This is a genomic window from Serratia marcescens (assembly GCF_001902635.1).
Lineage (GTDB): Bacteria > Pseudomonadota > Gammaproteobacteria > Enterobacterales > Enterobacteriaceae > Serratia > Serratia marcescens_F.
The window spans coordinates 1-55752 of sequence record NZ_MJAO01000020.1; the positions used below are offsets into that span (position 1 = coordinate 1).

Sequence of the window (55752 nt, forward strand, 5' to 3'; positions counted from 1 at the left end):
TCTTTAAGGCCCCTGAAGGAACGTTTAAGACTAAGACGTTGATAGGCTGGGTGTGTAAGTGCAGCGATGCATTGAGCTAACCAGTACTAATGATCCGTGAGGCTTAACCTTACAACACCGAAGGTGTTTTGGTGAGACCAAGACAATATTCAGCTTGTTTACAGATTGGTTCTAATGGCGACACGAGAGTGAAGCGGTTGGAATGAAACAGAATTTGCCTGGCGGCAATAGCGCGGTGGTCCCACCTGACCCCATGCCGAACTCAGAAGTGAAACGCCGTAGCGCCGATGGTAGTGTGGGGTCTCCCCATGCGAGAGTAGGACACTGCCAGGCATCAAATAAAGCCGAAAGCCCTGAACTGACGTTCAGGGCTTTTTGCTATGCGTAAAACGCAAAAAAGCGCAGCTACGCTGCGCCTTTCAGCCACTCGACGATAAACTCGGCGATGCTTTCAGGTTGATTGATATCCAGCTGTTTAACCGTGATGGATAACGGCCGGTCGCTGGCTACCGCTACGACAAACGTATCCAACATCTCTTCCAGCGGCCTGCCGATCTCAGCCCGATAAAGCAGGATCTTGCTGACCGGCTCATGTTTGAATCCTTCCACCAGAATCAGATCAACCTTATCGGCGTCAAAGCGCCCCGCCAGGTAGCGCAGATCCAAAGGTTGTTGCTCCGGCGTTTCAGTCATCAGTGCCCAGCGGCGATCGCTGGCGACCAGCGTTTGGTCGGCGCCCGCTTTGCGCAGCTCATAGCTGTCTTTACCCGGCGTATCCACATCCATATTGTGATGCGTATGCTTTATCAGCCCGACCCTCACCTGGCGCTGTTTCAGCATCGGGATCAGCTGTTTGAGCAGGGTGGTTTTCCCCGTTCCGCTGTAGGCACCGATGGCCAGCAAGGGGGGCAATGAATGATTCATTTTTTTAGCTCTCGCGCTTGCTGCCAGTTCAGGCAGTCTTCCGGCGTATTCAGGTTATGAAATGCCGCTTGTTGCCCGCTGAACACTACACGTTGTGCGCCGATCTGATGCAAGAACAGCATCAGCTTGCGATCGCCGCGCGCCAGATAGTCGGCCAGCTGCGGCGCCAGCCGGGTATGCAATAATGCCAGCGTAGGGTGATCTCGTTCCCCATCGCTGGCAAAGGCGGCCGGCGCTGCGCCTTTTTGCCGCCATAGCTGTGTGACTAAGTCGGCGGGAAAGTCGGGAACATCGCAAGGGACGAAGGCCACCCACTCGCTGGGAGCTTGTTTGAGCCCGGCCAGCATGCCGGCCAATGGTCCGGCGAAATCGGGTGTCAGATCGCCAATTACCGGCAGATCGCTGGCTTGGTAACGCGCCTGATTGCGATTGGCGCTGATGGCGACGGAAGCCACCTGCGGCCGTAACCGGGCCAGTACGTGCTGATAGAGCGCGATACCGCCAATCGACACCAGGCCTTTATCCTCACCGCCCATGCGCGTGGCTCGTCCGCCGGCCAAAATCACACCGCTGATTTTATTATGCATCTCGTTTATCCCGCCTTGTCGATGCGCTGATTGTAGCGCTAAAGCCGGCGTGACATCAGGATTTACCTTTATTGACAAGCAGGTTCTTTCACTGTGTGGGTAAGCCTGCTACTTTGTGAGTTTATTCATGCTATTGGACGATATTGAGATGAAAACGCATCGCGTAAACGAGTTGATCGAGCTGTTGCACCCGGCCTGGCAGGAAGATCCCGATCTCAATTTAATACAGTTTTTGCAAAAGCTGGCGAAGGAAGCGGGCTTTCAGGGCGAGTTGTCCGAACTGAGCGATGACATTCTTATTTACCATCTGAAAATGCGCGGTAGCGCCGGCACGGATCAGATCCCTGGCCTGAAGAAAGACTACGAAGACGATTTTAAAACGGCGCTGTTGCGTGCTCGCGGCGTTATCAAGGACTGACCATCGTGCGGTGCGGGAAAGCATAGCTCGTGAAATGCGTCATTAATGCTACTATTTCTCATTCCCGGCACCGTACTGTCAGCGATCAAATGAACGTTATGAATAACTCAGCTTTTAATTTCCAAACCCTGTCGCCCGATCTGATTATGGACGCACTCGAAGGGATTGGCCTGCGCGTCGATTCCGGCCTGACGGCGCTGAACAGCTACGAGAACCGCGTCTATCAGTTTATGGACGAAGATCGCCGGCGTTACGTGGTGAAGTTTTACCGCCCAGAGCGCTGGAGCGCCGCGCAAATCGGTGAGGAGCATCAGTTTGCTCTGGATCTGGCGAATGCGGAGATTCCGGCGGTGGCGCCGTTGGCGCTGCAAGGCACGACGCTGCATACGCATGGCGGCTTCTTCTTTGCCGTGTTCCCCAGCGTGGGTGGCCGGCAATACGAGATAGACAATTTGGATCAACTGGAATGGGTGGGCCGCTTCCTGGGGCGCATCCATCAGGTCGGCGGCGAGCGTTTGTTTACCGAGCGGCCGACAATGGGGATTGAAGAGTATCTCAGCGCCCCGCATCAGGTGCTGGCCGCCTGTGAGTTACTGCCTGCGGCGCAGCGCGATACCTTCCTACAGGCGACAGATAATCTAATCGCGGCGATCAAGCCACACTGGCATCAGAATTGGCAGCCGCGCCGTTTGCACGGCGATTGCCATCCGGGCAATATTCTGTGGCGCGACGGCCCGCTGTTCGTCGATCTTGACGACGCACGTAATGGCCCGGCGGTGCAGGACTTGTGGATGCTGTTGCACGGCGAGCGTCGCGATCAACTGATGCAGCTGGATGTCTTGCTGGAGGCGTACGGCGAATTTGCTGAGTTCGATCAGCGCGAGCTGGCGTTAATTGAGCCGCTGCGGGCGATGCGCATGGTGTATTACCTGGCCTGGGTCGCCCGCCGTTGGCAGGATCCGGCCTTCCCTAAGAGTTTTCCGTGGATGACGGAGTCTGGTTTTTGGTTGTCTCAGACTGCGGCCTTCACCGAACAGGTTAAGCTGTTACAGGAGCCCCCTCTGCAGCTGACGCCAATGTATTGAAGCTTTAACACAATGGAGAGTTTAGTCTTATGAAAAAAATATGGTTGGCGCTCGTTGGCATGGTGATGGCATTCAGTGCCTCGGCTGCACAGTTTAGCGATGGTGCTCAGTACGTGACCCTGGACAAGCCAGTGACCGGCGAGCCACAGGTACTGGAGTTCTTCTCCTTCTATTGCCCGCATTGCTACCAGTTCGAGCAGGTTTATCACGTGTCTGAAAACGTGAAGAAGGCGCTGCCTGCCGGCACCAAAATGACCAAGTACCACGTAGAGTTCCTGGGGCCGTTGGGCAAACAGCTGACTCAGGCGTGGGCGGTGGCGATGGCGCTGGGTGTGGAAGACAAGGTGAGCCCGCTGATGTTTGAAGCGGTGCAGAAAACCCAGACCGTGCAAACGCCGGATGATATCCGCAACGTCTTCGTGAAAGCGGGCGTGACCGCCGCTGATTATGACGCGGCCTGGAACAGCTTCGTGGTGAAATCTCTGGTGGTTCAACAGGAGAAAGCCGCGGAAGATCTGCAGTTGCGCGGCGTGCCGGCGGTATTCGTGAACGGCAAATACATGGTGAAAAACGATGGCCTGGATACCAGCTCAATGGACGCTTACGTGAAGCAGTTCGCTGACGTGGTCAAATTCCTTAGCCAGCAGAAATAAGCCAGACATAAAATGAACAACGCCGGCATTGCCGGCGTTTTTTTTACCCATATTGCCGCTTCAATTTATCCAGCAACCGATCTTTTTCCTGCCACAGCGTATTCAGCCACAGCTGGAAGCGCCGCTTGAACTGTTTGTCGTTGAAATAGTCCCCGTGAAGGGTTTCATCGATCGGCAGCGTCTCTATTCTCACCACGATATGCGTCAGCCGCCCACACAGCATATCCATAAAGGGCCGTTGGTTATTTTTCGGATAGAGCAGGGTAACGTTCAACACTTTGTCGAACTGATTGCCCAACGCGCTGAGCGTAAACGCAATGCCGGCGGCTTTGGGCGCCAGCAAATTGCGATACGGCGAATTGCTTTTAATTTTCTTGGCTTCGGTGAAGCGCGACCCTTCGACGAAATTGACGATGGTGGTTGGGCGCTGGCGGAATTTTTCGCAGGAACGGCGCGTCGTTTCGATATCCTTGCCGCGTTTCTCCGGATGCTTGAGCAAATAGGCGCGGGAGTAACGTTTCATGAATGGCATGTCCAGCGCCCAGCAGGCCAGACCGACAAAAGGCACCCAAGCTAACTGTTGCTTGAGGAAGTACTTGTTCATTGGAATATGATTTCTGAACAGCACGCACAATACGACAATGTCCGACCAGCTTTCGTGGTTGCTGATCAGCAGATACCAGTTTTTACGATCCAACCCCTCCAGCCCTTCAATATCCCAACGTAATTGCCCGTTAATGCGCAATAACAGCGCCAGCCCCTGACACCAGCACCACATCATGAAATCGGCGAAAGCCGAGATATATCGCCAAACGGCGGGAATGGGCACCAGGAGTTTCACGATGCCGGCCAGCGTGATGGGGATGGAACACAAGACCGTCACCAGAATGGTGAGTATGACGGAAATGATAAAGATAACAGGCGTTAACAATCTTGGCATGGTTATGGGCTGACGGTTGTTGAGAACATCGTTGCATGCCGAAGCGCATGAACAAAAACATATTTTAACAGAAATCGCCGGGGTAAAGCGCCGCTAAAAATCACTGTTTTTCGTCTCATCGGATAACCATTTGCTGAGTTTTCGTGCAACTTTCCCAGCTTGTGCTAGGGTAATTGAGGCGCCGAATTTGATTAATAGTGCGATTAAAATCCGGCGAAAGTTATATCCACAAATTCAATAAAAGCCAGTAATAAAGCGTCGCCGGAATTCGTTCTTTTAACGCGGTGATTTAAATAGGAATTTTATTCACCGTTATAACGACAATCGCAGCGTTATAATTCGGTCTCTTTTCTATGCACAAAGTTATCCACAGGTAAGATCTTGCGGATCCTCGCACACCATCACATCATTTTCATCCGCAATGCACGCTAAGGTTCGTCTCCGGCGGCCAGCTATGGCATGCTTACCCCTATGTCCGATCACGATAAAGAAACGCTATGGCCCAGATTGCAGAAAACCCACTAATCCTGGTTGACGGTTCCTCCTACCTCTACCGCGCTTATCACGCCTTCCCGCCGCTGACCAACTCGGCGGGCGAGCCGACCGGCGCGATGTACGGCGTGCTGAATATGCTGCGCAGCCTGCTGCTGCAGTATCAACCGAGCCACGTTGCCGTGGTGTTTGATGCCAAAGGGAAGACCTTCCGCGATGAGCTGTTCGCCGAATACAAGTCGCACCGGCCGCCGATGCCGGACGATCTGCGTGCGCAGATCGAGCCACTGCACAGCATGGTCAAGGCGATGGGCCTGCCGCTGCTGGTGACGCCCGGCGTCGAGGCGGACGACGTAATCGGTACGCTGGCGCTGGAGGCCGAAAAGGCCGGCCATGCGGTGCTGATCAGCACCGGCGACAAAGACATGGCGCAGCTGGTGACGCCGAACGTCACCCTGATCAACACCATGAACAACACGATCCTTGGCCCGCAGGAAGTGTGCGACAAGTACGGCATTCCACCGGCGCTGATCATCGACTTCCTGGCGCTGATGGGCGATTCATCGGACAACATTCCCGGCGTGCCGGGCGTGGGCGAGAAAACCGCCCAGGCGTTGCTGCAGGGGATTGGCGGGCTGGATGCGCTGTACGGCAATCTGGATAGCATCGCCACGCTGAGCTTCCGCGGCGCTAAAACGATGGCGGCCAAGCTGGAGCAGAACAAAGAGGTCGCCTACCTCTCCTATAAGCTGGCGACGATCAAAACCGACGTCGAGCTGGATCTGACCTGCGCTGAGCTGACGGTGTCCGCACCGGATGTCGATACGCTGCAACAGCTGTTCAAACAGTATGAATTCAAACGCTGGCTGGCGGATGTGGAAGCCGGCGTATGGCTGGAAAGCAAGAAAGGCGCAGGCGTGAAAGCCACCGCTGCAGCCAAACCGGCCGCCGTTGCGGAAGCGCCAAAAGCGCCGGCGGAAGCCAAGCTGTCGCAGGACGGTTATATCACCATTCTGGACGAAGCGACCTTTACCGACTGGCTGGCACGCCTGAAGAAGGCCGAAGTGTTCGCCTTCGATACCGAAACCGACGGCCTGGATACCCTGACTGCCAATCTGATCGGCCTGTCCTTCGCGATCGCGCCGGGTGAAGCCGCGTATCTGCCGGTGGCGCACGATTATCTGGATGCCCCGGCGCAGCTGGATCGCGCCTACGTGCTGGAAGCGCTGAAGCCGCTGCTGGAAGACGAGAAGGCGCTGAAGGTCGGGCAAAACCTGAAGTTCGACATGAGCCTGCTGGCACGCTACGGCATCGAGATGCGCGGCATCGCCTACGACACCATGCTGGAGTCCTATGTGCTGGACAGCGTCGGCGGCCGTCATGATATGGACAGCCTGGCCGATCGTTACCTGGGCCACAAAACCATCACCTTCGAAGAGATCGCCGGCAAGGGTAAAAACCAGCTGACGTTCAACCAGATCGCGCTGGAGCAGGCGGCGCCTTACGCCGCCGAAGACGCCGATGTGACGCTGCAGCTGCACCTGGCGATGTGGCCGCAGCTGAAACAGAGCGCGGAGCTGCTGACGGTGTTCAACGAGATTGAAATGCCGCTGCTGCCGGTGCTGTCGCATATCGAACGCACTGGGGTGCTGATCGATCCGGCCATTCTGTCGGCCCATTCCCAGGAGCTGGCCAAGCGTCTGGCGGAACTGGAGGCGCAGGCGCACGAGCTGGCGGAAGAGCCGTTCAACCTGGCGTCGACCAAGCAGCTGCAGGCGATCCTGTACGAAAAACAAAAGCTGCCGGTGCTGAAGAAAACCCCGGGCGGGGCTCCTTCTACCAATGAAGAGGTGCTGGCCGAGCTGGCGCTGGACTACCCGCTGCCGAAGGTGATTCTGGAATACCGCGGCCTGGCGAAGCTGAAGACCACCTATACCGACAAGCTGCCGCTGATGATCAATCCGGTCAGCGGCCGGGTGCATACTTCGTACCATCAGGCGGTGACTGCCACCGGCCGTCTCTCCTCGAGCGATCCGAACCTGCAGAACATCCCGGTGCGCAACGACGAGGGGCGGCGCATTCGCCAGGCCTTCATCGCACCGGAAGGCTACCGCATCGTCGCGGCCGACTACTCGCAGATCGAGCTGCGCATCATGGCGCATTTGTCACAGGATGAAGGGCTGCTGAAGGCCTTCGCCGAAGGGAAAGACATTCACCGCGCCACGGCGTCGGAAGTGTTCGGCGTGCCGTTGGATAAAGTGACCGGTGAGCAGCGCCGCAGCGCCAAGGCGATTAACTTCGGTCTGATTTACGGCATGAGCGCCTTCGGCCTGGCGCGTCAGTTGGGGATCCCGCGTGGGGAAGCCCAGCGCTATATGGACCTGTACTTCGAGCGTTACCCGGGCGTGCTGGATTACATGGAGCGCACCCGCCAGCAGGCTTCCGAGCAGGGCTATGTCAGCACGCTGGACGGGCGCCGCCTGTACCTGCCGGATGTCCGCTCCAGCAACGCCATGCGCCGCAAGGCGGCCGAGCGCGCCGCCATCAACGCCCCGATGCAGGGCACGGCGGCTGATATCATCAAGCGCGCGATGATCGAGGTCGACGCCTGGCTGCAAGGGCAGGAGCAGCCGCTGGTGCGCGCGATCATGCAGGTGCACGATGAATTGGTGTTTGAGGTGCACGAGTCGGTGATCGAAGAAGCCAGCCAACGTATCCGCCAATTGATGGAAGGCAGCATGACGTTGGCGGTGCCGCTGAAGGTCGATGTGGGCGTCGGCATGAACTGGGATGAAGCGCATTGATCGCAGGTTTATCGCCGGATGCGCTAACTGGCGAGAACCTAAGCATTTTTCGTAATTAAGCTACAAGATGCGGCGATAGTTTCCCCAACTTCGCCGTTATTGCGCCGCAAATTGTGTAAGTAAACTACAAAAAATTCTTTTGCCCTGCGAAAAAATGATGTAGAGTTACAGGCGTAGGGTACAGAGGTAAGATGTTCTATCTTTCAGACCTTTTACTTCACGTAATCGGATTTGGCTGAATATTTAGCCGCCCCAGTCAGTATTGACTGGGGCGTTTTTTATTGTAAAAACAGCAGCAAACCATACGTTTTTCCTATCGTACCGCTCCGCTTTTCGTTTCCGCTTCCGCTCCCTCAGCGCCGTAATCCGGCGAGATAAGCCCGCCCTGGCGATAAGTTTTTATGATGGCTTTATTTCAGAACTGTAATTAGATAACAGAAAATCCCGCTTGCGACCGATCGTCGGGCATAAAAAAGCCGATGCGGTAAGGCATCGGCTCAGGCGTTCGGCTGGGCGTTATTCGCCGGCTTGGTCTTCCGGCAGCACTTCCGGCGGGATCTCGTTAAACCAGGTGTCCAGTTTCTGGCGCAGCTTGTCGACGCCGATCTTTTTCAGCGACGAGAAGGCTTCAACCTGAATGTCGCCCATAAACGGCAGCACCGCTTCACGCACCATATTGAGCTGCGCCTTGCGCGCGCCGGAGGCCAGTTTGTCGGCTTTGGTCAGCAGCACCAGCACCGGCGTACCGACGTCGACCGCCCACTGGATCATCTGCTGGTCGAGATCTTTCAGTGGATGGCGGATATCCATCAGCACCACCAGGCCTTTCAGGCTGTTGCGCATTTGCAGGTATTCGCCCAGCGCGCGTTGCCATTTGCGTTTCATTTCTTCCGGCACTTCGGCGTAGCCGTAGCCCGGCAGGTCGACCAGGCGAATGCCGTCTTCCACTTCGAACAGGTTGATCAGCTGGGTGCGCCCCGGCGTCTTACTGGTGCGCGCCAGGCTTTTCTGGTTGGTCAGGGTATTCAGCGCGCTGGATTTACCGGCGTTGGAACGGCCGGCAAAGGCGACTTCAATACCTGCATCCCCCGGCAGATGGCGAATATCGGGTGCGCTGGTGACGAAATGGGTCACGTGATAGTTGTAGTTCTTGCTGGTCAAAATTTTTCGTCTCCGTGAGGATGGCTAACTGGTTGGCGATTATAACTGCATCAGCGGTAAAAATGGCGTGTTTCTCCGTTTTTAAGCGGCGGGCCGCGATAAAACGGCAGTTATGCTGCGCGTACGTTGTGAGACATTTGCCATTCGAATCGCGGGTAATGTCGCTTTATTCGAAAGTGAAAATTCTGTTTTTATTTTAAAAACAACATGTTGTTTTTTCGTTGTGTGGAAATGTCGCCAAAATCGGCGGCAGGTGCCTTGAGCCGGCGTAACAATAACGTAAAGTAGTCGTCAACGCGGGGGCGCGGGATTATGGAACATCCGGGAAGGATGACGAATCTCAGGGAATGCACAGGGCGTGCAATGAGTACCAGGATGAACGCAAAAGGAATTGACCCTTTCGCACCGGAATGTGCGGCAGGCACATTGGATGTTGAAGTGTTGGCAGTTTGGATGCCCGCTGGAAGCGCGCTCGGGAAGAGCGGAGGCGAACGGATTGCGCCAGGGATGATTTTCCTTTCAGGATGAAGGACGTAGTGGCAGGGAACGCGGTTACAGCAGAGGGAAAAACCGGGATGTTGCATGTGCGCAAGGAGCGCGTAACAGGAATACCCTTCGTGAGAAGGTGCGAAATAGGCGGCAGGTTTAACCTGCCGCCTTTTTTCTTTGTCCGCTTTCTGCTAGATTCCGCCGCAATTCTATACTGAATCTACATACCTAAGAGCACACGCTATGAACCAGCCATCAAAAGCACCTCGCGGCAGCGCGGCGAAGTCAAAAACGAAAAAGAAAAGCCGTATGGAGCTCGATCAGGAAGCGCGCGAGCGTAAGCGCCTGAAAAAGCGCCGCGGTCACGCTTCCGGTTCGCGCACCCAGGTGGAGTCCGGCAGCCAGAAAAACAAAGCGGCGGCAGAAGCCAAAGATCCGCGTATCGGCAGTAAAGTGCCGGTTGCGCTGGTGGTCGACGAAACCAAAGTGAAGGCTAAACCGCAGCCGAAGCCAAAAGCCGAAGCGAAACCGCGCCTGTCGCCGGAAGAAGAACTGGCGAAGCTGGAAAATGACGAGCGCCTGAACGCGCTGCTGGATCGCATCGACGACGGCGAAACGCTGAACGCGGAAGAGCAGACGTATGTCGATAAGACGCTGGATCGCATCGATGTGCTGATGGACGTGCTGGGCATCGAACTGGGCGACGAAGACGACGAAGAAGAAGAAAAGCAGGAAGACATTCTGAAGCTGCTGAAAGGCGGCAACCCGAAAGACGCTTTTTAACGCGCTATGTGGCTAATCCCGACAATAGCCCTACTCTTGATGTGTTATCTGCTGTGGTTATTCGGTAAACTATGGCGGCTGTCTAAGCGCAAAGCGCGTTTTCGCAGCGCTTCCGTGGCCAGACAGCGCAGACAACCGCCCATCTCCCGGCCCGGTAGAAAAAGATATCGGAAGGAGTGAGCATGTCAGAGCAGACGATTGTCTGGGATTTGGCCCTGATCCAAAAGTATAACTATTCAGGGCCGCGTTACACCTCATACCCCACGGCGCTGGAGTTCAACCAGAGCTACGACGAAGCGGCGTTTCAACGCGCCGCTGCGCGCTACCCTGAGCGGCCGCTGTCGCTGTACGTGCATATCCCTTTCTGCCATAAGCTGTGCTACTTCTGCGGCTGCAATAAGCTGGTTACGCGTCAGACGCATAAAGCCGACGAATACCTGAACGTTTTGGCACAAGAGATCGCCGGCCGCGCGCCGCTGTTTGCCGGCCGCAAAATCGGTCAGATGCACTGGGGCGGCGGTACGCCTACCTACCTGGACAAAGCGCAAATCAGCCGGCTGGTGGCGCTGCTGCGCGAACATTTTGATTTTCTGCCCGATGCGGAGATGTCGATCGAAGTCGATCCGCGCGAGATAGAGTTGGACGTGCTCGATCATTTACGCAGCGAAGGCTTTAACCGTCTGAGCATGGGGGTGCAGGATTTCAACAAGCAGGTGCAGCAGCTGGTTAACCGTGAGCAGGACGAAGCGTTTATCTTCGCCCTGATCGAGCGGGCCAAAGCGTTGGGCTTCCGCTCGACCAATATCGATCTAATCTACGGCCTGCCGAAACAGACGCCGGAAAGCTTCGCGTTCACCCTGCAGCGGGTGGCGGAACTGAATCCCGATCGCCTCAGCGTGTTCAATTATGCGCACATGCCGAATCTGTTCGCCGCCCAGCGCAAAATCAAGGACGCCGATCTGCCCGACGCGCAGCAGAAGCTGGATATCCTGCAGCAGAGCATCGCTTTCCTGACCGACGCCGGCTATCAGTTCATCGGTATGGATCACTTTGCGCGCCCGGACGACGAGCTGGCGATCGCCCAACGCGAAGGCAAGCTGCACCGCAATTTCCAGGGCTATACCACCCAGGGCGACAGCGATGTGCTGGGGCTGGGCGTGTCGGCCATCAGCATGCTTGGCGACAGCTATGCGCAGAATCAGAAAGAGCTGAAGAGCTACTATGGCAGCGTACAGGCGCAGGGCAACGCGCTGTGGCGCGGGCTGGCGTTGACGGACGACGACTGCCTGCGGCGCGATCTGATCAAAACCTTGATCTGCAATTTCCGCTTGGCGTATCAGCCGCTCGAACGGCAATACGGCATCGATTTCACCGCTTGCTTTGCCGAAGACCTGCAGCTGCTGGCGCCGTTTGAACGCGATGGGCTGGTGGAGCGTGACGAGCAGGGCATTCGCGTCACGCCGCGCGGGCGCTTGCTGATCCGCAATATCTGCATGTGTTTCGACCGCTATCTGCGGCAACAGGCGCGCAGCCAGCAATTCTCACGGGTGATCTGAGGATGAAAAAACAGCCGCTGATGCGGCTGTTTTTTTAACTGAAGAAGTTAATCAGCGCGGCGCACAACACCGCGGCAACCGCCGCCTGCGGGGTGTGGCTGGCGGCGGAGCCCAGCTCCGCGCCCTGAGAAATGAATACGATGAATGAGTCCAGCATCGTCAACCTCCAGAGTGTGCGACACGATCATACTGCGCCCGCACCGGCTGTAAAGCCTGGTGCTGGCGTTTTTTTGTGCGCTGGACTGCGTTTTTCATCATCCACCCCGGCACCTATTCCATGCCCAGCTCTTTGAGCTTGCGGGTCAGGGTATTGCGCCCCCAGCCCAGCAGGCGTGCGGCTTCCTGTTTGTGCCCCTGGGTGTGGCGCAGGGCGGTGGTGAGCAGCGTGCGCTCCATTTCCGGCTGCGCTTCCGACAGCAGGTTTTGATGACCGGAACGCAGCGCGCGATCGGCCCATTGCGCCAGCAGCGTGGCCCAGCTGTCCGGCAGGCTGTGGTTGGGGTTTTCCGGCGCGGCGGTTTCGAACAGCTCGCCCGGCAGATCCTGAATCAGCACTTCCTGCCCGGCGGCCATCACCGTCAGCCAGCGGCAGGTGTTCTCCAACTGGCGCACGTTGCCCGGCCAGGGCAGGCGGGTCAGCGCGGTTTCGGTTTCCGGATGCAGGTTCTTGGCTTCTACGCCCAGTTCTTTGGCGGCGATCTGCAAGAAGTGGCGCGCCAGCCGCGGGATGTCTTCACGGCGCTCGCGCAGCGGCGGCAGGTGCACGCGGATCACGTTCAGGCGGTGGAACAGATCTTCGCGGAACTTGCCTTCCTGCACCCGCAGCTCCAGGTTCTGGTGCGTGGCGGCGATGATGCGCACGTCGACCTTCACCGGCGCATAGCCGCCGACCCGGTAGAACTGGCCGTCCGCCAGCACCCGCAGCAGGCGCGTTTGCACGTCGAGCGGCATATCGCCGATCTCGTCGAGGAACAGCGTGCCGCCGTCGGCCTGTTCAAAGCGCCCCTGACGGATCTGGTTGGCGCCGGTGAAGGCGCCTTTCTCGTGGCCGAACAGCTCGGACTCGATCAAATCCTTGGGAATGGCGGCCATGTTCAGGGCGATGAACGGCGACTTGGCGCGCGGGCTGTGGCGGTGCAGCGCATGCGCCACCAGCTCTTTGCCGGTGCCGGATTCGCCGTTGATCAGCACGCTGATCGATGAACGCGACAGCCGGCCGATGATGCGAAACACGTCCTGCATTGCCGGCGCTTCGCCGATGATGTCCGCCGCCGGATCGCTGGCCGGCTGGCTGCGCGCCGGTTGCTGCTGCTCCTGATAGTGGCTGATGGCGCGCTCGACCAGCGCTACCGCTTCGTCGATGTCGAACGGCTTTGGCAGGTAGTCGAAGGCCCCTTGCTGGTAGGCGCTGACGGCGGCGTCCAGATCCGAATGCGCGGTCATGATGATCACCGGCAGCATCGGGTGCCGCTGTTTGATTTGTTTGAGCAGCGCCAGGCCGTCGATACCCGGCATGCGGATGTCGGACAGCAACACGTCGGGGGTTTGCGTGGCCAAGGCTTCCAGCACGTCATTGCCGCCGTCGAAGGTGGTGCAGCTCATGCCCGCGCCGGTGAGCGCGCGCTCAAGCACCCAGCGGATGGAGCTATCGTCATCGACGACCCAGACTATCCCTCGTTGCATAGCAAACCTCACTGACGAATGGGCAGGTAGACCGAGAATTCGGTGTGGCCTGGCCAACTGTTGAACTCAATTTTTCCGCAATGCTGATCGATCAGATTGCGGGCGATGGATAATCCCAGGCCGGTACCGCCTTCACGGCCGCTGACCATCGGGTAGAACAGCGTGTCTTGCAAATGCGCCGGCACGCCGGGGCCGTCGTCTTCGACGTCGATGCGCGCCGCCAGGCGGTAGCGGGTGCCGTGCAACGTTATTTGAAACGCGGTGCGGGTGCGCAGCGTGATGGTGCCGCCCGCTGCGCCCAGCGCCTGCAGCGCATTGCGGGTGATGTTCAGTAGCACCTGTTCGATCTGGTCTGGGTCGTGGGCCATTTCCGGCAGGCTCGGGTCGTAGTCGCGCACCAGCGTGACGTTATCCGGCATCTCCAGCGACACCAACTGGCAGACGCGTTCCGCGACCTGGTGGATGCTCTGGGTAATGTGTTGGCCGGGCCGCTGTGGCCCGAGCAGGCGATCCACCAGATTGCGCAGCCGATCGGCCTGCTCGATGATCACTTTGGTGTATTCGGTCAGCGCCGGATCGGGCAGCGCTTTGGCCAACAGCTGTGCCGCGCCGCGCAGGCCGCCCAGAGGATTTTTAATCTCGTGCGCCAAACCGCGCACCAGATCGCGGGCCGCCACCTGTTGGGCGTGCTGCAGCTGTTCCTGGCTCAGGCGGCGCTGATTGTCCATCGGCGCCAGCTCGACCAGGATGTAGCCTTCCGGCAATGCCTGAGCGGTCAGGGAGAGAATATGCGCGCGGCCATCGACTACCAGGGTCACTTCGTTGTCGGTGAAGCCCTGACCGGCGCGCAGGCTTTCACGCATCAGGTCGACGTTAAGTGAAAAATAACCGAGCAAATCGGGCAGCGGTGTGCCGAACAGCTTGCGGGAGCTTTGCGCCAGCAGTTGCTGCGCCGCCGGGTTGGCGTAGTGAACCGCCAACGCGTCATCCAACAGCAGGATGCTGTTGATGAGTGAATTGAGGATCTGCCCAGCATCGGGCAGCTTGCCAGTTGCCATACAGCAGACTCCTGCACCTTTTTAGTGCATCTATCCTACTCCATCCGGGATCGGCGCGGTATGGAATAGTTTTGCAGAAAAGACGGTGGAGAAAAAAACCCATCCGAAGATGGGCTGAAAGTTTCCACGGCAACAAAAAAGCGATAACAAAAATATGGGCGCCGTCCGCGTCGGCAGACGGCGCGGCAGGGCTTAAACGCTGTAGTACAGTTCGAACTCAACCGGGTGTGGCGTCATGCGGACGCGGTCCATCTCTTCTTTGCGCAGTTCGATGTAGGCATCGATCGCATCGTCGGTGAACACGCCACCGCGGGTCAGGAACTCGCGATCTTCGTTCAGTGCAGCCATAGCTTCGTCCAGCGAGCCGGCCACTTTTGGGATCTCGGCTTCTTCTTCCGGCGGCAGGTCGTACAGGTTTTTGTCCATGGCGTCGCCAGGGTGGATTTTGTTGATGATGCCGTCCAGGCCGGCCATCAGCAGTGCGGCGAAGCACAGGTATGGGTTAGCCGCTGGGTCCGGGAAGCGGGCTTCGATGCGGCGCGCTTTCGGGCTGGAGACCACCGGGATACGGATGGACGCGGAGCGGTTGCGGGCGGAGTAAGCCAGCATCACCGGCGCTTCATAGCCTGGTACCAGACGCTTGTACGAGTTGGTGGTCGGGTTGGCCAGGGCGTTGATCGCTTTGGCGTGCTTGATGATGCCGCCGATGTAGAACAGCGCGGTTTCAGACAGGCCGCCGTATTTATCGCCGGCGAACAGGTTGGTGCCGTTCTTGGACAGAGACATGTGGCAGTGCATGCCGGAACCGTTATCGCCGAACATTGGCTTCGGCATGAAGGTGGCGGTTTTGCCGAAGGCGTGCGCCACGTTGTGCACCACGTATTTGTAGATCTGAATTTCGTCGGCTTTCTTGGTCATGGTGTTGAAGCGGGTTGCCACTTCGTTCTGGCCGGCGGTCGCCACTTCGTGGTGGTGCGCTTCAACCACCAGGCCCATCTCTTCCATGGTCAGACACATGGTGGAACGCAGATCCTGCGAAGAGTCGACCGGTGGAACCGGGAAGTAACCGCCTTTCACCGCAGGGCGGTGGCCTTTGTTGCCGCCATCGTATTTTGTGCCGGAGTTCCAGGCACCTTCGATGTCGTCGATGGCCACGTGGGAACCGCGAATGCTGCTGCCGAAGCGGATGTCGTCGAACAGGAAGAACTCAGGCTCTGGCCCGAACAGCACGGTGTCCGCAATGCCGGAGGAGCGCAGGAAGTCTTCGGCGCGTTTGGAGATGGAACGCGGGTCGCGATCGTAGCCTTGCATGGTGCCCGGCTCGAGAATGTCGCAGCGAATGATCAGCGTAGGTTCTTCGAAGAACGGATCCAGGACCGCCGTGCTGGCGTCCGGCATCAGTACCATGTCAGATTCGTTGATGCCCTTCCAACCACCGATAGAGGAGCCGTCAAACATTTTACCTTCTTCGAAGAAGTCGGCGTTTACCTGGTGAGCCGGGATAGTGACGTGTTGCTCCTTACCCTTGGTGTCAGTGAAACGCAGGTCTACGAATTTCACTTCATGCTCATTCAGCATCGTCAAAACGTGTTCAGCGGACATACTTAACTCTCCCGGTTTATCATTGTCGTCGTCGTGGAACGAATCTATGGAACTGGCTTTTTTTCGCCTTGAAAAGACTAAAGCGAAAAGCGTGCCAACTTTTAAAAAAGGCTTTTATCGCCTTTCTGCGCGGGTTTTACCCAGCCACAGTATGCACCATTCGCGGCTCAGTGCACCAACGTGGTGCAATAAGGGTGAGGGCGAGCACTGAAATGGTGCAAAAGTGCAACGATTGCGGCTTTTTGCACCGTGAAAGGGATCACAAACTGACCGGTGTGCGGTTGTTTATAAGAGATGGTTGTGATCTTGTTTAGTCCCTCGCTTAATACGTGTACAATAGCGCGCTATTTCTAATGCCTGAGGCAAAGCTGTGATCGAAAATTTGCGTAACATCGCCATTATTGCCCACGTTGACCATGGTAAAACCACCCTGGTTGATAAGCTGCTGCAACAATCCGGTACTTTCGGAGAGCGTGCGGAAGCCACCGAACGCGTAATGGACTCCAACGATTTGGAGAAAGAGCGTGGGATTACCATCCTCGCAAAAAACACCGCCATTAATTGGAAAGACTACCGCATCAACATCGTGGATACCCCGGGACACGCCGACTTCGGCGGCGAGGTAGAGCGCGTGATGTCAATGGTTGACTCGGTGCTGCTGGTTGTGGATGCAATGGATGGCCCTATGCCGCAAACCCGCTTCGTGACCAAGAAGGCCTTCGCCAATGGTCTGAAGCCGATCGTGGTCATCAACAAGGTTGACCGCCCTGGCGCGCGCCCTGACTGGGTTGTGGATCAGGTGTTCGACCTGTTCGTTAACCTCGACGCGACCGACGAGCAGCTCGACTTCCCAATCATCTACGCTTCTGCGCTGATGGGCATCGCGGGTACCGATCACACGGATATGGCGGAAGACATGACCCCGCTGTACCAGGCGATCGTCGACCACGTATCTGCGCCGCAGGTTGAGCTGGAAGCGCCATTCCAGATGCAGATCTCCCAGTTGGACTACAACAACTACCTGGGCGTTATTGGTATCGGCCGCATCAAGCGCGGTAAAGTGAAGCCGAACCAGCAGGTCACCATCATCGACAGCGAAGGCAAAACTCGCAACGGTAAAGTGGGCAAAGTGCTGGGCCATATGGGTCTGGAGCGTATTGACAGCAACCTGGCGGAAGCGGGCGACATCATCGCCATCACCGGCCTGGGCGAGCTGAACATCTCCGACACCATCTGCGATACCAACGCCGTAGAAGCGCTGCCGGCGCTGTCTGTCGACGAGCCGACCGTGACCATGTTCTTCAACGTCAACACCTCGCCGTTCTGCGGTAAAGAAGGTAAGTACGTGACCTCGCGTCAGATCCTTGAGCGTCTGAACAAGGAACTGGTGCACAACGTGGCGCTGCGCGTTGAAGAAACCGACGATGCGGACGCTTTCCGCGTATCCGGTCGTGGCGAACTGCACCTGTCGGTGCTGATCGAAAACATGCGTCGCGAAGGTTTCGAGCTGGCGGTTTCCCGTCCGAAAGTTATCTTCCGTGAAATCGATGGCCGCAAGCAGGAGCCATTCGAGAACGTGACGCTGGATATCGAAGAGCAGCATCAGGGTTCCGTGATGCAGGCGATGGGCGAGCGTAAAGCCGACCTGAAAAACATGGATCCGGACGGTAAGGGCCGCGTGCGTCTCGACTACGTGATCCCAAGCCGCGGTCTGATCGGCTTCCGTAACGAATTCATGACCATGACTTCGGGCACCGGTCTGCTGTACTCCACCTTCAGCCACTACGACGACGTGCGTCCGGGCGAAGTGGGCCAGCGTCAGAACGGCGTGCTGATCTCCAACGGCCAGGGCAAAGCGGTTGCGTTCGCGCTGTTCGGCCTGCAGGATCGCGGCAAGCTGTTCCTGGGCCACGGTGCGGAAGTGTATGAAGGCCAGATCATCGGTATTCACTCACGCTCCAACGACCTGACCGTCAACTGCCTGACCGGTAAGAAGCTGACCAACATGCGTGCTTCCGGTACCGACGAAGCGACTACCCTGGTTCCGGCCATCAAAATGACCCTGGAGCAAGCTCTGGAGTTCATCGATGACGACGAACTGGTAGAAGTGACGCCGACCTCGATCCGTATCCGTAAGCGTCACCTGACGGAAAACGATCGTAAGCGTGCCAGCCGCGGTCCTAAAGAAGCGTAATCGCTGATTTAGTGTCCCATGCTTAGGGCGCGGTTCTCGCGCCCTGAGTTTTTTCCTCTGTTGTTCCCCGTTTGTGCGGCGCGCCATGCGCTTTTCCGTTCGCTCCCTGTTCAGCTGTTCCTTTTCCCGCTACAGTGAAATCTCACCGGCCCATCAGGAGAGGACTATGCTGTATATCTTTGATTTAGGTAATGTGATCGTCGATATCGATTTCAAGCGTGTGCTGGGCGTGTGGAGCAATTTGAGCGGCACGCCGTTGGCGGTGCTGTCCGATCGTTTCACTATGGGTGAGGTGTTCCAGCGGCATGAACGCGGTGAAATCAGCGACGAAGACTTCGCCGGCAAACTGTGCGATGAAATGGGCATCGCGCTCAGCTTCGAGCAGTTCGCCACCGGCTGGCAGGCGGTATTCGTCGCGCTGCGCCCGGAGATGATCGACATCATGCAGCGTCTGCGCAACGAAGGCCACCGGGTGGTGGTGTTGTCGAACACCAACCGCTTGCACTGCAACTACTGGCCGCAGCACTATCCTGACGTGGCCGCCGCTGCCGATCATCTCTACCTGTCGCAAGATCTCGGTATGCGCAAGCCGGAAGCCGACATTTACCAGCACGTGCTGGCTGCGGAAAACGTTGCCGCCGCCGATGCGGTGTTTTTCGACGATCATCCGGCGAACGTCGCCGCCGCGCAGGCGCTGGGGATCAAGGCGGTGCACGTCACCGATCGCGACGTGGTGCCGGCCTACTTTGCCCAATGAGCGCGGGGCGCGTTAAGCTTAAGGCGTATCAACTGACATCAAGGAGTGACCATGTCGTTCTTCCGCCGCAAGCCGCTGCCCTCTGCGATTAAGCCCGGCGTCACCTTCGGGCGGTTGCTGTACCAGCGCATTGACCACGATGGCCTGACGATGTTGGCGGGCCATCTTGCCTATGTTTCCCTGCTGTCGCTGGTGCCGCTGGTCACCGTGGTGTTCGCCCTGTTCGCCGCTTTCCCGATGTTTTCCGACATCAGCGAGCAGCTGAAAAGCTTTATTTTTTCCAATTTCGTGCCGGCCGCCGGCAACGTCATACAGAACTACCTGGAGCAGTTCGTCGCCAATTCCAACAAGATGACCGCCGTCGGCACCTGCGGGCTGATCGTCACCGCGTTGCTGCTGATTTCCTCGGTGGACAGCGTGTTGAACACCATCTGGCGCAGCAAAAACAAGCGGCCGATCGTCTTCTCCTTCGCCGTGTACTGGATGGTGCTGACGCTGGGGCCGCTGCTGGTGGGTGCCAGCATGGCCATCAGCTCCTACCTGCTGTCGCTCAACTGGCTGGCGCAGACCGGCGTCAACGGCCTGGTGGATCAGGTGCTGCGCATCTTCCCGCTTATTCTGTCGTGGATCTCCTTCTGGCTGCTGTATTGCATCGTGCCGACGGTGCGGGTACCGCCCAAAGACGCGCTGATCGGCGCGCTGGTGGCTGGGTTGCTGTTCGAGCTGGGTAAGAAGGGGTTTGCGCTGTACGTCACCATGTTCCCCTCCTATCAGCTGATTTACGGCGTGCTGGCGGTGATCCCGATTTTATTCCTGTGGGTCTACTGGAGCTGGTGTATCGTGTTACTCGGCGCGGAAATCACCGTGACCATCGGCGAATACCGCGACTACCGCCGGCAGAAGGCGGAGCAACAGGAACAAAAATCAGAAGGGCAGCAGTAATGATTGCGTTGATTCAACGGGTGTTAAACGCCAGCGTAACGGTTGGTGGTGAGACGGTAGGCAAGATTGGCCCCGGTTTGTTAGTGTTATTGGGCGTGGAGCAGGGCGATGACGAGCAAAAAGCGCAGCGCCTGTGCGAACGCGTGCTGGGATACCGCATTTTCGGCGACGAGAACGACAAGATGAATCTCAACGTCCAGCAGGCCGGGGGCAGCGTGCTGGTCGTTTCGCAGTTCACCCTGGCGGCGGACACCCAAAAGGGCATGAGGCCCAGCTTCTCGCGCGGCGCAGCGCCGCAGGAAGCCGATCGGTTGTATCAGTATTTTGTTGGCCAGTGCCGCGAACGCGGCGTAGAGACCCAGACCGGCGAGTTCGCCGCCGACATGCAGGTGGCGCTGGTCAACGATGGTCCGGTGACATTCTGGCTACAGGTCTAAGCATTCGGAGAACAGGCGTCTATGTATCACCTACGAGTACCCGTAACAGAGCAAGAACTGCAGGAGTATTACCAGTTTCGCTGGGAAATGCTGCGCAAGCCGCTGCACCAGCCGGTGGGTTCGGAAAAGGATGCCTATGACGCCATGGCCCACCATCAAATGGTGGTGGACGAGAGCGGTAAAATCGTCGCCATCGGGCGACTGTACATCAATGCCGACAACGAGGCGGCAATCCGCTTTCTGGCGGTCGATCCGACGTTGCAGGATAAAGGGCTGGGGACGCTGGTGGCGATGACGCTGGAGTCCGTGGCGCGGCAGGAGGGCGTGAAGCGGGTGGTGTGCAGCGCCCGTGAAGACGCGGTGGATTTCTTCGCCAAGCTGGGGTTCGTCAATCAGGGCGAGATCACCGCGCCGCAGACTACCCCGATCCGCCACTTTCTGATGATCAAACCGGTGGCAACGCTGGACGATATCCTGCATCGTCCCGACTGGTGCGGCCAACTGCAGCAGGCTTGGTATGAACATATCCCGCTGAGCGAAAAGATGGGCGTGCGCATTAGTCAATACACCGGCCAGCGTTTCGTTACCACCATGCCGGAGATCGGCAACCAGAATCCACACCATACGCTGTTCGCCGGCAGCCTGTTCTCACTGGCGACGCTGACCGCCTGGGGGCTGATTTGGCTGCTGCTGCGCGAGCGCCATCTCGGCGGCACTATCATTCTGGCGGACGCGCATATTCGCTACAGCAAGCCGATCACCGGCAGGCCACGGGCGGTGGCGGATCTCGGCTCGCTGAGCGGCGATCTGGCGCGTCTGGCGCGTGGCCGCCGCGCGCGCGTGCACGCCGAAGTGCATCTGTTCGGCGACGAGGATAAGGGCGCGGTGTTCGAAGGCACCTATATGGTATTGCCTGCCGAGCCGGAGGTGCCGCTGGATCAGGGCGGTTCTGAAGCGCTGGAGGAGTAAAGCGGCGGCCCTGTCCCGACGGAGGGCCGCGCAGTGCATTACGGCAGTTGTTGGTTCACCGTTTGGCCGTCGCCGGCGGTGGCCTGCAGATTGCCTTTCAACGAGGCTTTGAACGACCCGTCGCTGTTCAGCAGCCCTTTCAACTGAAGCTCAAGGTTGCCGTCGCCCGTCAGCGGCACCGGCTGCCATCCCCATTGCTGCAAGGTGTCTACCGGTACCGTTCGGCCGTGCAGCGTCAGCTGGAACGGCTTGCCCGGCAGCTGATCGACGGTCGCTTTGGCCTCCAGCAACCCCTGCGGCATAAAGGCGCTGAGTTCGGTGACGTTGATCTGGTTGGCGTCGGCGTTCAGCGCAAGCGAAGGGCGCCGCACGTCGATCTTGTTGAAGGTCGCTTCGCTGCCGTTCAGATTCAGCGAGCCGGACCAGATACCCCACTGGTGGTCGCGCGCCAGCAGCAGGTTGCTGCCGTAGCCGTCCAGCGCGGTGATCTGGAACGGGAACGCCGGGTTGATATCGATGATCAGATTGCGATTGGTGGTCAGCTTGGTGACGTACACCTCCGCCAGCCAGTCCGGCAGCGGTTTCAGCCACAGCGCGCGCCAATCGGTCGGCAGAGTGTACTCCAGCGCCGCCATGGCCACTTCATCCAGCTGCAGGCGTTTGCCGGCGCGCAGCCAGTTGCCGGAGGTGCGCAATAGCCCGCCTTCCCAGCGGGTGGTGAATTGCTGAATGGCGATGCCGGCGGAGGAGAGCCGCAGGGTGGCGATCGGATCGATCAGGTGGAAACCGCCGTTGATCATGTCGCCGGCGTTGAAGTTGAGCGAGCCGTCCTCGCTGTGCCAGTCGCCCTTTTCGAGGCTGACGTTTTGCAGCGACAGATCGAGATCGTTAAACGCCCAGGCCTTGCCTTCCAGGCGCGCATCGATCAGGTCGAAACGCTTGAGGGTGACTGGCGGCAGGGTGGTGAAGCGCTGCATGAATTCCGCCAGCGTCAATGGGGTTTGCATGCGCACGCCGCTCAACCGCAGGCGTTCCACCTGCCAGGTGCCGTCGGCAGCGCGGCTGGCCACGCCGGTCAGGTCACCCTGCGCCAGGTCGGCGCCGAAGTTGTTCAACAGCAGCTGGCCCTGTTTCTGCTCCCCCTGCATCAACACCTTCGAGGCGGGAATGCCGTTCAGCGTCATCGAACCGGCGCTGAACTGGAACTGGTTGTTGTCCCCCAGCAGATGGCCGGCCAGCGGGCGCCACGGCGTGATGCCGGCATTGACCTGCTGCGCGTTGAGCTGCCATTCATCATCGTTGGACTGCAGCGCCATGTTGCTCAGCTGCAGTACGTCGGCCTGTACAGGCAGCGCCGCCGCCTGCGGCTGCACGTTCAGCGTGCCGTCGCGCAGCGTGACGCTGTGGAAATAGCGCGGTTCGGTGATTTGGCGCAGGCTGAGGCCGAGATCGACGCGTTTGGCGACCAGCGCCTGCGGCTGACCGTTGCGCGCCAGGTGCACATCTTCCAGACCGATCTGGTCCGGCTGGTGCCACGAATGGGTGATTTTTCCTATCGACAGGCGGTATTCGCTGTTGCCGCTGATCCAGGCACTCAGGCGGCCTGCCGCCCAGCGGGTTTGCCCCACCAGATACAGCACCACCACCGCCAGCGCGATCAGCAGCAGCAACGTCAGCAACAGCTTTCCGATAAATTTCATCGTCTACATCCGCATCGGTCAAAAAAGATACCCTGTTTATGCCGCAATTGGCCGGGCATCTCAAGGGCAATGGTCTGATAGACAATAAAAAACGGCCGCAAGCGGCCGTTTGAACGTCAATGGGCGGGTTACTTTTTCTCGTGTTCCTGCGGGAACACCAGGTTCAGCACGATGGCGGTAATGCCGCCGGCGGCGATGCCGGAAGAGAGCAGGGTTTTCAGCCAGTCCGGCGCGAACTGCAGGATCAGCGGCTGCTGGGATACGCCCATGCCGACGGCCAGCGACAGTGCCATGATCATGATGGCGCGGCGGTTCAGGCGCTCGCGCGACACGATGCGCACGCCCGAGGCGGCGATGGTACCGAACATCACGATGGTCGCACCGCCCAGCACTGGCTCGGGAATGTGCTGCACGAAGCCGGCCACCGCCGGGAACAGCCCCAGCGCGATCAGCATCAGCGCCACGACGAAGCCGACGTAGCGGCTGGCGACGCCGGTCAGCTGGATCACACCGTTGTTCTGGCCGAAGCAGGAGTTGGGGAAGGTGTTGAACACCGCCGACAGCATCGAGTTCAGGCCGTTGGCCAGCACGCCGCCCTTCAGGCGCTTCATGTACAGCGGCCCGCTGACCGGCTGTTCGGAGACGTCAGAAGTGGCGGTGATGTCGCCGATGGTTTCCAACGAAGTGACCATAAAGATCAGCATCAGCGGCAGCAGCAGGTTCCAGTCGAAGCCCAGGCCGTAATAGAGCGGCGTTGGGATGGTGATCGCCGCCGTTGGGGCCGCCGGTGCGTCGGCGGGCAGCATGTCCATCGCCCAGGCCAGCAGGTAGCCGATCGCCATGGCGATCACCAGCGAAGCCACGCGCAGGTATGGGTTGCGCTGGCGGTTCAGCAGGATGATCACCACCAGCACCGCGCCGGCCAGCAGCAGGTTTTTCGGCGAGCCGAAGCTGTGATCGTTCATCGCGGCGTAGCCGCCGCCGATCGAGGTCAGGCCAACCTGAATCAGCGACAGACCGATGATCATCACCACGATGCCGGAGACCAGCGGGGTGATGATGCGGCGCGCCAGGTGCAGCACGCGCGACAGCAGAATTTCGGTGCAGGAGGCGACCATCAGGGTGCCGAACAGTGCGGCCATCATGGTCGGCACGTCGGCGCCGCCGTTTTTCAGCGCCAGGCCGCCCATGATCAGCGGCGAAACGAAGTTGAAGCTGGTGCCCTGAATCGACAGCAGCCCGGAGCCCACTGGCCCCCAGGTTTTGATTTGCAGAATGGAAGCCAGACCGGAGGCGAACAGCGACATGCTGATGATGTGCTGAGTATCCTGCGCCGGCAGGCCCAGCGCCTGACAAATCAGTAGAGCCGGGGTGATCACCGCGACGAACATCGCCAACAGATGCTGGCCGGCGGCAAACAGCGTTTGCGGCAGCGGCGGGCGATCTTCCAGGCGATAAATCAGTTCGCTGGCGCGGGGTTCAGAGGAGGCTTGGCGCGCGGCATCAAGCTCGGAGGATGACATGCTCATGGTGTGGCGTTTCCAGATACGGCAAAGCAGGCATTTTAATGCGCCGCCCCGCAAAAGCAAACGGTTGCGTGCAAATATTATGTTGCCGACTTTCGCGTTTATGTCGCATTTTCATTCATTTTCTCTTGTCATCTCAGCGTTTTTTACTTTTAATCCTGCACTCATCAAGTTTAAAAACTAAGTGGTTTCTATAACTTATTATTTTTATTTGGATCTTTTCCCTTACATGGAGTACCTGGATGTTTCATCTTGATACTTATGGCACGTTAGTCGCGGCGACGCTGGTTTTGCTCCTCGGGGGCAAGTGCGTCAGAAGCATTCCTCTGCTGCGAAAATATACTATTCCCGCGCCCGTCGCCGGCGGTTTGCTGGTGGCCCTCCTGCTGTTAGCCCTGAAAAAGTTCGTCAACTGGGAAATCAGTTTTGACATGTCGCTGAAGGACCCGCTGATGCTGGCCTTCTTCGCCACCATCGGCCTGAACGCCAACCTGGCGCGTTTGCGCGCCGGCGGCAAGGTGCTGCTGGTGTTCTTGTTCGTGGTGCTGGGGCTGTTGATCGTGCAGAACGCCATCGGCATCGGCATGGCGAAAATGCTGGGGCTGGATCCGTTGATGGGCCTGATCGCCGGTTCGATCACCCTGTCGGGCGGCCACGGTACCGGGGCCGCCTGGAGTAAGCTGTTCATCGAGCGCTACGGCTTTGAAAATGCCACGGAAGTCGCCATGGCCTGCGCCACCTTCGGCCTGGTGCTGGGCGGCCTGATCGGCGGCCCGGTGGCGCGCTATCTGGTTAAACACTCCTCTACGCCGGAAGGCACGCCGGAAGACAGCGTGCAGCCGAGCGGCTTCGAGAAGCCGGAAAGCGGTCGCCTTATCACCTCGCTGGTGATGATCGAAACCATCGCCATGATCGCCATCTGTCTGAGCCTGGGGCAACTGATTGCCGGCCTGCTGAGCGGCACGGTGTTTGAGCTGCCGAATTTCGTCTGCGTGCTGTTCGTCGGGGTGATCCTCAGCAACACGCTGGCTTTCACCGGCTTCTATACCGTGTTCGAGCGGGCGGTGTCGGTGCTGGGCAACGTCAGCCTGTCGCTGTTCCTGGCGATGGCGTTGATGAGCCTGCGCCTGTGGGAGCTGGCCTCGCTGGCGCTGCCGATGCTGGCGATCCTGGCGGTGCAGACTCTGGTGATGGCGCTGTACGCGATCTTCGTCACCTACCGGGTGATGGGCAAAAACTACGACGCAGCGGTGCTGGCCGCCGGCCACTGCGGTTTCGGCATGGGCGCCACGCCGACGGCGATCGCCAACATGCAGGCGATCACCGATCGCTTCGGCCCGTCGCACGTGGCGTTTTTGGTGGTGCCGATGGTGGGGGCGTTCTTTATCGATATCGCCAATGCCATCGTCATCAAGCTGTATCTGCTGCTGCCGGTGTTCCCGGCGGTGGGGTGATATCGCGAGTGATAAAAGAAGAGGGCGCCTGCGGCGCCCTTTTTTATGCGTTGGAGTAACGCGCCTTCTCCGGCAGCCAGCGTTCGATCAGCGCCTGGGCGTGCTCCGGATAGTGCTGATGAAGATGGCGAGCGACGCGCTGCACGTCGGGGATCATCGCCTGATCGCGCAGCAGATCCGCCACCTTGAATTCGGCGCTGCCGGTCTGGCGGGTGCCCAGCAGCTCGCCCGGGCCGCGGATCTCCAGATCGCGCTGCGCGATGACGAAACCATCGTTGCTGTCGCGCAGCACCTGCAGGCGCGTTTGCGCGGTCTTGCTCAGCGGCGTTTTGTACAGCAGCACGCAGTGCGAGGCCACGGCGCCGCGTCCTACGCGGCCGCGCAGCTGGTGCAGCTGCGCCAGGCCCAGCCGTTCCGGGTTTTCGATGATCATCAGGCTGGCGTTCGGCACGTCGACGCCGACTTCGATCACCGTAGTGGCGACCAACAGCTGCAGCTCGCCCTGTTTAAACGCCTGCATCACCGCCTGCTTTTCCTGCGCTTTCATGCGGCCGTGCACCAGCGCCACTTTCAGCTCCGGCAGCGCGGCTTTCAATTCTTCCCAGGTGGCTTCCGCCGCTTGCGCTTCCAGCAGCTCGGACTCTTCGATCAGCGTGCACACCCAGTAAGCCTGCCGCCCCTCTTCCAGACAGGCGCTCTTCACCCGTTGAATGATGTCGGCGCGGCGAGTATCAGGAATGGCGACGGTGGTCACCGGCGTGCGGCCCGGCGGCAGCTCGTCGATCACCGAGGTATCAAGATCGGCATAGGCGGTCATTGCCAGCGTGCGTGGGATCGGTGTGGCGGTCATGATCAGCTGATGGGCGTGGAAGCCTTGCTCTTCGCCTTTCTCCCACAGCGCCAGCCGCTGATGCACGCCAAAACGGTGCTGCTCATCGATGATTACCAAGGCCAGGCCGTTGAACTGTACCTGTTCCTGGAAGATGGCGTGGGTGCCGACCACCATCGACACTTGGCCGCTGGCGATGGCTTCCTGCTGCGCGATGCGCGCCTTGCCTTTCTGTTTGCCGGCCAGCCAGCCGACTTCCAGCCCCAGCGGTTCGAACCACTGGCGGAAATTGTTGGCGTGCTGCTCGGCCAGCAGCTCGGTCGGCGCCATCAGCGCCACCTGCTTGCCGTGCGCGATGGCGCGTAGCGCTGCCAACGCCGCCACCAGCGTTTTGCCGGAGCCGACATCGCCCTGTACCAGCCGCATCATCGGGAAGTCTTTTTGCATGTCGGCTTCGATGTCGGCCACCACGCGCGTCTGCGCGCCGGTCGGTGAGAACGGTAGCTGGGCGAGAAAACGGTTTTTCAGCCGATCGTCCGGTAGCAGCGGCTGCGCCTGGTAACTCTGGGCGCCGGCGCGCACCGCCAACATACTGAGGTTATGTGCCAGCAGCTCTTCGAGGATCAGGCGTCTTTGCGCGGGATGTTTGCCCAGTTCAAGATCCGTCAGCTGGATATCCGGCGGCGGGCGGTGCAGGGTGTGCAACGCCTGTGGCAGGCTCATCAGGCCGCCGCTCAGCTCGGGCGGCAGCAGTTCGGCGATGGCGCAGGTATCCAGCAGCTCCAGCGCCTGATCGGTCAGTTTGCGCAGCGTGGCCTGCCGCACCCCCTCGGTGGTGGGGTAGACCGGCGTCAGCGACTCTTGCAGCTCCACCTCGCTGGTTTCGCCCTGAATGCGGTATTCCGGATGGATGATCTCCGCGCCGTGGTTGCCGCGTTTGATCTCGCCGTAGGCGGTTACGCGGCGGCCGGTGGCCAGGCTGTTCTTCATCGCGGCATTGAAGTTGAAGAACCGCATGGTGAGGATACCGGTGCCGTCGCTGATCTGGCAGGTCAACATGCGGCGGCGGCCGAAGCTGATGTCGCTGCGCAGCACTTCCCCTTCTACCGTGGCGTAGATGCCCGGCAGCAGATCGTTGATCGGATAGAGGCGGGTGCGGTCTTCGTAGCGCAGCGGCAGGTGCAGCAGCAGATCCTGAATGGTGTCGAGGCCGATCTTGGCCAGTTTGCCCGCCTGGCTGGCGCCAACCCCGGAAAGCGTAGTGAGTGGGACAGCATCCAGCAGGCGGCCTTTCATTTGCGCACCGTCGCTTGCATGGCCGCCCACCATTCGGCGCTGGCGACCACCTGGCCCTGCTCGTCGATCTGCGGGCGCGGCAGCCCTTTGCGCTTGGCCACGTTGGCCAGCACCGGGTAGCCGCCTTCGAACAGCAGACGCTGCTGCTCTTCTTCGTCCAGCATGCTGTTGTCGCGGCGATACAGGCCGGCGTTCTGCCGCTGGCGCTGCGCTTCATACAGGATCAGCGCGGAGGCCACGGAGACGTTAAGCGATTGCACCATGCCGATCATCGGAATGACGATGTCCTGATCGGCGAGCGCCAGCGCTTCTTCGGTGATGCCGGTTTTTTCCTGGCCGAGCAGCACGCAGGTTGGCCGGGTGTAGTCCACCTCGCGGAAATCGACCGCGCGGGCAGACAGATTGGTGGCCAGAACTTGCATTCCTTGGGCTTTCAGGTGACTGACCGCGTCGCCGATGGTGCGATGGGTTTTAACGCTGACCCAGCTGTTGCTGCCGGCAGCGGAGGAAACCAGGGTGCGCATGCGGGTGGTGGGCCACACGGCGTGGACCTGATGCACGCCGACGGCGTCGGCGGTACGGATAATGGCGGAGACGTTATGCGGCTTGTGCACCTGCTCCAGGCAGACCGTCAAATCCGGCTGCCGGGTCGCGAGCATTTCACAAATCCGCGCATAGCGTTCAGGACTCATAAGCGCTAGTTTCGGTTGCGGTTAACTTTGATCACATCCGGCATGATACGGATTTTACGCATAATGTTTGCCAAATGGATGCGATCGCGGGTGGTCAAGCGGATAAAGGCGCTATAAACCCGACCGTCTTTCTCTTCGGTGTTCAGGCTCTGAATATTGGATTCGGCCGCGTTGATCGCCGCCGTCAGGTTGGCCAGCGCGCCCTGGTGGTTAAACATATCCACCTTGATCTCGGCGATGAACTCCTGCTCGGTCTCTTTATCCCACTCGACCGCCATGAATTTCTCAGGCTCTTTCTGATAGCCGCGAATGTTGCGGCAGGACTCATGGTGGATCACCAGCCCTTTACCTGGGCTGACGTGAGCGATAATCGGGTCGCCAGGAATCGGACGGCAGCACTTGGCGAAGGTGATCAACACGCCGTCGGCGCCCTTGATAGCCAGGTTGCGCACGCCGGAGGAAGCGCCCAGACTGGACTGGTCGCCCTGCAGGTTCTTCGCCACCACCACGCTCATGGCGTTGCCGAGGCCGATTTCCGCCAGCAGATCGTCCAGCGTCGCCAGCTTCATGCGGTCCAGCTCGTGCTGAATGTTTTCCTGCGGGATCTCGGCCAGCTTGCGGCTGCCGCCCAGCGCGTGGTTGAGCAGACGGCGGCCGAGGCCGACGGAGTCGTCGCGCTTGAGGTTCTTCAGCATCTGGCGAATTTTGGCGCGCGCTTTCGAGCTGACCACGAAGTTCAGCCAGGCGGCGTTGGGCCGTGCGCCCGGCGCGGTGATGATCTCGACGGTCTGGCCGCTGGTCAGCGACTGCGACAGCGGGTACGGCTGACGATCGACGCGCGCACCGACGCAGGCGTGGCCGATATCGGTATGCACCGCATAAGCGAAGTCGACCGGCGTGGCGCCGGCGGGCAGCTCGACGATGCGGCCTTCCGGGGTGAAAACGTAAATCTCATCCGGGAACAGATCGGATTTGACGCTCTCGATAAATTCAAACGAACTGCCGGCGCTTTGCTGCAGCTCCAGCAGGCTTTGCATCCAGCGCTGGGCGCGGATCTGCGCCGTGGTGCCGGTTTCGCCCTGTTCTCTTTCCTTGTAAGCCCAGTGCGCGGCCACCCCCATCTCAGCCATCTGGTCCATGTCTTCGGTGCGGATCTGCACTTCGACCGGCACGCCGTGCGGGCCGATCAGCGAGGTATGCAGCGATTGATAGCCGTTGGCTTTGGGAATGGCGATGTAATCTTTCACCCGCCCCGGGCGCGGTTTGTACAGGCTGTGCACCTGGCCGAGCACGCGGTAGCAGGTATCGACCTCTTTCACGATCACCCGGAACGCGTAGATATCCATGATGGAATGGAAACGCTGTTCTTTGAGATGCATCTTGAGGTAGATGGAGTAGAGGTGTTTTTCCCGCCCGCTGACGCGGCAGGCGATGCCGGCTTCGGTCAGTCGCCCTTCGATCTCGGAGAGGATTTTTTGAATCATCTCTTTGCGGTTGCCGCGCGCGGCTTTCACCACTTCCTTGATCACGCGATAACGGTTCGGGTACAGCGCCTCGAAGCCCAGCTCTTCCAGCTCGGTTTTCAGGTGATGAATACCCAGACGGTGGGCGAGCGGGCTGTAGATTTCCAGGGTTTCACGCGCGATGCGCCGGCGTTTGTCGGGGCGCAGCGAACCGAGGGTGCGCATGTTGTGCGTACGGTCGGCCAGCTTGATCAGTACGACGCGGATATCCTGCACCATCGCCATGATCATCTTGCGGAAGTTTTCCGCCTGCGCTTCTTTCTTGTCCTGGAACTTCAGCTTGTCGAGTTTGGAGACGCCCTCGACCAGTTCGGCGACGCTCTTGCCGAACAGCTGTTCCATATCTTGGTAGGTGGCCGGGGTGTCTTCGATGACGTCGTGCAGCAATGCCGCCATCAGCGTCTCGTGGTCGAGACGCATTTCCGCCAGGATGCAGGCCACGGCGACCGGGTGAGTAATGTAAGGCTCACCGCTGGAGCGTGTCTGGCCCTCGTGCGCGTCGCGCGCGACGAGGTATGCCTGTTTGAGGCGCTTAATCTGCTCCTCGGGCAGGTAACGTTGAATCAGCAGATTCAGGCTTTCAAACAGGTACAAGGCGGACTCGCAGTCTAATTAACGACGACCTTCAGCAATCGCGGTAACCGCTTGAATCTCTGCGGCTTCCTGCTCTTGCTGTTCCTGGCGCTCACGCACGTCGAGGATCTGGCTGGTGATCAGGCCTTCTTCGATTTCGCGCAGGGCGATAACGGTGTACTTGTCGTTCTCTTCCGGAACCAGTGCATCTTTGCCGCCGGTCTGGATCTGACGCGCCCGACGAGCAGCGACCAACACCAGGTCAAAACGGTTACCAATTTTCTCTACAGCGTCTTGAACAGTTACGCGTGCCATATTTGTGCTACTCCACAGGTGACGAAAAGACTGGGCATGATACTGAAACTGCCTTCAGTCTGCCAATAGTTTGCTGATTAAAGCGTCATGCCGCAGCAACTGGCGGCCCAAACGCAGGCGTTCGGCGCGAATGATGGTTTTCAGATCGGACAGCGCCAGATCGAAATCATCGTTCACGATCAGGTAATCGTACTCCGCGTAATGCGTCATTTCCGCCACGGCCTGAGCCATGCGCTTGGCGATCACCTCTTCGGAATCCTGCCCGCGCCCGCGCAGGCGGCGGCCCAGTTCTTCCTTCGACGGCGGCAGAATGAAGATGCTGCGCGCCTGCGGCATTTTGGCGCGGATTTGCTGCGCGCCCTGCCAGTCGATATCCAGAAACACGTCTACGCCGGTCGCCAACACTTGCTCGATGGCGGCGCGCGAGGTGCCGTAATAGTTGCCGAACACTTCGGCGTGCTCAAGAAACGCGTCCTGCTCGATCATCCGGCGGAATTCGTCTTTCGAGACGAAGAAATAATGCTCGCCGTGATTTTCACCCGGGCGGCTGTCGCGCGTGGTGTGCGAAACCGAAACCTGCGTGTCGTACAGCGGTTGCGTCTTTAACAAAGCCTGAATCAGACTTGATTTACCTGCGCCACTGGGAGCAGAGACAATATAAAGCGTGCCTTGAGCCATGATGATGTTCGTTGATAACGGTTGATATGCCAATAACAGCGGATGTGTATTTTCTCCGCACAGTATACACGGCTAACGCGCCAGGTGCAGCGTTAGCTCGCATTTTGCCCGCCGCTTTGCGCGGAAAAAGCGGCGAATGAGCGAATTTGCGCGTCGAAGGGCAACATTTCTGCAGTTTTGGCCTCGGTGGCGGCGCGTTGCCGCCCCGAGATCAGTGATCCGGATGCTGGTAGTTGAACACCGGCAGGCCGAGGCGGAAGCGCAGGGCGATCAGGCGCGCGCTCAGACCGGCGATCAGGGTGATGACCACCACCAGATTGTGCGGCAGGCTGAGGTGCTGCAGGCCGATGTAAAGCCAGGCGGCGCTGAAGGAGATACCGGCGTAGATCTCTTTCTGGAAGACCAGCGGAATGCGGTTGCAGAACATGTCGCGCAGCACCCCGCCGAAGACGCCGGTGATCACCGCGGCGATGGCGGCGATAATCGCGCTGTGCCCCATATCCAGCGCCACCTGCGCGCCGATGATGGAAAAAACGATCAGGCCGACGGCGTCGAGCACTAGGAACAGGCGGCGCAGATGGCGCATCAGGGGCGCCACCCAGGTGGTGACGATCGCCGCGATCGCGACGATGACGATGTATTCCGGGTGTTTGACCCAGCCCAACGGGAAATGACCGAGCAGCATATCGCGCACCGACCCGCCGCCGATCGCCGTGACCGAGGCGATGATGATCACGCCGAACATGTCCATTTGGCGGCGGCCGGCCGCCAGCGCGCCGGTCATGGCTTCGGCGGTGATGCCGATGATATAAAGGATGCTCAGTAACATAAGGGGTTCACAGCGTAGCTTGCGTCTGAATGATGGCCGGCAGGGTAATCGCCGCCGATGACGTGCGCCACTGAGTTTTTCTCACCAATGGCGTTTCGGATTAGTTTATCTAATTTAAAGTGTGCCTTTTTCGCTGGGTATCCGCCTTTATTAACATTGATAGATGGATAAAAGCATTAGAAATTTCGCGCTAATTTCCGGCGCTGACTATGCTTTTTGCAGGTAATCCTTCAACCGAGAAACAGAGATCGCAGATGAAAAACTCCCCAAGACTGGCCGCCGGCGCCGTACTGGTTGCCCTGCTATTGAACGGCTGCGTAGCGCCGGGCCACCAGACCGTTTCATCCGCTCCGGTTTGCCGCACCGGCGATCCGATGATGCAGACGACGCTCTACTTTGGCCTGAATCGCCCGGCGGGGCCGGCGATTACCGCCCCAGAGTGGCAAACCTTCGTCGATAGCCAGGTAACGCCGCGCTTTAAAGACGGGCTGACGATATTCGACGCCAAAGGACAATGGCTGGGCCACGACGGCAAGCTGGCGCGCGAGAACAGCAAGGCGCTGATGCTGATCCATGCGCCGGACAAGGAGAGTGAGGCAAATATCGAGGCGCTGCGCAACGACTATAAGCAGCAGTTTGCACAGGATTCGGTGATGCGGGTGGATGCGCCGGTGTGCGTGGCGTTTTAAACGTACTCCCGGCCTGGCGGCCGGGAGTGGGGATTACAGCACCAGGCCGGCGATGGCCGCCGACAGCAGGCTTACCAGCGTCGAGCCATAAACCAGCTTCAGGCCAAAACGGGAAACCACGTTGCCTTGCTGCTCGTTCAGCCCCTTGATGGCGCCGGCGACGATGCCGATGGAGGCGAAGTTGGCGAACGACACCAGGAACACCGACAGGATACCCAGCCCGCGCGGCGACAGTTCCACCGCGATCTTCTTCAGCTCAATCATCGCCACGAATTCGTTGGCCACCAGTTTGGTCGCCATGATGCTGCCCGCCTGTAGGGCCTCTTCCGCCGGGATGCCGATCAGCCAGGCCAGCGGATAGAACACATAGCCGAGGAGCTGCTGGAAGCTGATGCCGAGCACCGCCGAGAACAGTGCGTTGACGGCGGAGATCAGCGCGATAAAGCCGATCAACATCGCCGCGATGATCATCGCAATCTTGAAACCGGCCAGAATGTACTCGCCCAGCATTTCGAAGAAGCTCTGGTCTTCATGCAGCTTGTTCAGCTTCAGCTCTGGCTCGTCTTCGACCTGATACGGGTTGATGATCGACAGAATGATGAAGGTGCTGAACATGTTGAGGATCAACGCCGCCACCACGTACTGCGCATCGATCATCGACATGTAGGCGCCGACGATGGAGAGCGATACCGTCGACATGGCGGTCGCGGCCATGGTGTACATGCGGCGCGGCGAGATATCGCCGATGATGCCCTTGTAGGCGATGAAGTTCTCCGACTGCCCCAGCACCAGCGTGCTGACGGCGTTGAACGATTCCAGCTTGCCCATGCCGTTGACCTTGGACAGCAGGGTGCCGACCAGGCGGATGATCAGCGGCAGGATACGGAAATGCTGCAAAATGCCGATCAGGGCGGAAATAAAGATGATAGGGCACAAAACGCCGAGGAAGATAAACGCCAGGCCATCTTTGCTCATGCCGCCGAACACGAACTCCGAGCCTTGGGCGGCGTAGCCCAGCAGGGTGTCGAAGAAGCCGGCGACGTGCTTGATCACGCTGAGCCCGCTGGCGGAGTGCAGGAAGAAGTAAGCCAGCGCGCCTTCTATCACCAGCAGTTGGATGATGTAGCGCAGGCGGATTTTCTTGCGATTATTGCTGACCAGCAGCGCCAGGGCGATGATCACCACCAGGGCCATAATAAATTGCAGAATTTGTGGCATAAACGGTCCGTACGGTTCACGGGCAGGAAAAAAACACATTTAGCCACAGCATCGCCGTCCTTTCATTACCTTGCGTGATAATTAGAACAAAATACTTATGGCACGCGGGATATCTTGCCGATTGTCATCCGCACGTGCTGTCCGGCAGTTTTTCATAAGCTCCCCGGTGAACCGTCTCCCAAGAGACCTGTTGGCTCGCAACCTGATGTAATCGCCGCCACTCGCGTGCAGGCGCCTGGAATCTGGCTCGCAATCGGCGTTTCTTCATGGCGCAAAGCGTGGTTTTCTCGGCAGAGGGAGGGAAAAATGCTTGAACAAGGCGCCGTGACTGGTGCGCATTTTCTCGGATTAAGGAGGCGAACGATGAATACCGGCATGTTGCTCAAGGCGCTGGCCAACGGCGTTAATCCCGACACCGGCGAGTTGTTGAGACCGGCTTCAGCGGCCTGCGCGCCGGAGGCTATTCGCCTGCTGTTCGCGTTGGCCAACGAGTTTGACGGTGAGTCCGAACGGCAGAACAAAGCCAGGTTGACGCCGGAGGAGAAGCAGCAAAAGAACCTGGCCGGGAGCCGTCCGGCCAATGTTTACTTCCCTTGGTCGGAAGAGGAAACGTTGCGGCTGCGCGAGAGCCATGCGGCAGGGGCGACGCTGGAAGCGCTGAGCGATGAGTTCGAGCGCTCAACCTGGAGTATTGCGGTGCAACTGCAGAAAATGGGGCTGATGGGTGAAGAGCAGGCGGCCGCCTACCGCTGATCCGCAGCCATAAAAAAGCCCGCGTGGCGCGGGCTTGATGGCGTGCGGAGCGGGATCACTCGATATTCTGGATCTGCTCGCGCATTTGCTCGATCAGCACTTTCAGCTCGATGGCGGAAGCGGTGACGTCGGCATTGATCGACTTGGAGGCCAGAGTGTTCGATTCGCGGTTGAACTCCTGCATCATGAAGTCGAGGCGGCGGCCGACGGCTTCTTTCTTCTTCAGGATGTTGTGCGTCTCTTTCACGTGCGCTTCCAGACGGTCCAGCTCTTCGGCGACGTCGATACGCTGCGCCATCAGCACCAGCTCCTGCTCCAGGCGGGTGTTTTCCAGCTGCACCTGCGCTTCTTCCAGTTTGCTGACCAGGCGCTCACGCTGCCATTGCAGGATGTTCGGCATCTGGGCACGCACGTTGACCACTTCGGCGCTGACGCCGTCGAGGCGCTGTTCGATCAGCGTTTTCAGCGCGGCGCCTTCGCTTTCGCGTGCGACGATGAAGTCATCCAGCGCGCCGTCCAGCGCCTGCATCAGCTCGGCGCTGATGGCGTCCAGATCCTGCTCCTGCGCGGACATCACGCCCGGCCAGCGCAGCACGTCGATCGGGTTGATTTCCCCTTCGTCGCTTTGCATTTTCACCCAGTTGGCGGCTTCGACCAGCTGTTTGGCCAGTTTTTCGTTCAGGATCATCGAGCTTTGCGCGCTTGGATCCAGTTCGAAACGCAGGTTGCATTCGACTTTGCCGCGGGTCAGGCGGCCACGGATACGTTCACGGATCACCGGCTCCAGGCTGCGGAATTGTTCCGGCAGGCGGATGTAGGTTTCTAAGTAGCGCTGGTTAACGGAACGCAGCTCCCAGGCTGCGCTGCCCCATTCACCCTTGATTTCACGCCGGGCGTAGGCGGTCATGCTGCGGATCATTGATGCGTACCCGTAATAGGAAAAGATGGGGCGATTATAGCGTCGCGGCTGCGGGCAGGATAGGCATTACGTCACGAAGCCCGTATAATGCGCAGCCAATAGTTGATTTGAAGCCGGAGAGAGCCCATGCGTCCTGCAGGCAGAGCACCACAGCAAGTTCGCCCCCTGACACTGACCCGTCACTATACCAAACACGCTGAAGGTTCAGTGCTGGTTGAGTTTGGCGATACCAAAGTCTTGTGCACCGCCACGGTAGAAGAGGGCGTTCCGCGCTTCCTGAAAGGCCAGGGGCAGGGTTGGATCACCGCCGAGTACGGCATGCTGCCGCGCTCCACCCACAGCCGCAACGCCCGTGAAGCCGCCAAAGGCAAACAGGGCGGTCGCACGCTGGAGATCCAGCGCCTGATCGCCCGCTCGCTGCGTGCCGCGGTGGATCTGAAAAAGCTCGGTGAATTCACCATCACCCTCGACTGCGACGTACTGCAGGCCGACGGCGGCACCCGCACCGCCTCCATCTCCGGTGCCTGCGTGGCGCTGGCCGATGCGCTGAACACCCTGGTGGCCAACGGCAAGCTGAAAGCCAACCCGATGAAGGGCATGGTGGCGGCGGTTTCCGTCGGCATCGTCAATGGCGAAGCGCTGTGCGATCTGGAGTATGTGGAGGATTCCGCCGCGGAAACCGACATGAACGTGGTGATGATGGAAGACGGCCGCATGATTGAAGTGCAGGGCACCGCCGAAGGCGAGCCGTTCAGCCACGATGAGCTGTTGGCGCTATTGGCGCTGGCCCGAGGGGGCATCGAAACCATCTTCCAGGCGCAGAAAGCGGCGTTGGCGGACTAATTTTTCAAGGCGACTGAGAAGTCGCCTTTTTTATGCCCGGCGATCGGGCGGCAGTAACGACAAGACCCAAGCAGATTCAGACGAGGAGAAGCAGTAATGAAAGCCTATCAGCGCCAGTTTATCGAGTTCGCGCTTAACAAGCAGGTATTGAAATTCGGCGAGTTCACCCTGAAATCCGGCCGCACCAGCCCGTATTTCTTCAATGCCGGCCTGTTTAATACCGGGCGCGATCTTGCGCTGTTGGGGCGCTTCTACGCCGAGGCTCTGATGGACTCCGGCATCGATTTCGACCTGCTGTTTGGCCCGGCCTACAAAGGCATTCCAATCGCTACCACCACGGCGGTCGCGTTGGCGGAACACCATGATCGCGACGTGCCTTACTGCTTTAATCGCAAGGAAGCCAAGACCCACGGTGAAGGCGGTTCGCTGGTGGGCAGCCCGCTGCAGGGCCGCGTGATGCTGGTGGATGATGTGATCACCGCCGGCACCGCGATCCGCGAGTCGATGGAAATCATCGGCGCCGCCGGCGCTTCGCTGGCGGGCGTATTGATCTCCCTCGACCGCCAGGAGCGCGGCCGTGCGGATATCTCCGCCATTCAGGAAGTGGAACGTGACTATCACTGCAAGGTGATCTCGATCGTGACGCTGAAGGACCTGATCGCCTATCTGGAAGAGAAGCCGGAAATGGCGGACCACCTGGCGGCAGTGCGCGCTTACCGTGAGCAGTACGGCGTGTAAGTAACAACGCCGGGCATGCCCGGCGTTATTGTTATTGCAGCTGTGCCGCCAACAGCGGCCAGCGGGCGTCGAATTCCTGCGTTGGGCGATAGCGGAATTCCGAACGCACATAGCGCGACAACATGCCTTCGCAGAAGGCCAGCAGTTGGCTGGCCAGCAGCGTTTCATCGACGATAAAGCCTTTGCCTTCGCGCAATTTGCGCTCTTTCAGCACCTGACGCAGCTGCGCCTCGATGCGTTCGAACAGCTGGTTGATGCGGCCCTGCAGGCGATCCTGTTCAAACATCAGCGCGTGGCCGGTCATGATGCGCGTCAGCCCTGGGTTGCGTTCCGCAAAGCCCAGAATCAGCAGTAAAATCAGGCGCAGACGATTAAACGTCTCTTTCTCGTCCTGCAAGATCAGATTAATGCGGGTGATCAGGCTGTCTTCAATAAACTCGATCAGACTGTCGAACATCCGTGTCTTGCTGGGGAAATGCCGGTACAGCGCAGCTTCAGAAACACCCACGTTCGCGGCGAGCTTGGCGGTGGTGATGCGTTGGCTGCCGTCGCTGGATTCCAGCATCTGGGCTAACGCCTGCAATATTTCCTCGCGCCGATTCCTTTTCGTATTTTCTTTTTCTGCCATGTCTGATTAGACCCTTGCTAAAACTTAACTGACGGAAACCCGCGCACCGGCCGCTGCAGAGCAGGCTCTGTGCGGCTTATGTGATAGCTTTTTTACGATGCTGGGGTCAGCGGCCTTAACGGCCTTCTTCCGCGCTGCCTGGTGTGCGCTGCAATTGTCGCGGTAAAACCTTGCCGTAGAGACATCCCTTTCCCCACATAGGCAAGGTTCGGGCGACGTTTCCCTGCCGGCCATCGTGCATTGGATGGCGCTTAGTGGCGCCCTGAGTGGCCAAAACCGCCTGCGCCGCGTTCGCTGCTGTCGAATTCTTCCACTAGGTTGAATTCGGCCTGCACGACCGGCACGAAGACCATCTGCGCGATGCGTTCGCCCGGCTCGATGGTGAAGGATTTCTGGCCGCGGTTCCAAACGGACACCATCAACTGGCCCTGATAATCGGAGTCGATCAGGCCGACCAGGTTGCCCAGCACGACGCCGTGCTTATGGCCCAGGCCTGAGCGCGGCAGGATCACCGCCGCCAGGCTGGCGTCGGCGATGTGGATCGCTAGGCCGGTAGGCAGCAGCGTGGTTTCACCCGGCGCCAGCTCCACCGCGCTGTCCAGGCAGGCGCGCAGGTCAAGGCCGGCGGAGCCCGGAGTGGCGTAGGTCGGTAGCGGGAAATCCTGACCGATACGCGGGTCAAGGATCTTAACGTCGATTTTTTTCATCATAACGGCTGACTATCTCGTCTATTAAACGTTGGCCAAGGAGTGCCTTGTCGCTCAGCGCCAGGCGTTTTTCTCCATCCTGCCAAAAAAGGTGCAGGGCATTGGTGTCGCTATTGAACCCGTGCTCTGCAAGCGATACATCGTTAGCGCAAATTAAATCCAGCTTCTTACGCGCCAGTTTTTGCCGCGCGTATTCTTCCACATTCTGGGTTTCGGCGGCAAACCCCACGACAAACGGTCGATTTTTGGTCATCGCCGCCACGCCGGCGACGATGTCGGGGTTTTTTACCATCTTGAGGACGATTTCATCACCCTGTTTTTTTATTTTTTCATCGGCGATCCGCTCGGGACGATAGTCGGCCACGGCGGCGCAGGAGATGAAAATTTGCTGCTGCGCGGCACGTTGTTGCACCGCCTGCTCCATTTCCAGCGCGCTGGTGACGTCCACCCGGGTGACCGATGGCGGCGTCGGCAGGTTGACCGGCCCGGCAATCAGCGTTACCTGCGCGCCGCGGGCGGCGGCGGCGCGGGCGATGGCGAATCCCATTTTGCCGGAGCTGTGATTGCTGATGAAACGCACCGGATCCAGCGCCTCACGCGTCGGGCCGGCGGTGATCATAACCTGTAAATGTTGCAGATCCTGCGGGGCGGAAAAATAGCCGTTCGCCAGCTCGACGATGTCCAGCGGATCCAGCATGCGGCCGGGGCCCACGTCGCCGCAGGCCTGGCTGCCGCTATCCGGCCCCCAGAGCAGCATGCCGCGCGCCTGCAGCGTTTGCAGGTTGGCCTGCGTGGCGGCGGCGCGATACATCTGCTGGTTCATGGCGGGCGCGGCGGCGATGGGAGCATCGGTCGCCAGGCAGACGGTGGTCAGTAGATCGTTGGCCATGCCGGCGGCGACGCGCGCCAGCAGATCGGCAGTCGCCGGCGCCAGGATCACCAGATCCGCCCACTTGCCGAGTTCGATGTGGCCCATAGCGGCCTCGGCGGCGGGATCCAACAGATCGTCGGACACCGGGTAGCCGGAAACGGCCTGCAGTGTCAGTGGTGTAATGAACGCCTTGGCGGCGTGGGTCATCACCACGCGCACTTCTGCGCCCCTGTCGCGCAGGCGGCGCACCAGCTCTGGGCATTTGTAGGCGGCGATGCCGCCGCTGATGCCAAGCACAATATGTTTGCCGGAAAGTCCCGTCATCATCATTGTCCGATTGAAAGCCGAAAGATGCGCCATTTTAGCATATCCGCCGTTCAGGTGAGCGATTCCGCAATGGCTGCAGGGCGTTACATTGTGCTTTGCGAAACACTTCGCAATGTTATCAAACACCTGTCGAACCCGTCTGGCAGCACATGGCATGCTGTAGCTCTTTCAGGGAGGAACACGATGAGCAACTCGATTGTGGCGTGTTGGCCGGGCGCGCTGGCGCCGCGTGAAAAGCTGTTGATGCAGGGGGCGGCGGCGCTGTCCGATGCAGAGCTGTTGGCCATTTTTTTGCGCACCGGGCTGCCCGGCGTGCACGTGATGCAGTTGGCGGAGCAGCTGCTGCGCCGGTTCGGCTCGCTTTATCATCTGATGTCGGCCGATCATCAGGCTTTTTGCAGCCAAAAAGGCCTGGGTGACGCCAGCTATACGCAGCTGCAGGCGATTGCCGAGTTGGCGCTGCGCTTCTTTTCCAGCCATTTGTCGCAGGAAAATGCCATGCTCAACCCGCGCGTTACCCAGCATTACTTGCAAAGCTTGCTGGCGCATCGTGAGCGAGAGGTCTTTTTGGTACTGTTTTTAGACAATCAGCACCGGGTTATTCGCCATCAGGAGATGTTTGCTGGTACCATCAGCAGCGTCGTCGTCTACCCGAGAGAAATTGTGCGTGAAGCGCTGAAGGCTAATGCAGCCGCGCTGATTCTCGCGCATAATCACCCCTCGGGTAAGGCTGAACCCAGTCATGCCGACCGTTTGATAACCGAGCAGGTGGTGAAAGCCTGCCAGTTATTGGAGATCCGAGTGCTTGATCATTTGGTGATCGGTCGGGGTGAATGCGTCTCTTTTGCCGAGCGCGGATGGCTTTAAGCGATTTTTTCGCGATCCTTGTGGGATCTTTAGCTGTTCGGGACTTGAGCACTTACGCTTCAGAGCGTATACTACGCCACCTTTGAGAATCTTGGGTTTGGCGCAAGAGCCTATCTCAGCAGGTTTCTGACCTGGTGTGTGGTTTCTACCTGATGACGAGAGTCTCCTCAGTATGAAGTTTGCTGAGATGGGCTCTAAAAGCCTGACGAGGCGGCCATACCCTATACGAAGCTCGAGCTGATTTGATTTTTGGAGAATAGACATGTCCCGAGTCTGCCAAGTTACTGGCAAGCGCCCGGTGAGCGGTAACAACCGTTCCCACGCAATGAACGCGACCAAACGCCGTTTTCTGCCTAACCTGCACTCACACCGTTTTTGGGTTGAGGCTGAGAAGCGCTTTGTAACTCTGCGTGTATCTGCTAAAGGTATGCGTGTTATCGATAAGAAGGGTATTGAGACGGTTCTGGCCGATCTGCGTGCCCGTGGTGAGAAGTATTAAGGAACTGAATCATGGCTAAAGGTGTTCGCGAGAAGATCAAGCTGGTTTCTTCTGCTGGTACTGGTCACTTCTATACCACCACGAAGAACAAGCGTACTAAGCCGGAAAAATTGGAACTGAAGAAATTCGATCCAGTTGTCCGTCAGCACGTAGTATACAAAGAAGCTAAAATTAAATAATTTTAGTGGATTAATGAAAAACCCGGCCTTGGCCGGGTTTTTTGTTTTATAAAGGGTAGAAAACGTCGGAGGGGAAGCCAGATGCCTGAGTTACCGGAAGTTGAGACGAGCAGACGCGGTATAGAGCCTTATCTTGTCGGCCACAGCATTCAGTATGCGGTGGTGCGCAACGCGCGCCTGCGCTGGCCGGTTTCCGAGCAGATCCTGACGCTAAGCGATCAGCCGGTGCTCAGCGTGCAGCGGCGGGCCAAATACCTGCTGATCGAGCTGGAGCGTGGCTGGATTATCGTGCATCTGGGTATGTCGGGCAGCCTGCGCATGCTGCGCGAGGAGAACGAAGACGAAGCCGGCAAACACGACCACGTCGATCTGGTGATCAGCAACGGCATGATCCTGCGCTATACCGATCCGCGCCGCTTCGGCGCCTGGCTGTGGTGCGAAGATCTAGCGACCAGCAGCGTATTGGCGCACCTGGGGCCGGAACCGCTGAGCGAAGCGTTCAACGGCAACTATCTGTATGAAAAATCACGCAATAAACGCACGCTGATCAAGCCGTGGCTGATGGATAACAAGCTGGTGGTTGGGGTCGGTAATATTTACGCCAGCGAATCGCTGTTCAGCGCCGGGATCCTGCCCGACCGTCCGGCCGGATCGTTGACCGAGGCCGAAGCAGCGCTATTGGCGAAAACCATCAAGGCGGTGTTGCAACGCTCCATCGAGCAAGGCGGCACGACGCTGCGCGACTTTTTGCAGTCAGACGGCAAACCGGGGTATTTCGCGCAGGAGTTGCAGGTTTACGGGCGGGCGGGGGAGCCGTGCCGCGCGTGCGGCACGCCGATCGAATCCGCCAAGCACGGGCAGCGCAGCACCTTCTTTTGCCGGCGCTGCCAGCGCTGAGCCGATTACTCGGCGGCGAGCTTCGTCATCAGGGCTTGGGTGACTACATCCGGCAGGAAAGGCGCGATATCGCCGCCGTGACGGGCGACTTCCTTCACCAGTGAGGAGGAGATGAACGACCACTCTTCGGAAGGCATCAGGAATACGCTTTCCAGGGTCGGCATCAAATGGCGGTTCATGTTCGCCAGCTGCAATTCGTATTCAAAGTCAGACACCGCACGCAGGCCGCGTACCAGGATATTGGCATTCTGGTGCGCGGCGAAGTGCGCCATCAGCTCGCTGAAGCCCAGTACTTCCACATTGTCCAGATGCGAGGTGACCTGGGTCGCCAGCGTTACGCGTTCGTCCAGGTTGAACAGCGGTTTCTTGCTCGGGCTGGCGGCGATGGCCAGAATCACGTGATCGAACATCAGTGACGCGCGCGTCACTAAATCCAGGTGGCCGTTGGTCATGGGATCGAACGTCCCGGGGTAGATGGCTTTGCTGGTCATGATTCACTTCTCTGAGTAGTTGCGGCCCAATGCCCATAATGCGGCATATTTATTGAAGGTATATTGCGCGTTGACCACCGCTAACAGCAACCCCTGTTTGCCGTCCAGGAAGCCGGCGCGCAGCAGCCAGGTTTTGACGAAGGCGCCGAGAGTGTGGGTCAGGATCGACAGATAGCCGCAGCGCTTGCCGGCCCGGTGACGTTGCGTGGCCCACTCTTCGGCGTAGCGCAGCTGTTTGCGCTGGAAGGCGAAGAAATCGCGGCAGGTCAGGTGCAGCATATCGCCGCTGAGGGGGATCACTTTGGCGTCGCCGATGTTCAGCGATTCGTGCACCAGATCGTCGTTATAGCGATAGCGTTGGTTGGCGTACAGGCGGTTGACGCGGTCGGGATACCAGCCACTGTGGCGCATGAAGCGACCAAGGAACAGGTTGCGCCGCGCGCAGCTGTAGACGGCGCCATCGTCCGGCGCGTTCAACACCCGCTCGATGGATTGCCGCAGCTCGGGCGTGACGCGTTCGTCGGCGTCGATCATCAATACGTAGTCATGGCTGGCGTAGCGTTGCGCCAGCTGGCGCTGTTTGCCGAATCCTTGCCAGTCGGTGTGCGTAAAAACCTTTGCGCCCAGGTTTTCGGCGACGGCGACGCTGTCGTCCTCGCTGCCGGAGTCCAGCACGATGATTTCATCGGCCCATTCGACCGAGCGCAGGCAGTCCGGCAACAGCCCGGCTTCGTTTTTGGCGATCATCACCACCGACAGGCTTTTGCGGCTGCTCATTCAGTGACTCCGGGGCGGCAGATGCGGTTCCAGCAGTTGCAGCAGGCGCTGCAACGCTCCCTGATTCTGATACAACACTTCCACCGCATGGCGGCCGTAGTAACGCCGGTAGTCTTCGTCGGTCAGCAGGGTCTCGACTTCCTTCACCAAGGCATCCACGTCGGTCACGGTGATCAGGCCTTCGGCCTGAGAAAGCTTGGCGCAGATGTCTTTAAAGTTGAAGGTGTGCGGGCCCATCAGCACCGGAATGGCGTGCGCGGCGGCTTCCAGCGGGTTGTGACCACCGCGTTCCACCAGGCTGCCGCCGACAAAGGCCAGATCGGCGATGCCGTACAGCAGCATCAGCTCGCCCATGGTATCGCCGATCACCACCTGAGTGCTGCCGGACGGGATTTCGCCGCTGCTGCGCAGGGTGTAGCTGAAGCCGGCCTTCTGCACCAGCTCTTTGGCGGTAGGGAAGCGTTCCGGGTGACGCGGCACCAGGATCAGCAACAGATCGGGGTGTTTTTCCAGTAGTTTGCGGTGCGCTTCCAGCAGGATGGTTTCTTCACCGTCATGGGTACTGGTGGCGATCCATACCGGGCGGCGCGGCGCCCATTGGCGGCGCAGCGTAACGGCGCGGGCGGCCAGTTCCGGGGTGACGGAGATATCGAATTTCAGGCTGCCGGTTACGGCCAGCTGAGAGCGTTTCAAGCCCAACTCGATAAACCGATCGCCGTCTTCCTGGTTCTGTGCGGCGATCAGCGTAATGCGGCGCAACATGTCGCGCATAAAGCCGCCGATTTTCTTATAGCCGGCGGCGGAGCGGGCTGACAGGCGCGCGTTGGCGATCACCAACGGGATCTGCCGCTGATGCAGCGCGTTGATCAGGTTTGGCCACAGCTCGGTTTCCATGATGATCACCAGTTTGGGGTTCACCTGGTCGAGAAAACGGTTCATGGAGCCGGGCAGATCGTAGGGCAGATAGACATGATGCACGTCTTTGCCGAAGGCTGACTGGACGCGTTCTGAACCTGTTGGGGTCATTGTGGTCACAGTAATCGGCAACGCGGGGTAACGGTGGCGCAGCGCCCGCACCAGCGGGATGGCCGCCAGTGTTTCACCGACGGAGACGGAATGCAGCATAATGCCGCCTGGCACGACTTTCCCGGCGCAGAAGCCATAGCGTTCCGCCCAGCGTTTACGGTAGGCTGGAGCTTTGCGGCTGCGCAGCAGTAAGCGGAGCCAGATCAGGGGTTGGATGAGGTAGAGTAGTACCTGATATAAACGCAGCAACATTCTATCAATTTCATTTATATGGGTTACTCGGAATAGTACCATAACTGGAAGGGAAAGGCGCTAATTTGGTAACCTTGAGTGTCAGTTTCAGACAACCGGCGAGCGATTTCGCCGACAGGCTCGGAATGAAGAATATTTTAATTATTCGCCGCGATAACATCGGCGATCTTGTTTGCACCACGCCTCTGATTGAAGGGGTGAAAATTGCCTATCCGGACGCCAAACTTTATCTGCTGATCAATAAAGTCAGCCAAGACGTTGTTAAAAATAACCCGCACCTCGAACAAGTTTTTGTCTATAAAAAGGCCAAGCACAAGGCGAAAAATGAAACGACGCTGGGCGTTTATTTCGAGCGCCTGATGATTTTCCTGAAGCTGCGGAAAATAAAGTTCGATGCGGTCATTTTGGCTAACCCTGTTCCCTGCAAATACAGCCTGCGTTTAGCGAAAATGGCCGGCGCCACCCATATCATCGGCGCTGACCTGGGCACGAAGGATATTCATCGCCCGTTCCGCAAAGACGACTTCAGCGGTAAACATCAGGTCGAGCACACCTACAGCTATTTATCGGCCATTACCGACCAATCCATACCGATCCCGCCGGTGCGGGTGTTTCTGACACAGGAAGAGCGTCAATTGGCGGCGCAGCGTCTGCAGGAACGGTTGCCGCCGGTCGAACGGGTCTGTGCCGTGCATATCAGTAGCCGCAGCCCGAAAAGGCGTTGGCCGGTTGAGCGCTATGCCGAGATCATCAACCGTCTGGTCGCCGATCCCCACACCGGCGTACTGATTTTCTGGTCGCCGCAGGGCACGCTGGCACCGGACGATATCGGCGACCAGCAGCGCGCCGAACAGCTGCTGGCGCTGTGTCAAAACGCGCGCGTCGCGCTCTATCCGACGGCCTCGGTGCGTGAATTGTTGGGCGGGTTTGATTTATGCGACCGGGTGCTGTGCAGCGACGGTGGGCAGATGCATCTTGCCGCGGCGTTGAATAAGGATATGGTGGTGTTCTTTGGCGATACTGATAAAGAATCCTGGCATCCGTGGTCCGGCCGTCATCATATTCTGCAAAGTGAATCTGGGCACTGTGAAGATGTTTCTGTCGATGAAGTTTGGCAGAAAATGCAGGCGTTAAAATAACGCATAAAATAAGGCAGGAAACCCCTGCCTTATTTATTTCTTTATTATTTCTTCAGCGCAAGATATTGGCGGCAAATAGGCTCAAGCCCATAGCTCAGCAATTGCTGTTGATTTATCTGCGGCGGATTGGCATAGACCGCTGCCATTTTCTCCGCCAGCGAAGCTTCGTTTAATTCCGCCAGCGCGTGAGTCATGCCGGCTTTTTCCAGAATTTCCGCAGGGCCGCCCGGGCAGCGGGTGCTGACCACCGGCGTGCCGCACAGCAGCGATTCCACCAGTACGTTGCCGAACCCTTCGCTGTCGGAACTGAGCACCAGCAGCGACGCATGGCGAATAAACGGGTAGGGATTGGCCTGGAAACCGAGGAACAGCACGCGTTCTGCGATGCCTAACTCCGCCGCCAGGCGTTTGGCGTCGGCGACTCTGGCGTCGTCCCCGGTGCCGATCAAGGCTAAAGGCGCCTGAATGCCGGATTGCGCATAGGCTTTCAGCAGGCGGTCATGCCGTTTGGTGGCGTGAAAACGGCCGACGTGCACCAGGTAGTCCTGACCGGCCAGTTCGCAAGGCTCCGCCGCCTGTTGCTGAATGGCGGCGATGTCGAACGGGTTATTGATGACCGCCAATCGGCGTGGCCGGATAGGCAGATTCTGCTGCAGGTCGTCACCGACCGCCTGTGAAACGGCGACGATATTTCTCCCCTGATAAACGCCGGCGATTTTACGTTGCTTCAGCCAGCGGTCCAGGCCCTTGCGATGGCCGAGGTAGGAGGTGGAGAGAATGCCGTGAATGCAAAACCACAGACGATCCGAGGCCAACCGCTTGCTGCGGCTGACGATGCGATCGGTTTTATGCAGGTTGGAGAACACCAGATCGAACGCGCCGTGTCGACGCTCGTGTTCGGCTATCGCCCGATCCAGCGCGGTGGCGCGACGTGACAGCTCGGTCAGCTTGCGCCACGGGGCGCGGCTGCGATCGGCCACCACCTGATAATCAATGCCTGACGGGATAGGATAGTTACAGACGTCGCGCAGCGAGATCAGGCTGACGTCATGTCCCTGTTGCCGCATGCCCTGACACAGGGTCAGCACCACTTTTTCCGCACCGCCTCCCGGCAGGCCGTCGATGATCATCAGAATACGCATAGCTAGTCCAGTAACCGGTTATAGAGGGAAATCAGCTGTTCGGAGAGATGCGCCGGCGTAGCCGTCATAATGCGCAATCTTGCCGCTTCGCCCATGGACGATCCCAGCGCCTGGCGCGGCAGCGCCCGAATGGCGTCCGTGATGGCCGGTACGTCGAGCGCATCGGTGACGAAGCCGTTCTGGCCGGGGGTGATAAACTCGGCGCCACCGCAGGTGGTGCTGGTGATCACCGGCAGGCCGCATGACATCGCTTCCAGAATCACGTTGGGGAACGGATCGTACAGCGTCGGCAGCAGCAGCGCGTCCGACGCCTGATAGAACGGCAAGGTCTGTTTTTGCACACCCATAAAGTGTATGCGATCGCCGCAGCCCAGCGACTGCGCCAGCGCCCGGTAGCGTTTTTCGGCCTTGTCTTTGCCGACCACCAGCAGATGGCTGTCGGTCGCCGCCACGGCGCGGATGGCAGCGGCCAGCCCTTTGCGCTCGAAGCCGGAGCCGACGAAGATCAGGCAGTGCGCCTGCTGCGGGATCTGATACTGCTCGCGCAGCCGACGGCGTTGATCCTCGTCGGCGGGCGGGAATTTCTGATTGTCGATGGCGTTATAGATCACCGTGATCTTGTCGGCGGGCACGCCAAAATCGGCGATGATTTCCTGCTTGATCATCTCGGCGTTGCAGATGACGGCTTTCAACTCCGGCGCGGCGTACATGGCGCGTTCGGCGCACATCACGTAGCGGTGATAGCGGTTGGAAAACAGCCACTTGCGCCGCCATTCCGGCAGCAGACGCGCGCGTTGCAGCAACCAGCGGCGGTGTACGCCGTCGCCGGCGCGGTAGATGTCGCAGCCGGGAATGCGCTCGTGGCTTTGCACCAGGTCGAAGCGCTCTTTCTGCCACAGGGCCCTGGCCGCCACGGCGAACCCGCGCTCGCGGCTGATGCGGCCGAGTTTTAACGGGTTGCACAGATGGATGTGCCAGTTGGGGTTGGCGTCACCTTGCCATTCGCGGGTGATGACGTTCAGATCGAGATCCTGTTGTTCCAGCGCCTCCAGGGCGCGGGAAACGAAACGTTCGGCCCCGCCGTCCGGGCGGTATTTTTGGCGAACGATCGCCAAACGAAATGCTTTCATGCCAGCGTGCTCCGCGCGGCTGCAATCACCGCGTCTGTAGGAATAAGGTCGAGATACCGTTCGTCGGTGCCGGTATCGATGGCGTCGGGATCGGGCAGTTCACCGAAGTCGCCGGCCCAGATCACGGTGCCGATGGCCTGCCATGGCCGCCAGAAGGTCAGCTTGGAAGGGCCGAACAGCGCCACACATGGCGTTTGCAGCGCGGCGGCCATGTGCATCGGCACCGAGTCCACGCCGATAAACAGCTTGGCGTGATCGATCAGGGCGGCCAGCTGGCGCAGCGTCAGTTGCCCGGCCAACGAGACCACGCCCTGCGGCGGGCAGAGCGCCAAAATACGTTCTACCATGGCTTTTTCTCTGGCGTCAGGGCCAGAGGTGATCACCAGCCGGTGGCCATCGGCCTGCAAGGCGGTGAGGGTGGCGGCCATTTTCTCTTCGCTCCAGCATTTGAAGAACCAGCGCGACGTGGGTTGCACCACAATATACCCGCCTGCGACGCCCTGTTTCTGCAACAGTTGCTCACAAGCCTGCCAATCCTGCGGTTCATAACTCATGGTGACATGTTCATTGAGCGTGGGCAGATTCAGTGGTGCCAGCAGAGACAGGTTTTGTTCGACGGTATGCAGGCGGGCGTGATTGTCCACCGGCACCAGTTGCGTGTGGCAGTGGCGCCACAGGAAGCCGCGGCGTTTGGGAAAATCGAAGCCCAGACGGATGCGCGCGCCGGTCAGGCGCGTGAGGATGGCACTGCGCCACTGATCGGCCAGGTTGACCACCAGATCGTAGCGCTGCTCCTTCAGGCGGCGCAGTAGCGCCAGCTCGTGCCCCAGGTGTGCGCGGGCACCCTGTTTTTTCCATTGGCGATCGATGGCGAAAAGGGTCGACAGCTCTGGATTGCTGGCCAGCATCTCCTGCGTTTCCTGATACAGCAGCACATCGATCTGCGACTGCGGGTAGTTTTGCCGCAGGCTGCTGATGACCGGCGTGACCAGCAGCATATCGCCGTGGTGGCGCAGTTTTATGATCAGGATACGCTGTACGGATGGGGCGGAAGTTAGGGCTGGCGCGTCGTTCATCATGAGTCGCTTTCTGGGAAACCAATCTTTGATTCTAAATGACCCGATCGCATGTGGCTACTGTTGCACGGTTTTCTTGGCGGGCGGCAAAAAAATCGCCGCGCAGGGGACGAATGCGTCTCAACGTTGTCCAAACCAGGCAGCAAAGTCGTTTGCCCTGGCGAAACGGCCTGCGTAACATAGTGCATTCTGTTGATATCAGGCTCGATATTCATGACTAAACCGGCGTTTCTCATCACCATTGATACCGAAGGCGATAATCTGTGGCAAAACCACGATCGCATCGCGACCGAAAACACGCGTTTCTTGCCGCGCTTTCAGGCGCTGTGCGAAAAATACGCCTTCAAACCGGTTTATCTCACCAACTATGAAATGGCGATGGATCCGGCTTACGTCGAGTTCGCGCGCGATGTTATCGCCCGCGGCGCCGGCGAGGTGGGCATGCATCTGCACGCCTGGAACAGCCCGCCGCTAACGCCGTTGACCGACGACGACTGGCGCCACAAGCCCTATCTTATCGAGTATCCCGCCGATCAGGTTCGTGCCAAGGTCGATCATATGACCAAGCTGCTGGAAGACGCTTTCCAGACCAAAATGCTGAGCCACCGCGCCGGCCGCTGGGCGTTCAACGAATACTATGCCTCGCTGCTGCTGGAGTACGGCTATCAGGTGGACTGCTCGGTTACGCCGCGGGTCAACTGGCAGTTCTCGCCGGGCAACCCGCAGGGCAACGGTGGCACCGATTACCGCCGCTTCCCGTCGCAGGCCTATTTCATCGATCCGCAGAACATCGCCAAACCGGGCGCTTCGTCGCTTCTGGAAGTGCCGATGAGCATTCAGTACAAACACTCGGCGCTGATGAATGCGTTCAAGCAGGGTTATGACCGGCTGCGCGGCAAACGGCGCTCGCCGTCCGTCAACTGGCTGCGGCCCAGCGGCGGCAACGTGGACAAGATGAAAAGCGTGGCCGAGGCGTCGCTGGCGCAAGGGCATGACTACGTCGAATTTATGCTGCACTCCTCCGAGTTTATGCCGGGCGGCAGCCCGACGTTCAAAACCGAACAGGACATCGAAGGGCTGTATCGCGATCTGGAGCAGTTGTTTGACTGGCTGCAGCAGCGCACGGTGGGCATGACGCTGGCCGAGTATTATCAACTTAAAGCGAACTAAGAACTCACATGTCGAAGAAATGGAAAATCAAGGTTGCCGACTGGTTCTTGCGGCGCTATACGGCGAAGTACGGCCGTTTTCAGGACAAGGCGACGTTCGACGGCGCCCAGCAATTTGACAACATCGTCATCTATTCCACTACGGCGTTGGGCGATTTCATGTTCAACACGCCGGCGTTGAGGGCGATGAGGGAGCGCTACCCCGATGCGCACATTACGCTGGTGGTGCACAAGAAAAACCGCGAGCTGGTGGAAAACGGCCGCTATTACGATCGCGTGGTGTATTGGGACAGCAAGATCAAGACGATACGCCCGCTGCTGAAATCGCTGCGCGAACATCGGCCGGATTTGGCGCTGATCCTGCACTCCCATTTGCCTTATGACATCATCAGCGCCGTACTGGCCGGGGCGAAGTACATTATCAGGGATAACTACAGTTCAGGCATTTGCGGGCTGGAGCCTTGGCTGACCAACTATATCTTCCATTACTACGGCCACTTCGTGCGCCGCAAGCTGGAGCTGATTTCCATTTTGGGCTGCCGCAGCGACGATCCGACGATGGAAATTCCCGTGGACTATCAGCGCGGCGTCAAAAGCAGCGAACACCCCACCATCGGTTTCCAGCTAGGGGCGTCAACGGAGTCGCGTTGCTGGCCGGTGTCGCACTATGCGCGGTTGGCCGATGAGCTGGTGGCGAAGCACCCCAACGTGCGCATCGTGCTGATTGGCGCACCGTTTGACGACGGCAAGGCCAAACAGTTCATGAACCTGATCGGCCCTGACACGCAGGCCTGCGTGGATAACCAGATCGGTAAAACGGGGCTGCAAGGCTTGCTGACGCTGATCGACAGTTTCCATGTTCTGGTCACCGGCGATACCGGGCCGCTGCATCTGGCGGTGGCGTTGAAGGTGAAAACCATCAGCCTGTTCGTGACCGCCGACTCACGCTCCACCGGGCCGATTCAGGATGCTGAACTGCACCGCATCATTCAAGTGTCGCGTACCGGCTATACGATGCCGCTGGAGGCAGAAAGCCCGATGGGGGTCATCCAGCCGCAGCGGATTTATGATGAACTGGTCGCGCACGTGCCTTTGACGCGCTGAGGGAGCGACGACGCATCGGCCGCCTGGCCGATGCGGTTAGTGAGGTTTGCGCCCGCGCAACTTCGAAAGAAAGGTATCCACTCGCGCATAGCGCATCTGGCGGACTTTTTTGCCCGGCACGTCGCTGTTGCGGCAGATATCGGCGGCGCGGCGCAGGATGTGCAGCGTTGCCGGCGCGTAATGATAGTAACCGTATACCGCCTTCGACATGCTTTTCACCTCGGAAAAGCAGTTGGCGAGCATCAGGGCGGCCAGTCGGCGCAACGATTCATCCCCGGGATGCTGTGCCACAAAGCGCAGCATTTTCTCCATGGCGAACAGCAGATCTTCAATATCTTTAGGTTTGATATTGCGGGTGATGCCTTGGCTGTTGTCCCGATAAAAGTAGAGCTCGCAGTCGAGATGGGCGATGCGGCGCGTTTTGAAATACTGAAAAGGCGTGAAAATCACGTCTTCATAGCGTCTGCCGTCTTCGAACGTTTCACCTTCCAGCAACGTGCGTTTATATACCCGGCTCCAGAGATGCCACATCGAGCGTGCAAACAGCGGTTGCAGGCAGCCCAACCCCAATTGTGAAAAGTCGTAGGCGACGGGCTGCGCCGCGCGATTATCGGGTGTCGGCGGTTGTTCGGTGAACTTCTGATAATTAAAGTCGATCAGGTCATCTTCACCGGCGGTCAGCAGGGGCCGCAGGATCGCCAGGTAGTCGTCGCTCAGCAGATCGTCACCATCAAGAAAGGTGACATAGCGTCCGGTGGCCTGCCGCAACCCGACGTTGCGGGCGCGCGCAATGCCGCCGTTGGCCTGTGAAATAAAGACCACGCGCGGGTGCCGCCGCTGCGCCAGATATTGGCTGACCAGCGTGCCGGAGGCGTCGGTGGAGCCATCGTCGATGATCACCACCTCGATATCGTCACTAATCTGCGTAAATAACGATTTCAACGCCGCGATGACGAACGCTTCATTATTATAAAACGGCACGATCATGCTGAGCAGCGGCTGCTGGGGATTCACGGGGTCTGCTCCTGGGCAGCGGGTTGTTTCGTAACGGAAAGAACGGCGGCAATCAACGCTAAACAGAACATGGCGGTGCCTTCCGTGCTGAAGAAGATAACGTCGCTCAGGCCGTAAACGAACAGGCTCGCGCTCACGCTCAACAGCAGCGCGTTGCGCTGCGGCCGGAACGCAGAGAAGAACAGGCCGACATAGAGCGCCAGCAGCAGCAGTACACCCCAAACGCCCTTGAGCGAATAGGTTTCCAGCAGCTCGTTATGCAGGTGGACGTTGATGTAGGGCATGACGCCAGACAGGCGCGGCTGTTGGGCGACCAGAGAACGGATCTCTTCGCCGCGCTGTTCGGCGGATTGGCCCCAGGGGGCGTCTGACCCTGTACGCCATGCCAGCGTTTGCATCGACAACCGGGAAATGATCGAGTTTTCGGTCTGAGGTTGGTCCATCAGGCGCATGTCGGTCTCAAAGGCCTGAATGCGTTGTTCTATCTGCGGTTTAAACACCAGGCCGCAAGCCACGAGCAGCAGCGGCACTGAGAAGACCAGCGCGAGCTTGTGCTTTCTGGAGACCAGATGTTTGGTCGCCAGCAGCGACAGGCAGACCGCCACCGGGTAGACCAACATGGCCGCGCGGGTGCCGGTGAGCACCAGCGCAGAGAAGGACAGCAGGAATGCCGCGATGTACAACGCCAGACGGTAGCGGGTGCGCAGCATCAGGATGGCCTGCATCATCACCAGATCGATGGCGGTCATCAGGTAGGCAGCGACCGTGGCGCGATCGAAGTTGAGCTCTACGCGCGGAATATCCAGGCGCAATCCCTGATAGAGGGAATAACCGTTGACCGCCAGGCCGGTGGCGAGGGCCACGACGACCAGCAGGCGCTGTACGCACAGACGTTCATTGAGCGCGATGAGCAAAATGAAGGCGGTAGCGAGTTGGAGCTTGCCGGTCGACATATATGAACGATAAATGTTGATGTATTCGCCCGGCTGTTTGAAGTGATGCATCCAGAGGATGGTTCCCATGCCGACGCAGAAAAAAAGCACGGGAAGCAGCAAGTTGCCTTTATTTTTAAAATAATAACCGGGATACAGGCAAACGGCGATAAAGGCGATGTAGCTGGAAACGTAAAAGAGATTGCGTCCGGTCGCAGAACCGAAAGGGATGGCGCAAAAAGCGATGGCGCACCCCAGATAAATCAGATAGCTGAAGGCGGGGTGCGGTGTTCTTAGTTTTAGCATCGGGCGTGTTTTCCGGCTCACGTTTCAATTAAGCGATAAATGATCGCAGCGTGTCGTCGAACTCAGCTTTGAACTGATCATAGTTGAAATGTTCCGCAGGATAGCGCTGCGCATTCCGGCTCAGAGTCTGATAGGTTTCACGCTCCAGCAATGTCTCCACGGCATCCGCGCAGTCGAGATGCGACAGCAGTTTGGGGGAGACCAGGCTGTCGGTCAGCGGATCGTAGACCTCATGCGGGAAATCGACCTCGATATCGGTTAACTGCCGGTGTTGTTCGATGGTGACCGACGGCGTCAGGCCGATGCCGCAGACGCCGTCTTTCACGGCTTCCGGCTGGCCGTCAACCCGAGGGAAAATGACCGGCACGCCGAAATAGAGCGATTCCATGCAAGACAAACCAAACGGCTCGGTGATCGGCGTACTCATGTAGATGTGCGTGCGATTGAAGAAGCCGGCGACATCGTCCTGGTAACCGCTAAAGGTCACGCGATCGCCGAGCTGAAGCCGGGCGGCCAGCGCCTCGAACGCTGCGCGATCCGGCCCTTTGCCGGCCACTTCCAGCGTGACGTCATGCCCGCGCCGCAGCAATTCCTGCATCATCAAGAGTGAAACGCTGATGCCTTTCAGGCTGACCAGGCGCGAGGCGGTGCCGATTCTGATCGGCTGCGACAGCACTTTCGGCGCGTTGGCGATCCCCGCCGGCGTCTTGATGCGGTTGATCACCACGTGATTTGGGCAAGGCAGGTTAAAGCGCAGTTCCATCACCCGTTTTGAGGCGTGCGAGGCGGAAATCACGCCGTCCAGCATGGCGAAGAAACGCAGCGTCTTTTGATTCTTGGGATAGCGCCAGGAACAGCCGTGATCGTAGTAAACCAGCTTGCCGCGTTTGGGTTTGGTCACCAGCCCCGGCACCAAGTCCCAGACGATCACCACGTCGGCGTTGGCCCGCTCAATTTTCCGCTTCAGCAGAAATTTACGCAGGAACTGCGGGCAGCGCAGCGTCAGCGAATTGACCAAGCGGTTGGCGAACGTGACGGATTGATGCGCGGGCAGCTGCCGGCGGATCTCCTCGCCGATGTCAGGACTGATGCACAAGATCTGGTTGCTGC

53 protein-coding genes and 2 rRNA genes (1 of these 55 only partly in view) are annotated in these 55752 nt (G+C 58.9%); 25 read left to right on the forward strand and 30 right to left on the reverse strand.

Features of this window, described 5'->3' with window-relative positions; all coding sequences use genetic code 11:
- Both BHU62_RS18450 and rrf read left to right on the forward strand, forming a co-directional pair.
- A 23S ribosomal RNA gene (locus tag BHU62_RS18450) occupies positions 1 to 111 on the forward strand; the annotation flags it as partial.
- 106 nt (positions 112 to 217) lie between these two features.
- A 5S ribosomal RNA gene (rrf, locus tag BHU62_RS18455) occupies positions 218 to 333 on the forward strand.
- A 72-nt stretch (positions 334 to 405) separates the two neighbouring features.
- Here the strand turns inward: rrf and mobB are convergent.
- Positions 406 to 924 carry a molybdopterin-guanine dinucleotide biosynthesis protein MobB gene (gene mobB, locus BHU62_RS18460; RefSeq protein WP_073533400.1) on the reverse strand — a complete coding sequence of 173 codons (519 nt, stop codon included), beginning with the start codon at positions 922 to 924 and terminating at the stop codon, positions 406 to 408.
- Positions 921 to 1511 (reverse strand): molybdenum cofactor guanylyltransferase MobA, encoded by a 591-nt coding sequence (gene mobA / locus BHU62_RS18465; protein ID WP_073533403.1) that lies wholly within the window; start codon positions 1509 to 1511, stop codon positions 921 to 923. The genes mobB and mobA overlap by 4 nt, the downstream gene beginning before the upstream one ends.
- Positions 1512 to 1659: 148 nt before the next feature.
- Between mobA and BHU62_RS18470 the strand changes: the two genes are divergently transcribed.
- The 3 genes from BHU62_RS18470 to dsbA all read left to right on the forward strand — a co-directional run bounded on the left by BHU62_RS18470 (position 1660) and on the right by dsbA (position 3667).
- Positions 1660 to 1929, forward strand: a complete 270-nt coding sequence (locus BHU62_RS18470) for a YihD family protein (protein WP_073533495.1) — start codon at positions 1660 to 1662, stop codon at positions 1927 to 1929.
- A gap of 98 nt (positions 1930 to 2027) precedes the next feature.
- Positions 2028 to 3014: a serine/threonine protein kinase gene (locus tag BHU62_RS18475; protein ID WP_073533405.1), complete on the forward strand. Its 987-nt coding sequence runs from the start codon at positions 2028 to 2030 to the stop codon at positions 3012 to 3014.
- A gap of 29 nt (positions 3015 to 3043) precedes the next feature.
- A complete protein-coding gene (gene dsbA, locus BHU62_RS18480; RefSeq protein WP_004931264.1) occupies positions 3044 to 3667 on the forward strand; it encodes a thiol:disulfide interchange protein DsbA in 624 nt (207 codons plus the stop codon).
- Positions 3668 to 3710: 43 nt separating this feature from the next.
- Here dsbA and BHU62_RS18485 read toward each other — a convergent pair whose 3' ends face one another.
- Positions 3711 to 4607, reverse strand: a complete 897-nt coding sequence (locus BHU62_RS18485) for an acyltransferase (RefSeq protein WP_073533406.1) — start codon at positions 4605 to 4607, stop codon at positions 3711 to 3713.
- Between the two features lie 497 nt (positions 4608 to 5104).
- Between BHU62_RS18485 and polA the strand changes: the two genes are divergently transcribed.
- On the forward strand, positions 5105 to 7903 hold the full coding sequence (polA, locus tag BHU62_RS18490; RefSeq protein WP_073533407.1) for a DNA polymerase I: 2799 nt from the start codon (positions 5105 to 5107) through the stop codon (positions 7901 to 7903).
- A gap of 516 nt (positions 7904 to 8419) precedes the next feature.
- Here polA and yihA read toward each other — a convergent pair.
- Positions 8420 to 9064, reverse strand: a complete 645-nt coding sequence (gene yihA / locus BHU62_RS18495) for a ribosome biogenesis GTP-binding protein YihA/YsxC (protein WP_073533408.1) — start codon at positions 9062 to 9064, stop codon at positions 8420 to 8422.
- Between the two features lie 732 nt (positions 9065 to 9796).
- Between yihA and yihI the strand changes: the two genes are divergently transcribed.
- The gene (yihI, locus tag BHU62_RS18505; protein WP_073533409.1) at positions 9797 to 10336 is read left to right on the forward strand and encodes a Der GTPase-activating protein YihI; all 540 of its coding nucleotides are present in this window, start codon (positions 9797 to 9799) and stop codon (positions 10334 to 10336) included.
- Positions 10337 to 10518: 182 nt separating this feature from the next.
- Positions 10519 to 11892, forward strand: coding sequence for an oxygen-independent coproporphyrinogen III oxidase (gene hemN, locus BHU62_RS18515; protein WP_073533411.1), 1374 nt, complete (start codon positions 10519 to 10521; stop codon positions 11890 to 11892).
- A gap of 34 nt (positions 11893 to 11926) precedes the next feature.
- Here the strand turns inward: hemN and BHU62_RS25040 are convergent, their stop codons facing one another.
- The 4 genes from BHU62_RS25040 to glnA all read right to left on the reverse strand — a co-directional run bounded on the left by BHU62_RS25040 (position 11927) and on the right by glnA (position 16235).
- A complete protein-coding gene (locus BHU62_RS25040; protein WP_015379453.1) occupies positions 11927 to 12049 on the reverse strand; it encodes a YshB family small membrane protein in 123 nt (40 codons plus the stop codon).
- A 113-nt stretch (positions 12050 to 12162) separates the two neighbouring features.
- Entirely contained in the window at positions 12163 to 13575 is a 1413-nt protein-coding gene (gene glnG, locus BHU62_RS18520) for a nitrogen regulation protein NR(I) (RefSeq protein WP_073533412.1), read from the reverse strand.
- Between the two features lie 8 nt (positions 13576 to 13583).
- A complete protein-coding gene (glnL, locus tag BHU62_RS18525) occupies positions 13584 to 14633 on the reverse strand; it encodes a nitrogen regulation protein NR(II) (protein WP_073533413.1) in 1050 nt (349 codons plus the stop codon).
- A 192-nt stretch (positions 14634 to 14825) separates the two neighbouring features.
- The gene (gene glnA / locus BHU62_RS18530) at positions 14826 to 16235 is read right to left on the reverse strand and encodes a glutamate--ammonia ligase (protein ID WP_019452181.1); all 1410 of its coding nucleotides are present in this window, start codon (positions 16233 to 16235) and stop codon (positions 14826 to 14828) included.
- A 370-nt stretch (positions 16236 to 16605) separates the two neighbouring features.
- Here glnA and typA point away from each other — a divergent pair, with 370 nt between their 5' ends.
- The 5 genes from typA (at position 16606) to fabY (ending at position 21534) form a co-directional block, all read left to right on the forward strand.
- The gene (typA, locus tag BHU62_RS18540; protein WP_073533415.1) at positions 16606 to 18429 is read left to right on the forward strand and encodes a ribosome-dependent GTPase TypA; all 1824 of its coding nucleotides are present in this window, start codon (positions 16606 to 16608) and stop codon (positions 18427 to 18429) included.
- A 166-nt stretch (positions 18430 to 18595) separates the two neighbouring features.
- Positions 18596 to 19186 (forward strand): glucose-1-phosphatase, encoded by a 591-nt coding sequence (gene yihX / locus BHU62_RS18545; protein ID WP_073533416.1) that lies wholly within the window; start codon positions 18596 to 18598, stop codon positions 19184 to 19186.
- Between the two features lie 51 nt (positions 19187 to 19237).
- On the forward strand, positions 19238 to 20128 hold the full coding sequence (locus BHU62_RS18550) for a virulence factor BrkB family protein (RefSeq protein ID WP_073533417.1): 891 nt from the start codon (positions 19238 to 19240) through the stop codon (positions 20126 to 20128).
- On the forward strand, positions 20128 to 20565 hold the full coding sequence (gene dtd, locus BHU62_RS18555; protein WP_073533418.1) for a D-aminoacyl-tRNA deacylase: 438 nt from the start codon (positions 20128 to 20130) through the stop codon (positions 20563 to 20565). The genes BHU62_RS18550 and dtd overlap by 1 nt, the downstream gene beginning before the upstream one ends.
- A 21-nt stretch (positions 20566 to 20586) precedes the next feature.
- On the forward strand, positions 20587 to 21534 hold the full coding sequence (gene fabY / locus BHU62_RS18560; RefSeq protein ID WP_073533419.1) for a fatty acid biosynthesis protein FabY: 948 nt from the start codon (positions 20587 to 20589) through the stop codon (positions 21532 to 21534).
- Between the two features lie 38 nt (positions 21535 to 21572).
- On the opposite strand, the gene BHU62_RS18565 is transcribed toward fabY, so the two are convergent.
- Complete coding sequence (locus tag BHU62_RS18565; protein WP_073533420.1) at positions 21573 to 23234, reverse strand: AsmA family protein; 1662 nt, start codon at positions 23232 to 23234, stop codon at positions 21573 to 21575.
- Positions 23235 to 23362: 128 nt separating this feature from the next.
- Positions 23363 to 24763: a nucleobase:cation symporter-2 family protein gene (locus tag BHU62_RS18570; RefSeq protein ID WP_073533421.1), complete on the reverse strand. Its 1401-nt coding sequence runs from the start codon at positions 24761 to 24763 to the stop codon at positions 23363 to 23365.
- A 239-nt stretch (positions 24764 to 25002) separates the two neighbouring features.
- Between BHU62_RS18570 and gltS the strand changes: the two genes are divergently transcribed.
- Complete coding sequence (gene gltS, locus BHU62_RS18575; RefSeq protein WP_073533422.1) at positions 25003 to 26214, forward strand: sodium/glutamate symporter; 1212 nt, start codon at positions 25003 to 25005, stop codon at positions 26212 to 26214.
- A 43-nt stretch (positions 26215 to 26257) separates the two neighbouring features.
- Here the strand turns inward: gltS and recG are convergent, their stop codons facing one another.
- The 6 genes from recG to BHU62_RS18605 form a co-directional block, all read right to left on the reverse strand.
- On the reverse strand, positions 26258 to 28339 hold the full coding sequence (gene recG, locus BHU62_RS18580) for an ATP-dependent DNA helicase RecG (RefSeq protein ID WP_073533502.1): 2082 nt from the start codon (positions 28337 to 28339) through the stop codon (positions 26258 to 26260).
- On the reverse strand, positions 28336 to 29031 hold the full coding sequence (trmH, locus tag BHU62_RS18585) for a tRNA (guanosine(18)-2'-O)-methyltransferase TrmH (RefSeq protein WP_073533423.1): 696 nt from the start codon (positions 29029 to 29031) through the stop codon (positions 28336 to 28338). The genes recG and trmH overlap by 4 nt, the downstream gene beginning before the upstream one ends.
- Before the next feature lie 5 nt (positions 29032 to 29036).
- On the reverse strand, positions 29037 to 31148 hold the full coding sequence (gene spoT / locus BHU62_RS18590; RefSeq protein ID WP_019452189.1) for a bifunctional GTP diphosphokinase/guanosine-3',5'-bis pyrophosphate 3'-pyrophosphohydrolase: 2112 nt from the start codon (positions 31146 to 31148) through the stop codon (positions 29037 to 29039).
- Positions 31149 to 31166: 18 nt separating this feature from the next.
- Positions 31167 to 31442, reverse strand: coding sequence for a DNA-directed RNA polymerase subunit omega (gene rpoZ, locus BHU62_RS18595; protein WP_004931221.1), 276 nt, complete (start codon positions 31440 to 31442; stop codon positions 31167 to 31169).
- Between the two features lie 54 nt (positions 31443 to 31496).
- Complete coding sequence (gene gmk / locus BHU62_RS18600; protein ID WP_004931218.1) at positions 31497 to 32120, reverse strand: guanylate kinase; 624 nt, start codon at positions 32118 to 32120, stop codon at positions 31497 to 31499.
- 211 nt (positions 32121 to 32331) lie between these two features.
- On the reverse strand, positions 32332 to 32949 hold the full coding sequence (locus BHU62_RS18605; RefSeq protein ID WP_073533424.1) for a trimeric intracellular cation channel family protein: 618 nt from the start codon (positions 32947 to 32949) through the stop codon (positions 32332 to 32334).
- 254 nt (positions 32950 to 33203) lie between these two features.
- Here BHU62_RS18605 and BHU62_RS18610 point away from each other — a divergent pair, with 254 nt between their 5' ends.
- Entirely contained in the window at positions 33204 to 33638 is a 435-nt protein-coding gene (locus BHU62_RS18610) for a DUF3574 domain-containing protein (RefSeq protein ID WP_073533426.1), read from the forward strand.
- Between the two features lie 33 nt (positions 33639 to 33671).
- On the opposite strand, the gene BHU62_RS18615 is transcribed toward BHU62_RS18610, so the two are convergent.
- On the reverse strand, positions 33672 to 34856 hold the full coding sequence (locus BHU62_RS18615) for a NupC/NupG family nucleoside CNT transporter (protein WP_073533428.1): 1185 nt from the start codon (positions 34854 to 34856) through the stop codon (positions 33672 to 33674).
- 363 nt (positions 34857 to 35219) lie between these two features.
- Between BHU62_RS18615 and BHU62_RS18620 the strand changes: the two genes are divergently transcribed.
- Positions 35220 to 35609 carry a hypothetical protein gene (locus tag BHU62_RS18620; RefSeq protein WP_073533430.1) on the forward strand — a complete coding sequence of 130 codons (390 nt, stop codon included), beginning with the start codon at positions 35220 to 35222 and terminating at the stop codon, positions 35607 to 35609.
- A 55-nt stretch (positions 35610 to 35664) separates the two neighbouring features.
- On the opposite strand, the gene BHU62_RS18625 is transcribed toward BHU62_RS18620, so the two are convergent.
- Entirely contained in the window at positions 35665 to 36528 is an 864-nt protein-coding gene (locus BHU62_RS18625) for a YicC/YloC family endoribonuclease (RefSeq protein ID WP_073533432.1), read from the reverse strand.
- Between the two features lie 126 nt (positions 36529 to 36654).
- On the opposite strand from BHU62_RS18625, the gene rph reads away from it, so the two are divergent.
- Both rph and pyrE read left to right on the forward strand, forming a co-directional pair.
- Positions 36655 to 37371 (forward strand): ribonuclease PH, encoded by a 717-nt coding sequence (rph, locus tag BHU62_RS18630; RefSeq protein ID WP_025160305.1) that lies wholly within the window; start codon positions 36655 to 36657, stop codon positions 37369 to 37371.
- Between the two features lie 96 nt (positions 37372 to 37467).
- Positions 37468 to 38109, forward strand: a complete 642-nt coding sequence (gene pyrE / locus BHU62_RS18635) for an orotate phosphoribosyltransferase (RefSeq protein ID WP_073533434.1) — start codon at positions 37468 to 37470, stop codon at positions 38107 to 38109.
- Between the two features lie 31 nt (positions 38110 to 38140).
- Here the strand turns inward: pyrE and slmA are convergent, their stop codons facing one another.
- The 3 genes from slmA to coaBC all read right to left on the reverse strand — a co-directional run bounded on the left by slmA (position 38141) and on the right by coaBC (position 40642).
- A complete protein-coding gene (gene slmA, locus BHU62_RS18640; protein WP_025304700.1) occupies positions 38141 to 38737 on the reverse strand; it encodes a nucleoid occlusion factor SlmA in 597 nt (198 codons plus the stop codon).
- A 251-nt stretch (positions 38738 to 38988) separates the two neighbouring features.
- Positions 38989 to 39447: a dUTP diphosphatase gene (gene dut / locus BHU62_RS18645; protein WP_061799623.1), complete on the reverse strand. Its 459-nt coding sequence runs from the start codon at positions 39445 to 39447 to the stop codon at positions 38989 to 38991.
- Entirely contained in the window at positions 39425 to 40642 is a 1218-nt protein-coding gene (gene coaBC / locus BHU62_RS18650; protein ID WP_073533506.1) for a bifunctional phosphopantothenoylcysteine decarboxylase/phosphopantothenate--cysteine ligase CoaBC, read from the reverse strand. Before coaBC ends, dut begins: the two co-directional genes overlap by 23 nt.
- A 183-nt stretch (positions 40643 to 40825) precedes the next feature.
- On the opposite strand from coaBC, the gene radC reads away from it, so the two are divergent.
- From radC to mutM, 4 genes are all read left to right on the forward strand, one after another.
- Positions 40826 to 41509 (forward strand): RadC family protein, encoded by a 684-nt coding sequence (gene radC, locus BHU62_RS18655; RefSeq protein ID WP_033654522.1) that lies wholly within the window; start codon positions 40826 to 40828, stop codon positions 41507 to 41509.
- 262 nt (positions 41510 to 41771) lie between these two features.
- Positions 41772 to 42008, forward strand: coding sequence for a 50S ribosomal protein L28 (gene rpmB, locus BHU62_RS18660; RefSeq protein ID WP_004931195.1), 237 nt, complete (start codon positions 41772 to 41774; stop codon positions 42006 to 42008).
- 11 nt (positions 42009 to 42019) lie between these two features.
- The gene (gene rpmG, locus BHU62_RS18665) at positions 42020 to 42187 is read left to right on the forward strand and encodes a 50S ribosomal protein L33 (protein WP_002442576.1); all 168 of its coding nucleotides are present in this window, start codon (positions 42020 to 42022) and stop codon (positions 42185 to 42187) included.
- A gap of 81 nt (positions 42188 to 42268) precedes the next feature.
- Positions 42269 to 43084: a bifunctional DNA-formamidopyrimidine glycosylase/DNA-(apurinic or apyrimidinic site) lyase gene (mutM, locus tag BHU62_RS18670; RefSeq protein ID WP_073533435.1), complete on the forward strand. Its 816-nt coding sequence runs from the start codon at positions 42269 to 42271 to the stop codon at positions 43082 to 43084.
- Between the two features lie 5 nt (positions 43085 to 43089).
- Here the strand turns inward: mutM and coaD are convergent, their stop codons facing one another.
- The 3 genes from coaD to waaA are packed head-to-tail and all read right to left on the reverse strand — an operon-like array spanning position 43090 to position 45630.
- The gene (gene coaD / locus BHU62_RS18675; protein WP_073533436.1) at positions 43090 to 43575 is read right to left on the reverse strand and encodes a pantetheine-phosphate adenylyltransferase; all 486 of its coding nucleotides are present in this window, start codon (positions 43573 to 43575) and stop codon (positions 43090 to 43092) included.
- Positions 43576 to 43578: 3 nt separating this feature from the next.
- Complete coding sequence (locus tag BHU62_RS18680) at positions 43579 to 44352, reverse strand: glycosyltransferase family 2 protein (RefSeq protein WP_073533437.1); 774 nt, start codon at positions 44350 to 44352, stop codon at positions 43579 to 43581.
- A complete protein-coding gene (gene waaA / locus BHU62_RS18685; protein WP_073533438.1) occupies positions 44353 to 45630 on the reverse strand; it encodes a lipid IV(A) 3-deoxy-D-manno-octulosonic acid transferase in 1278 nt (425 codons plus the stop codon).
- 125 nt (positions 45631 to 45755) lie between these two features.
- Here waaA and BHU62_RS18690 point away from each other — a divergent pair, with 125 nt between their 5' ends.
- Positions 45756 to 46769, forward strand: a complete 1014-nt coding sequence (locus tag BHU62_RS18690; protein ID WP_073533439.1) for a glycosyltransferase family 9 protein — start codon at positions 45756 to 45758, stop codon at positions 46767 to 46769.
- 44 nt (positions 46770 to 46813) lie between these two features.
- On the opposite strand, the gene BHU62_RS18695 is transcribed toward BHU62_RS18690, so the two are convergent.
- The 3 genes from BHU62_RS18695 to rfaQ are packed head-to-tail and all read right to left on the reverse strand — an operon-like array spanning position 46814 to position 50120.
- Entirely contained in the window at positions 46814 to 47911 is a 1098-nt protein-coding gene (locus BHU62_RS18695; RefSeq protein WP_073533440.1) for a glycosyltransferase, read from the reverse strand.
- Between the two features lie 2 nt (positions 47912 to 47913).
- Positions 47914 to 49041 (reverse strand): glycosyltransferase family 4 protein, encoded by a 1128-nt coding sequence (locus BHU62_RS18700; protein WP_073533442.1) that lies wholly within the window; start codon positions 49039 to 49041, stop codon positions 47914 to 47916.
- On the reverse strand, positions 49038 to 50120 hold the full coding sequence (rfaQ, locus tag BHU62_RS18705; protein ID WP_073533444.1) for a putative lipopolysaccharide heptosyltransferase III: 1083 nt from the start codon (positions 50118 to 50120) through the stop codon (positions 49038 to 49040). Before rfaQ ends, BHU62_RS18700 begins: the two co-directional genes overlap by 4 nt.
- Before the next feature lie 210 nt (positions 50121 to 50330).
- Here rfaQ and BHU62_RS18710 point away from each other — a divergent pair, with 210 nt between their 5' ends.
- Complete coding sequence (locus BHU62_RS18710) at positions 50331 to 51287, forward strand: polysaccharide deacetylase family protein (protein ID WP_073533446.1); 957 nt, start codon at positions 50331 to 50333, stop codon at positions 51285 to 51287.
- Positions 51288 to 51295: 8 nt separating this feature from the next.
- Positions 51296 to 52390, forward strand: a complete 1095-nt coding sequence (locus BHU62_RS18715) for a glycosyltransferase family 9 protein (RefSeq protein WP_073533447.1) — start codon at positions 51296 to 51298, stop codon at positions 52388 to 52390.
- Positions 52391 to 52426: 36 nt separating this feature from the next.
- On the opposite strand, the gene BHU62_RS18720 is transcribed toward BHU62_RS18715, so the two are convergent.
- The 3 genes in view from BHU62_RS18720 to BHU62_RS18730 are tightly spaced (at most 28 nt apart) and all read right to left on the reverse strand, a layout consistent with a single transcriptional unit that may run on beyond the window.
- Complete coding sequence (locus tag BHU62_RS18720; protein ID WP_415915716.1) at positions 52427 to 53404, reverse strand: glycosyltransferase; 978 nt, start codon at positions 53402 to 53404, stop codon at positions 52427 to 52429.
- A complete protein-coding gene (locus BHU62_RS18725; protein WP_073533448.1) occupies positions 53401 to 54642 on the reverse strand; it encodes an O-antigen ligase family protein in 1242 nt (413 codons plus the stop codon). Before BHU62_RS18725 ends, BHU62_RS18720 begins: the two co-directional genes overlap by 4 nt.
- Positions 54643 to 54670: 28 nt before the next feature.
- Positions 54671 to 55752 carry the 3' portion of a glycosyltransferase gene (locus BHU62_RS18730; RefSeq protein ID WP_073533449.1) on the reverse strand. Its footprint extends 85 nt past the window's final position, so the window shows 1082 of its 1167 coding nt (coding positions 86–1167); the start codon falls outside the window, past its right edge; its stop codon occupies positions 54671 to 54673.

Excerpts from the sequence above, each read along its gene's own strand:
- mobB (WP_073533400.1), bottom strand. The coding sequence starts at position 924 with ATGAATCATTCATTGCCCCCCTTGCTGGCCATCGGTGCCTACAGCGGA.
- mobA (WP_073533403.1), bottom strand. The coding sequence starts at position 1,511 with ATGCATAATAAAATCAGCGGTGTGATTTTGGCCGGCGGACGAGCCACG.
- BHU62_RS18470 (WP_073533495.1), top strand. The coding sequence starts at position 1,660 with ATGAAAACGCATCGCGTAAACGAGTTGATCGAGCTGTTGCACCCGGCC.
- BHU62_RS18475 (WP_073533405.1), top strand. The coding sequence starts at position 2,028 with ATGAATAACTCAGCTTTTAATTTCCAAACCCTGTCGCCCGATCTGATT.
- dsbA (WP_004931264.1), top strand. The coding sequence starts at position 3,044 with ATGAAAAAAATATGGTTGGCGCTCGTTGGCATGGTGATGGCATTCAGT.
- BHU62_RS18485 (WP_073533406.1), bottom strand. The coding sequence starts at position 4,607 with ATGCCAAGATTGTTAACGCCTGTTATCTTTATCATTTCCGTCATACTC.
- polA (WP_073533407.1), top strand. The coding sequence starts at position 5,105 with ATGGCCCAGATTGCAGAAAACCCACTAATCCTGGTTGACGGTTCCTCC.
- yihI (WP_073533409.1), top strand. The coding sequence starts at position 9,797 with ATGAACCAGCCATCAAAAGCACCTCGCGGCAGCGCGGCGAAGTCAAAA.
- hemN (WP_073533411.1), top strand. The coding sequence starts at position 10,519 with ATGTCAGAGCAGACGATTGTCTGGGATTTGGCCCTGATCCAAAAGTAT.
- BHU62_RS25040 (WP_015379453.1), bottom strand. The coding sequence starts at position 12,049 with ATGCTGGACTCATTCATCGTATTCATTTCTCAGGGCGCGGAGCTGGGC.
- glnG (WP_073533412.1), bottom strand. The coding sequence starts at position 13,575 with ATGCAACGAGGGATAGTCTGGGTCGTCGATGACGATAGCTCCATCCGC.
- glnL (WP_073533413.1), bottom strand. The coding sequence starts at position 14,633 with ATGGCAACTGGCAAGCTGCCCGATGCTGGGCAGATCCTCAATTCACTC.
- glnA (WP_019452181.1), bottom strand. The coding sequence starts at position 16,235 with ATGTCCGCTGAACACGTTTTGACGATGCTGAATGAGCATGAAGTGAAA.
- yihX (WP_073533416.1), top strand. The coding sequence starts at position 18,596 with ATGCTGTATATCTTTGATTTAGGTAATGTGATCGTCGATATCGATTTC.
- BHU62_RS18550 (WP_073533417.1), top strand. The coding sequence starts at position 19,238 with ATGTCGTTCTTCCGCCGCAAGCCGCTGCCCTCTGCGATTAAGCCCGGC.
- dtd (WP_073533418.1), top strand. The coding sequence starts at position 20,128 with ATGATTGCGTTGATTCAACGGGTGTTAAACGCCAGCGTAACGGTTGGT.
- fabY (WP_073533419.1), top strand. The coding sequence starts at position 20,587 with ATGTATCACCTACGAGTACCCGTAACAGAGCAAGAACTGCAGGAGTAT.
- BHU62_RS18565 (WP_073533420.1), bottom strand. The coding sequence starts at position 23,234 with ATGAAATTTATCGGAAAGCTGTTGCTGACGTTGCTGCTGCTGATCGCG.
- BHU62_RS18570 (WP_073533421.1), bottom strand. The coding sequence starts at position 24,763 with ATGAGCATGTCATCCTCCGAGCTTGATGCCGCGCGCCAAGCCTCCTCT.
- gltS (WP_073533422.1), top strand. The coding sequence starts at position 25,003 with ATGTTTCATCTTGATACTTATGGCACGTTAGTCGCGGCGACGCTGGTT.
- recG (WP_073533502.1), bottom strand. The coding sequence starts at position 28,339 with ATGAAAGGCCGCCTGCTGGATGCTGTCCCACTCACTACGCTTTCCGGG.
- trmH (WP_073533423.1), bottom strand. The coding sequence starts at position 29,031 with ATGAGTCCTGAACGCTATGCGCGGATTTGTGAAATGCTCGCGACCCGG.
- rpoZ (WP_004931221.1), bottom strand. The coding sequence starts at position 31,442 with ATGGCACGCGTAACTGTTCAAGACGCTGTAGAGAAAATTGGTAACCGT.
- gmk (WP_004931218.1), bottom strand. The coding sequence starts at position 32,120 with ATGGCTCAAGGCACGCTTTATATTGTCTCTGCTCCCAGTGGCGCAGGT.
- BHU62_RS18605 (WP_073533424.1), bottom strand. The coding sequence starts at position 32,949 with ATGTTACTGAGCATCCTTTATATCATCGGCATCACCGCCGAAGCCATG.
- BHU62_RS18610 (WP_073533426.1), top strand. The coding sequence starts at position 33,204 with ATGAAAAACTCCCCAAGACTGGCCGCCGGCGCCGTACTGGTTGCCCTG.
- BHU62_RS18615 (WP_073533428.1), bottom strand. The coding sequence starts at position 34,856 with ATGCCACAAATTCTGCAATTTATTATGGCCCTGGTGGTGATCATCGCC.
- BHU62_RS18620 (WP_073533430.1), top strand. The coding sequence starts at position 35,220 with ATGAATACCGGCATGTTGCTCAAGGCGCTGGCCAACGGCGTTAATCCC.
- BHU62_RS18625 (WP_073533432.1), bottom strand. The coding sequence starts at position 36,528 with ATGATCCGCAGCATGACCGCCTACGCCCGGCGTGAAATCAAGGGTGAA.
- rph (WP_025160305.1), top strand. The coding sequence starts at position 36,655 with ATGCGTCCTGCAGGCAGAGCACCACAGCAAGTTCGCCCCCTGACACTG.
- pyrE (WP_073533434.1), top strand. The coding sequence starts at position 37,468 with ATGAAAGCCTATCAGCGCCAGTTTATCGAGTTCGCGCTTAACAAGCAG.
- slmA (WP_025304700.1), bottom strand. The coding sequence starts at position 38,737 with ATGGCAGAAAAAGAAAATACGAAAAGGAATCGGCGCGAGGAAATATTG.
- dut (WP_061799623.1), bottom strand. The coding sequence starts at position 39,447 with ATGATGAAAAAAATCGACGTTAAGATCCTTGACCCGCGTATCGGTCAG.
- coaBC (WP_073533506.1), bottom strand. The coding sequence starts at position 40,642 with ATGATGACGGGACTTTCCGGCAAACATATTGTGCTTGGCATCAGCGGC.
- radC (WP_033654522.1), top strand. The coding sequence starts at position 40,826 with ATGAGCAACTCGATTGTGGCGTGTTGGCCGGGCGCGCTGGCGCCGCGT.
- rpmB (WP_004931195.1), top strand. The coding sequence starts at position 41,772 with ATGTCCCGAGTCTGCCAAGTTACTGGCAAGCGCCCGGTGAGCGGTAAC.
- rpmG (WP_002442576.1), top strand. The coding sequence starts at position 42,020 with ATGGCTAAAGGTGTTCGCGAGAAGATCAAGCTGGTTTCTTCTGCTGGT.
- mutM (WP_073533435.1), top strand. The coding sequence starts at position 42,269 with ATGCCTGAGTTACCGGAAGTTGAGACGAGCAGACGCGGTATAGAGCCT.
- coaD (WP_073533436.1), bottom strand. The coding sequence starts at position 43,575 with ATGACCAGCAAAGCCATCTACCCCGGGACGTTCGATCCCATGACCAAC.
- BHU62_RS18680 (WP_073533437.1), bottom strand. The coding sequence starts at position 44,352 with ATGAGCAGCCGCAAAAGCCTGTCGGTGGTGATGATCGCCAAAAACGAA.
- waaA (WP_073533438.1), bottom strand. The coding sequence starts at position 45,630 with ATGTTGCTGCGTTTATATCAGGTACTACTCTACCTCATCCAACCCCTG.
- BHU62_RS18690 (WP_073533439.1), top strand. The coding sequence starts at position 45,756 with ATGAAGAATATTTTAATTATTCGCCGCGATAACATCGGCGATCTTGTT.
- BHU62_RS18695 (WP_073533440.1), bottom strand. The coding sequence starts at position 47,911 with ATGCGTATTCTGATGATCATCGACGGCCTGCCGGGAGGCGGTGCGGAA.
- BHU62_RS18700 (WP_073533442.1), bottom strand. The coding sequence starts at position 49,041 with ATGAAAGCATTTCGTTTGGCGATCGTTCGCCAAAAATACCGCCCGGAC.
- rfaQ (WP_073533444.1), bottom strand. The coding sequence starts at position 50,120 with ATGATGAACGACGCGCCAGCCCTAACTTCCGCCCCATCCGTACAGCGT.
- BHU62_RS18710 (WP_073533446.1), top strand. The coding sequence starts at position 50,331 with ATGACTAAACCGGCGTTTCTCATCACCATTGATACCGAAGGCGATAAT.
- BHU62_RS18715 (WP_073533447.1), top strand. The coding sequence starts at position 51,296 with ATGTCGAAGAAATGGAAAATCAAGGTTGCCGACTGGTTCTTGCGGCGC.
- BHU62_RS18725 (WP_073533448.1), bottom strand. The coding sequence starts at position 54,642 with ATGCTAAAACTAAGAACACCGCACCCCGCCTTCAGCTATCTGATTTAT.